Genomic DNA, 41,131 nt, shown 5'->3' with positions numbered 1-41,131 from the left:
TCATTGAGCAGCAGGCCGTAGCGCTGCTTGCCGGCGGGCAGGTCGATCACGTCGACCGGGATCAGCGATTCGAGCGCCGCCGCGGCATCGGCGCCCACCAGGCGCAACTGGCCCATGTGGGACACGTCGAAGAGGCCGGCGGCCTGGCGCGTGTGGAGGTGCTCGGCCATCAGGCCCGCGGGATATTGCACCGGCATGGAATAGCCCGCGAAGGGCACCATGCGCGCGCCGAGCTCCACATGCAGCTCGTGCAGAGGTGTTTTCAGCAGGGTTTCAGGGGCGGCAGCGGAAGAGGTGGACGAATCGGACAAGGCATTCTCCGGGGGGCAAACAGGTTCTAAATCCATGAGCTTGCCCCTGCTGTCCACTTTACCTGAGAGATTCACCCGGCGATGCGGGCTTGCTCCTTCGGTGGGCCGCTTTGAAAACGGCCTCTCTCCAGTAGGGAACGCCTTGCCGCGTGGTGCGCCGCAGGGCGGTTGCCAGTCCTTTTGCCTGAGCGTTCAGTGCACCAAAAAGGGTTGCCCCGGGGTGTACGTGCGCCTTCGGCGGTTTTCGCGCGGAAAACTCTCTCCTGACCCCGTCGAGTGTAACGGATGCTGCCGTCGGCCCGGTCAGGCCGCCTGGTGCTGCGGCAGCAGCATGGCGATGCRCTCGCTGATGGAGTCGGCACGCTCGTGGCCCGCGATTTTTTCGATTTCTTCGATCATTTCGCGCGAGGCCGCCAGCATGCTGTCGCGGTCCTTGGCGTTGCGCAGCGCTTCGCGGAAGCGCTCGGCCATCACCGGGTCGCGCCGGGCGAACATGCGCTCGCAGATGTCGAAGAGGAACATGCGGGTGGTGGCGAGTGAGCGTTTGCCTTCAAACTGGTCGGCCGAAACCTGGATGGCCTGTGTGGTTTCGGGGCTCGGGAAATTTTGCAGCTGGGCCGGCGTGGGTTTGGGGACGGGCACCGGTGCAGGCACTGCGGCGGGGGGGGAGGTTTTGCCCGGGTGCGCTTCCAGAAAGCCTTCGCGCAACAGCCGCAGGGCGATGGCCTCGCCGTCGCCGTCGAACAGCGGGCGGAAGTCCTGGGCTGACTTGCTGCCGTCGGCCATCAGCAGCAAGGTGCGCTCGCGCTGGCCTAGCGTTCTCACGCCGGGCTTGAGCTCGGCGCGGGCACGGTCGGTTTTGTGGAGCTGCATGGATTTCATCCTGAAATGAAAGCCTGAGCATTACCTCCATAGATGACAAAGGCGTGAAACCCAGCCTGAAAAAAAGCTATTTGGCGTAGACCAGGTCGCGCAGGCCGAGCGAGAGTTGCGGTACGTAAGTGATCACCATCAGGCAGACCAGTATGACCCCTACAAAGGGCAGCAGGTGCGTCACGATGCGGTCCAGCGATATCCTGGCGACGGTGCAGGCCGCGAACAGGTTCACGCCGAAAGGCGGCGTGATCATGCCGAGCGCGAGGTTGACCACCATCACCAGGCCGAAGTGCACCGGGTCGATGCCGAAGTGCACCGCCACCGGCGCCAGGATGGGCGCCAGCACAATGATGGCGGCGCTGGTCTCGATGAACATGCCGATGATGAACAGCGCCGCGTTGACGCCCAGCAGGAAGAGGGCGGGCGACTTCAGCACCTCCTGCAGCCAGTGGCCTATGGCGTCCGGCACGCCGGCGCGGGTGATCAGGAAGGCGAACAGCCCGGCGTTGGCGATGATGAACATGATTACCGCGCTGGAAATCACCGACTTGCGCAAGATGACATACAGGTCCGCCAGCTTGATCTCACGGTAGATCACGATGCCGACGACCAGGGCGTAGAAGACCGCCACCGCCGAGGCTTCGGTCGGCGTGAAAATCCCACCGTAAATGCCGCCCAGGATGATCACCGGCATCAGTAGCGCCCAGCCGGCCTGCCAGGTCGCCTTGCCGAAACTCAGGCGGCCGTCGCCATCCTGTTTGCCCCAGCCCTTCCAGCGGCAGTACAGGTGCACAAACAGCATCAGCGCGAAGCCTATCAGCAGCCCCGGGCCGAAGCCAGCGATGAACAGTTCGCCAATGGAGACCTCTGCGCTCACGCCGTAGAGGATCATGGGGATGGACGGCGGGATGATCACGCCCAGCTCCGCGCTGGTGGCCTGCAGGGCCGCGGCGTAGGCCGTGGGGTAGCCGTGCTTGATGAGCGCCGGTATCAGGATGGCGCCTATGGCAAAGGTGGTGGCCACGGACGAGCCGGAGACGGCCGCGAAAATCATGCAGGTCAGCACGCAGGTCATGGGCAGGCCGCCCTGGACGCCGCCGACGATGCTTTTGGCGAACTCGACCAGCCGGCGCGAGATGCCGCCGGTTTCCATCAGGTTGCCGGCCAGGATGAAGAAGGGGATCGCGGCCAGCGGGAATTTGTTGATCGAGGAGAACATCTCCTTGACGGAGATCAGCATGTTGGCATTGGACGCCTGGATGCCGAAGATGGAGGCCAGGCCGATGGACACGGCCACGGAAACGGTGAGCGCAAAGCACAGCACCATCGTTGAAATCATCACCGCGGTCATTGCGCCGTCTCCAGTTCGTTGCGTTGGGGATCCAGCAGGTTGCCGATGATGCCGATCACGCAGAACATGCCGCCCACGGGCATGGCCACATAGCCCCAGAACATCGAGACGGACTCCAGACCGGCCATGGACTGCACGCGGCCGCGCAGCGAATAATCCCAACCCCACCAGACGATGACGGCGATCAGCGCCAGGGCGGCCAGGCACACCAGCCAATCCAGTACGCGCCGGATGCGCGGTGGGCTCCAGCGGTAAAGCACGTCCACGCTGACCATGGCGCCCTGCCGGAAGGCCATGGGGATGCCCATGAACACCATCCAGATCAGGCTCAGGCGGATCAGGATTTCGCTCCACTCGGCGGGCTGTTCAAGCACGAAGCGGGTGACGATCTGGAACATGCCGAGCGCCGAGGCGATGACCAGCATCAGGCAGGCCACCAGCATGGAGAAGCCGGTGGTCCAGCGTTCAAATGTGAGGAAGGCTTGTTTCATGAGGTGCGATAGAGAAGGGGGAAGAGCCGGTGCATGGAAAGCGCCCGCCAGTACGATGCCTGCGGGCGCGTTCGGTGAAAAAAAAGTGCGCAGGCCGGGCAGGGAAGCCTGCGGCCCGCGTGCCTTGCACTTACTTGTAGTTCCGGATCGCGTCGATGTTTGCCTTGCCGAACTGCTTCTCGAAATCGGCATTGACGGGTGCCAGCATGGCCACGAATTTGGACTTGTCGACGTTCTCGATCACGGTCATGCCCTTGGCGCGCAGCTCGGCCACGCCGTTGGCATCGTCCTGGTCGACGCGCGCGCGGTTGACCTTGGTGGCCTCCTTGGCCGCATCGACGAAGGCGGTCTTGTCGGCGGCGCTGAGCTTGTCGAAGGCCGCCTTGTTCATCACAAAAATGCAGGGCGAATAAACGTGGCCGGTCAGCGACAGGTGTTTCTGCACCTGGTCGAACTTGGCGGACATGATCACCGACAGCGGGTTCTCCTGGCCGTCGACCGTGCCTTGCTGCAGCGCGGTGAACACCTCAGGAAACGCCATCGGCGTGGTGATGATGCCCAGGCCCTTGTAGGCCGCGATGTGCACGGGGTTTTCCATGGTGCGCATCTTCAGGCCCTTGAGGTCTTCGGGCAGCTTCACGTCGCGTTTGCTGTTGGTCATGTGGCGAAAGCCGTTTTCGGCCCAGGCCAGCGCCTTGAAGCCTTTGGCGTCGAACTTGGTCAGCAGGTCCTGGCCGATAGGGCCGTCGAGTACCGCGCGCGCATGCGCCTTGTCGCGAAACAGAAAGGGTACGTCGAGGATTTTGGTCTCGGGCACGAAGTTGGGTATCGGGCCGGTGGACGAGAAAGCCAGCTCCTGGGTTCCCAGCTGCACGGCTTCAATCGATTCGCGTTCGCCGCCCAGTGCGCCGTTGTAAAAGGTCTGGACCTTGTAGCGGCCAGCCGTGCGTTTTTCGACCTCCTTGGCAAAGGTGTCGATGGCCACGCCCTGGTGCGAATTCTGCGCCGTGGAAATGCTGATCCGCATGGTGGTCTGCGCGTTCGCCGCCGCGATGAAACCCAGGCCCAAAGCCATGCCGACCAGCAGTTTTGAAATTTTCATGGTGTCTCCAAAATAATCGTTGTTCAGAAAATCCGCGATGACGGCGCCCGGCCGTATGCACACCTATTATTGCGTCGCTACCTTGGGCGCAGTGCGCGGGTTTTCGCTTAAATAGGCCGCAATAATGCTGTCAAAGTCGGGGTCGGGCAAGAGTCCCAGTCCCCGGGCCCGGCCCGCATCGATGACCGCCGGCCAGTTGGCCACGATGTTGGCGATGGCAGGGTCCGGCGTCCAGTCGATGAGGCCGGCGGCCTCTTTGCCCGCCACGCGCGCCAGCGCCGCGGCCATCTCGCCCACCGTGGTCTTCAGCGCCGGCAGGTTGATCGCCGTGCGCGCACCCCACTCGGCATCACCGGCCTCCGCCGCGCGTACCAGTCCTTCAATCGTTCGCGCCGGCGAGGCCAAGGCCACGGCCGTTTCGCGCGGCACCGGGCAGGCCGCGCGCTGGCCCGCCAGCGGCTCACGGATCATGCCGCTCAAGAAGCTCGAGGCCGCGCCGTTGGGCTTGCCGGGCCGCACGCTGACCGTCATCAGCCGCACGTTGCGCCCGCGTATGAAACCCTTGCGCGCGTAGTCCGCCACCAGTTGCTCGCCGATGAATTTCTGGATGCCGTAGCTGTTCTGCGGCGTGGGCAGCGTCCTGTCGTCGATCACCGGCGGCAGGGGCTGCGCGGGCGAATTGCCGAACACCGCGAGCGAACTCGCGAACACCACGGTGGGCGAGCTGCCCAGCTTGCGGCAGGCCTGCAGCAGCGCGCGCGTGGCGTCGACATTGCTGCGCATGCCGAGGTCGAAGTCGGCTTCGCATTCGCCGCTGACGGCAGCGGCCAGGTGAAAGACCAGCGCGTCGTCGGCGCGCACCACCTGTGATGCTGTGTCGCTGGTTTCGAGGAGTTGGTTAAGGTCGCCGACCACCGCACGAATCCGCGAATCCGCCGCCAGCGCCGCGGGCGGTGCAACTCGGTCGATCAATGTGATGGTCTGGATGATTTTCGGCGCGCCGCCCGCAAGAGAAAGTTTCCCCTGTTCGAGTAGCTGCCGTGCCAGCCTGGCACCCAGGAATCCGGCGCCGCCGGTAATAACGATGTTCATGTATCTTTTGTCTCCGTACTCTCTGTTTTATTCACCGCGGTTTGCTGCCGGGCGCGCCGCACAGTTTAGGTTTTTTCCTTCATCTGCGTAAATCTGCGTAATCTGCGGATAAAGAATTTCATCCACAGATTACGCAGATTAAAACAAGACGCCTGTGGATATGCCGGTACCAAGTCTTACCGCGACCTGAGCTTGAGCAACCGATCACGCGCGGCCGCCAGGTGTTCACGCAAGGTGTACCAGCGCTCCGAGAACTCATCGGGCAAATCCAGCGCCACCACCTGGCGCTCGATGTTGTCCAGCCGCTCCAGCAACTGCCGCAGCGCCATCGGGTTGTCGGCGGCGACTTCGTCCATGTCGTTTTCCAGGAACTTCAGGTCGCCGTAAAAATGATTGAGCGCCGAGCTGATGCGCCAGTCGAACAGCTTTGGAATCCACGCCAGCATCAGCAGGGCGATGGCCAGGATGGGCCCGATGGCATAGAACACCAGTTCCGCGTACTGCGCCGTGCGGTAGGGCAGCAGGGTTTCCATCCAGGGGCGGGCGCCCAGGCTGTAGGCGCGGGCCGTGGGGGACAGCGGGAAGTCGCTGCCGCGAAAGCTCGGGAACTGGCCGTGGCGCTGCAGGAAGTTGGGTATCTCGTGGATCTCGACGGCGGCGTCGAGCAGGGCGCGCTGCAGGGCCGGGTGCACGTCGGGCCGTACCAGCAGGTGGGTTTGCAGGCTCATCAGCGTGAGGTCTTTGGGCGGGATGTCGCCGCGCAGCTCGATCGCGCCTTGCGGCAGCAGCAGCGGCTGCAGGCGCGGGTTCTGGGCGGCCAGCGCGCCGGCGTGTTCGGCGCCCAGCAGCAGGATGCCGCTGCTGCGTGTCAGCAGCTGCACGGCCTGCGAGTCGTCACCGGCCGCCTGGAACACCAGGTCGACCTTGCCGTCCATTAGCGCATTGGCGGCAGCTACGCCGGTGGCATTGTCGAACTGGACGTCCGCGGGCCGCACGCCGGCGTGCGCCAGCATCAGCCTGGCCGCGATGAAGGACGAGGACGAAGCCGGCCCCGCCGCGATGCGCAGGCCCCTGGCCTGCGCCAGCGACGAGGGCCCGCCGGTGGTGGAAAAAATCCATACCGGCTCCTGGCCGACGACGGCCAGCGCCTGCACGGGGGTGTCGGCGTTCGCGTAGATGCCGTGGGCAAAGCCTATGCTGGTGGTCTCACTCGTCCGCGTCAGCCGGTCCAGCGAGCCTTTCTGCGTGTCCGAATACACGACCTCGGCGCGAACGCCTGTGCGCTCGAGCTGCTCGGCGTAGCGCTGCGCCAGCATCGAATAACCGTCTTGCGGCGAGCCTGCACTTATCACCACTTCGGCGGGCGGCAGCACCTTCCATTGGGTGGCGGACCACCACAAGGCCAGCGCCGCGCACAGCAGCACGGGTACGTAGAACAGCCACCAGCGCCGGCGGTAAAGCAGCAGCAGCTTCATCGCTTACCGCCCCCTCATCCGGTAAAGCCGCTGGCGCACGAACTCGATGTGCTGGTGCAGCGTGTAGCAGCGCGCCATCAGGTCGCGCGGCGTGGCAAAAGCCATCATGGCCTTGTCGATGCCGTTCAGGCGGATCAGGAAACGTGTCAGGTCCAGTCCCGAGAGCGATTCCTGGCCCAGGTCGTTCTCAATGAACTTGAGCTCGCCATACCAGCGGTTGACCCGGCTTTCCAGAACCCAGCGCAGGTAGGCCGGGACCAGCCGCATCAGCCACAGGGCCAGCAATGCCAGCGGCAGCACGATCAGCAGGATGCGCTCGGTGACCTGCGCCCACCAGAAGGGCAGCACGCGTTCCAGCCAGGGCAGGCCGTGCGTCAGGGTCTCGCGCGCCTGCGGTGCGGTGGGAAAGTCGATGCGCCGCAGCGAAGGGAAATCGCCGGTGCGGTGAAACAGTCCGCCGCCGGCGTGCACGTCCATGGCCACCGCGATGGCCAGGCGCTTGAGGGCGGGGTGCAGGCCCTCGCGCGCCACCAGGCTGGCCGAAGTGGTCAGCAGCGTGATGTCGCGCGGGGGAAGCCGTGCGTCCAGCGTGCCCTGCGCCAGCAGGCGCGGCTCGAGGTAGGGGTTGCGCTCGGTGATGGCGGCGGACTTGCGGATGTTCGCCAGGTGGATGCCCGGCAGGCTCAGCATGTTCTGCACGGCGAAGGACTCAGGCGCGGCGACCAGGAAGACCACGTCGATCGCGCCCTGCCGCAGCGCCTGCACGGCCGGGCTGCTGGTCAGCGGCGAGAGCGTCAGGTCCTTGGCCTCTATCCTGGCCTGCTCCAGCAGCCTGAGCGCTACCTTGCGGGTCCCGCTGCCCTCGGGGCCTATGGCCACGCGCAAGCCTTGCAACTGATTGAGCGAATCGATCTCGCGGCCGCGCGTGAAAATCCACACCGGCTCCACGTCCACATTGACCAGGGTCTCGACGCGGCTGCGGTCGCGCCTTTCCAGCGAGGTGCCCAGATAGCCGAAGCCGCCCTGCATTAGGGCCAGGTCGACGGGTGTGCCGGCCCGGCGAAGGCGTTCAAGGTTTTGCTGCGAACCGGCCGAGGTCTGGATCTCCAGCGTGATGCCGTGGTCGGCGAATTTTTCGGCGTAGCGCTGGGCGTGAAGGTAATAGGCGCCGTCCGCGGCGGCGGTGCTGATGCTCAGCCGGTCGGGCGGCATGGGGTAGGCGAACATCCACAAACCGGTGGCCGTGGCGGCGGCTGCGAGGACGATCGGAAACCGGATCCACAGCCATTTGCGTTGGTATAACTTCGCCATGCGCACAGGGAAGAGTCCTGTAAAAGGTTGTACCTTTATAACGCAAAGCTGTTACTTTCCTCACGCGGAGTAACGCGAAGGATGAAGCCGGAAGCGCCGCCGCCTCATTGCGCCCATCAAAGGCGTGTCAAGCGGGTGCTGTTTTCGTTTCTTTTGGTTTGGACCTGGAACCGGTCGTGCCCAGCAGCCAGAGGTTGAGGCCCGCATGCCGGCTGATGAGCAGCGCCGAGACGATGGGGCCTGCAAGGCCTGCGGCCAGGCCGGCCATCATCAGCACATAGGTGTCCGTGACACCTATCTTCTTCAAAAGGATGCGGCTTGCCGCGGTGAAGAACACATGCAGCAGGTAGATCGCGAATGAATAGGAGCCGACGTAGGCCATACGGGGAGAGCTCCATCCGCTGCGCAACAACAAAAAGGCGCTGCAAACACCGAGCCCGAGCGCAGGTATGGAGGTGCCCTGTTCGGAGAACTGTGGAAGCAGCATGGCCGCGGTGGCGGCGCAGATGAAGACGGCCGCCGCGATGCCGCGCGCGGCGGGGCCGCCTATCTCGAAGCGCTTGCAGGCCAGGCCCGCGAGGAAAAACGGCAGCAGGTAGACCGCGCCCTGGGCGGCAAAATAATTCGGCGGGCTGAAGTAATCGAACAGCACCGCGCTCAAGGCCCAGACCAGCGCGAAGCCGGCCGGCGTGGCAAGCGCTTTCAGGTGCTCCAGCAGGATGACAACCAGGAAGACGATGAACAAGGCTTCCAGGAACCAGAAGTGCCCCACCGGCACGATGTGCAGCAGCCACCAGCGGTCGACGGCGTTGTTGGCACCCGGCGTGAACGCCTGTACGACCGCAAAAAGGGTTCCCACCGTGACCAGCGGAAGCAGCAGCCTGCGCACCTTGCCCTTGATAAAGCCGAGCGGGCGGCCCTGGTAGGGACGAAAGGCGTAGACGTAGCCCGAGATAAACGAGAACAGCGGCATGCGGATGTAGGCCAGCGCTTCATTGAAGATCTGCAGCCAGTGCCCTTCGGGGATCCTCAATCCGGTGGTGGGGGTGTCTCCCACCACATGGAACAGGACCAGCAGGACGCAGGCAATGCCTCTGAGCGTATCCACCTCAAGGCTGCGTTTCATTTTCTGGCCGGTCATCGGATGCGGGTTCCTCTCTTGATGGTGCGCAAAATATCCCGACACCCGGATCGCGGGGTCGTGTGAGCGCGTGTCTCTGCGCGCATGTCTGCGTTGGAATGCCTAGAGCGTAATCAAGCAAGGCGGCAACTTCGGGTCCGAAAAAAAGCAAACTGTTGCAAGCCGTATCGTTTTATGCGGCATCCCTCATCAAGCAAACAGCTGTTACGTTGTTGCAACGAATGCGCAACCTTTTCGTCAAATGAATCAATCGGGAAAACCCTAAACTGGGCTCGTCTCCTACATCAACTGTCTCGCTTGGCGCATGGTGCCTCCCGGCGATTTGTTCGATCCTCAATCAGCCGTTCAGTAGCGCCCCCTTACACAGGCGAGCTCGTGGAACAAATACAGGAAGTGACCTCCAGACATGAATTTTCAGACTCCGCTTTCAAGCGAAGATTCCGCGCGCTATGCGGCGCTGGTCGGCCAAAGCGCGGCCATCACGCGGCATGCCGAACTGCTGGCCTGGCTGCAGGGCGACATGCAGCAGTGCCTTCCCCAYGACATCCTGCTGGCGGGCTGGGGGAATTTCCAGGAGGGCGCTGTGCAGCACGACGTGGTGTCCAGCTTGCCGGGCGCGCGCTCCTATGCCCCGGGCACGGACGGCCTGCCTTTTCTTCTGGGAAAGTTCCACGAATGTTGGCTGGCCGCCGGCCGGCAACCCTGCAGCCTGGACTTCAGTGAATTCGAATACCTGCTGGGCCAGGCGAGCCTGCCGGGCTCTTTTAGCGACAGCCTGCGCGGCATGCGCTCGGTGCTGATCCACGGCTTGCAGGATGAGCGGGCGCAGCAGGACTGCCTTTATGTCTTGATGGGTGCCCGGCATATTCCCATGGAACCGGCGCGCACGGCCATGCGCATGCTGATGCCCAGCATGGACGCCGTGCTGCGCCAGCTGGCGCCCCTGCCGCAGCAGCGCCGCCCTGCGCCGGCTACGCGCGGCGCCGCCGAGGACGCCTGCGGCCTCAGTGAGCGTGAGACGCAGATCATGGCCTGGGTGGCCATGGGAAAAACCAACTCCGAGATAGGCGCCATCCTGAACATCAGCGGCTTCACCGTGAAGAACCACATGCAGCGCATCTTCCAGAAGCTCAATGTCTTTAACCGCGCGCAGGCGGTTTCCAAAGTGACGAGGGTCAGTATCTATGGCTGAAGCCAACCAGCTCCAATCCGCGTCCGCCTGGCTCAACCAGCGCGAGCCCCGCTCCATGGGCCTGGGGCGCAGCCACCTATTTACCGCCGTCGAAGCCGGGCTGGACCCGCTGGTGCTGGTGTTCTCGCTGTGGGCGCTGGCGTTTTATTTTGAGGGCTCGGTGCGGCCCGCCTACCTGATCCTGTCCGTGATCGTGTTCTCGCTGACGTTTCCGGGCAGCTCCCAGTTGCGCCTGCCGGTGTGGAAGGTGTTCTCGACCATCGCCTTTCACTGGATATGGATCGCCGGCCTGCTGCTGCTGACCGGCTATGTGACGGAGTACTTCCACAAATTTTCCATGACCGTGCTGATGCACTGGCTGTGGGTCGCGCCCGTGGCCCAGGCCGGCGCGCACCTGGCGCTCAGGGCCGCGGCGCCGCAGCTGCTGAAACTGCAAGGGCCGGCGCGCGGCGCGGTGATCGTCGGCATGAACGAGCAGGGTGTTTCGCTGGCCAGGCACATCGCCGGCTCGGCCTACTCGGGCATTGAACTGAAGGGCTTTTTCGACGACCGCGGCGAGGAGCGCCGGGAAGCGCAAGACGAGCACCGGCTGGTCGGAAAGATCGACGACCTGCCGGCCTACGTCAAGCAGCACCGCATCCAGTTCATCTACCTGTCGCTGCCCATGGCCTCGCGGCCGCGCATCCTGCAGGTGCTCGACGGCCTCAAGGACACCACCGCCTCGATCTACTTCGTGCCGGACATGTTCATTACCGACCTGATCCAGGGCCGCAGCGACACGGTGTGCGGCGTCACGGTGATCTCGGTCTGCGACACGCCGTTCCGCGGTGTCAACGGCTTCCTCAAGCGGGCCAGCGACATCGTGCTGTCGCTGCTGATCCTGCTGCTGATCTTTCCCGTCATGGGGGTCATCGCCCTGCTGGTGAAGCTGGACTCGCCGGGCCCGGTTATCTTCAAGCAGCGCCGCTACGGCCTGGACGGCGAGCAGATCCTGGTCTACAAATTCCGCTCCATGGCCGTCACCGAAGACGGCGCCGCGATACGCCAGGCCAGCAAGAACGACATGCGCGTCACCCGCCTGGGCGCCATCCTGCGCAAGACCTCGCTCGACGAACTGCCGCAGTTCATCAATGTGCTGCAGGGCCGCATGAGCATCGTCGGCCCGCGCCCGCACGCCGTGGCGCACAACGAGATGTACCGCTCGCTCATCAAGGGCTACATGGTGCGCCACAAGGTCAGGCCCGGCATCACGGGCTGGGCCCAGGTCAACGGCCAGCGCGGCGAGACCGACACGCTGGACAAGATGCAGTCGCGCATCGACTGCGACCTGGACTACCTGCGCAACTGGTCGCTGCAGCTGGACTTTTTCATCATCCTGAAAACCATTCGCCTGGTCTTCAAGGATGGCGCGGCGTATTGATATTCAGAGTTGAGAGATTCGGGATTCGCCGAAGTTTGTTGAGTTTTTTGAGTTTGTTGAAGTGTTGAGTTTTTTTGAAGTTTGTTGAAACCGGAATAACCAAAAAAAAGAAAGGAAAAAAGGCGTGGCCTTGCCAACCCATTAGGACAAAAGGACTATCGCCTCCCCATCATGAATCCGCTATCTTCATCTCATCCCCCCGCGGCTCCCACTCCATGCGGCGACTGCGGGCTGCCCACGACTCCCAGTCTTGCCGTTTCCGGCGCGGAGGGCCCCCTTTCCTTGAGTCCCCATCGCAAACTCCTCCCGATTCCTTTACTGCTGCTGAGCCTGTTCCCGCTCGCCACGTACGCCGACGACCTGGACACGCTGCAGTTCCGGCTGGGACAAAGCATCACCCACGACAGCAATGTCTTTCGGCTGTCCGACTCCGCCAACACGCAGGCGCTGCTGGGAAGGCCGGAGCGCGACGACAACGTGTCGGTGACGACGGCGGGCTTCAAGATCAACAAGCCCTTCGGGTTGCAGCGTTTCGAGTTCGACGCCAATATCGAAGACCATCACTACAGCCGCTTTTCCTACCTGGATTTCACGGCGGTGAACTACGCGGCCGCCTGGCGCTGGAGCTTCACGCCGGCCCTGCATGGCAACCTGACGAGCGACAGCCGCGAGTACGTCGACACCTACGCCGACGTGCAGGGCGCCGGGCAGATCAACCGCCGGACCAACCGCTCGACTATTTTTGACGCGGAATATGAGCTCGACGGCGCATGGCGCGTGGTGGGCGGATTGTTCGAGCGCACCAGTACCAACAGCCAGCCCAACACTTTCGAAGGCGACACCAGGATCCACGGCGCCGAGGCCGGCGTGCGTTATGTTTATCCCTCCGGTACTTCCATGGCCTACCGCTTCAGGGAGGGCAAGGGCGAATACCCGGGCCGCTTCCTGGCRCCGGGGGTTGGCGGCGATTTCACCGACCGTGAGCATGAGTTCCGTGTTGACTGGGCGCCCAGCGCCAAGACCATGCTGCGGGCCAAGGTCGCGCACCTGGACCGTAACCACGACGGCCTGGGCGCGCGCGACTTTTCCGGTGTGACCGGCCAGCTCGACGCGGCCTGGTTCATCACGCCGAAAACCACCCTGGCCGGCGGCCTGGTGCGCGAGCTGGCCAGCTACCAGACCACCACCGCCAGCTATTACGAGGGCTACCGCTTCTTCATTGCCCCGACCTGGAAGCCCACCGAAAAAACCGCCGTGCGCCTGCGCTACGACCACGGCGCGCGCGACTTCAAGGGCCCGCTGCCGGGCTTCGCGGCGACCAACCGCCGCGATACCACCAACCTGCTGTCGCTGGCGCTGGAATGGCAGGCGATGCGCGCGCTCAAGTTGACCGCATCGATGCAGAGTGACAGGCGCAAATCGAATGAGCCGGGTTTTGACTACAAGAGCAATTCCTTCGGTCTGTCAGCCGACGCAAGTTTTTGATGAGAGCTTCCCATGGCCGGCCCTTCCTGCTTTTGAATTTTCCTGAATCCACGCTTTCCCGAGAGGCCACAAGATGAACCCGCTGATGCTGAAATCCATGACCCGATACCTTCTGGCTCCGCTGCTGTGCGCGCTTGCCGCGCCGCTGTGGGCTCAAACCGCCCCGACGGCCCCGCCGCCGCCCGCGGCGCCTCCTGCCGTGCAGGCCGCGGCGACAACGACGCCGGTGGCGCCGGCTTCGGTGGCGGCCACGCCCAGCCTGCCCAACAGCCAGGACTACCGGCTGGGCGCCGGCGACGCCATCGGCGTGCAGGTCTACCAGAGCCCGGATCTTTCCATCGATGCGCGTGTATCCGAAAGCGGTGTGATCAGCTATCCGCTGGTGGGCAGCGTGCAGCTCGGCGGGCTGACGATCGCCGAGGCCGAGAAGAAGATCGGCGACGCGCTGCGCAGCGGCGGCTTCGTCAAGGTGCCGCAGGTCAACATCGTGCTGCGCCAGGTGCGCGGCAACCAGGTGGCGGTGCTGGGGCAGGTGAGCCGGCCCGGCCGCTTCCCGCTGGAGACCTTCAACACCCGTGTCAGCGACATGCTGGCCGCAGCCGGCGGCACCACCCCGACCGGTGACGACGTGCTGATCGTCACCGGCCAGCGCGACGGCAAGCCGTTTCGCAAGGTCATCGACATCCCGGGGCTGTTCCTCAACGCCAAGTCGGACGAGGACATTGTGGTGACCGGCGGGGACACCCTGTACGTCAACAAGGCCCCCATGTTCTACATCTACGGCGAGGCGCAGCGCCCCGGCCCCTACCGCATCGAGCGCGGCATGACGGTGATGCAGGCGCTGGCCCAGGGCGGCGGCCCCACGGTGCGCGGCAGCCAGAATCGCCTGAAGCTGCATCGCCGCGACGCCTCGGGCAAGGTGGTGGAGACCACGCCGAACCTGAACGACCCGGTACGTCCCGAGGACGTGCTGTACGTCCGTGAAAGCCTTTTCTAAACAGCCATGACTGGAAAGCCATGACACTCCATCAATTTTTACTGATCCTGCGGGCCCGCTACGGCGTGGCCCTGCTGGTGATTCTGCTGGCCATCTCGGCGGCTTTGGCGGTCAGCCTCGTGCTGCCGAAAAAATACACGGCGCAGACCGCCGTGCTCGTCGACGTGCGCTCTCCCGACCCGGTGGCCGGGGCCGGTAGCGCGCCCATACAGGGCCTGGTGGCGCCCAGCTACATGGCCACGCAGGTCGACATCATCGGCGGTGACCGCGTCGCCCAGCGCGTGGTGAAGACGCTCAAGCTCGACGAGAACCCGCGCACCAAAGAGCGCTGGCTGGAAGCAACGGAAGGCCGCGGCACGCTCGAAGGCTGGATCGCGGATTCGCTGCAGAAGCGCCTGGACGTGCGGCCCGCGCGCGAAAGCAATGTGATCAACATCACCTACAAGGGCAGCGAGCCCGAAGAGGCCGCCAACGTCGCCAACGCCTTTGCCCAGGCTTACCTCGACATCAACCTGGCGCTGAAGACCGAACCCGCCCGCATCTATGCGGAATGGTTTGACGAGCAGACCAAGGCCTCGCGCGCCAAGCTCGAAGAAGCCCAGGCCCGCCTGTCCGAATATCAGCAAAAGGCCGGCATCGTCAGCAGCGACGAGCGCGTGGATTACGAAACCACCAAGCTGGCGGAGCTGTCCTCGCAGCTCACGACGGTGCAGGGCGACACCACCGACAGCCAGAGCAAACGCGGCTCGCGCGGCGACACCATCGCCGAGGTGATGCAAAGCCCGCTGATCAACGGCCTGAAAGCCGACGTGGCGCGGCAAGAGGCCAAGGTGCAGGAGATCGGCGTGCGCCTCGGGGAGAACCATCCCGAGCGCCAGCGCGCCGAATCCGAACTGGCCGCCCTCAAGAGCCGGCTGGCCAGCGAAACCGGGCGCATCAATGCCTCCATCGAAACCACCTACCGCGTCGGCAAGGACCGCGAACGCGAACTGCAGGGTGCCGTCGGCGCGCAAAAAGCCCGCGTGCTGGCCATCAACAAGCAGCGCGACGAACTCAACGTCTACCGCCGCGACGTCGAGTCGGCCCAGCGCGCCTACGAAACCGTGAGCCAGAGCGCCTCGCAGACGCGCCTGCAAAGCCTGACCAACCAGACCAATGTGGTGCGCCTCAATGTGGCGACGCCGCCCGTGATGCCGTCCAGCCCGAGGTTGCTGGTCAACCTGCTGGTTGCCGCGTTCGGCGGGACGCTATTGGGCATCGCCTGCGCCTTGCTGCTGGAGCTCGCCAACCGCCGCGTGCGCTCCGCCGAGGACCTGGTGCAGATGCTGGACCTGCCGGTGCTGGCCAGCATTTCTTCGAGCACGGGCAACACCCGGCTCAGCGGTCCGCGCCGGCTGGCGCTCGGTATGGGAGGATAGACATGAACCGAAACAACAACGCAACGGTGGCGCGCCCCGTTCCCCTGACGGTGCCCAGCAAGCCGGCCACCGGTTCGGCTCGCTCGATAGGCGCCATCCTGGTCGATGCCGGGCGGCTCTCGCCGCTCGATGCCGAGCGCATCGTGCATTTCCAGAAGGACCGCGGCGCCCGCTTCGGTGACTCCGGCAAAGCGCTGGGGCTGCTCACCGACGACGACGTGCGTTATGCGCTGTCGGTGCAGTTCGACTATCCCTACCTGGCCCGCGAAAGCAATTTGAGCCGCGAACTGGTGGCGGCCCACCACCCGAACAGCCAGCCTGTTGAGCAACTGCGCGCGCTGCGCAGCCAGCTGATGCTGCGCTGGTTCGACACCGGCCCGGACCGCCGCGGCCTGGCCATCGTCAGCGCCGGCTCACGGGAGGGGCGCAGCTATATCTCGGCCAACCTGGCCATCGTGTTTTCGCAGCTGGGCCTGCGCACCCTGCTGATCGACGCCGACATGCGGGCACCGCGCCAGCACCTGCTGTTCAACCTCGGCAAGGGCGCCGGCCTGTCGGACATGCTGGCCGGCCGCGCCGGGCTGGAGGCCGTGGTCAGTGTCGCGGCGCTGCAGGACCTGTCGGTGCTGCCGGCCGGTGTCATTCCGCCGAATCCGCAGGAGTTGCTGGGCCGGCAGGAGTTTTCGCGGCTGCTGCAATCGCTGGGCCAGGACTTCGACATCATCATCATCGACACGCCGCCCGCCAGCGAGTGCGCCGACGCCCACACGGTGGCGGTGCGCGCGGGCGCGGCGCTGGTGGTGGCGCGTCAGAACACCAGTTCGGTGCCGCAGATGACGCGCTTCACGCACAGCCTGCGTGAGTTCGGCGTGGCGATGGTGGGCTCGGTGCTTAACGATGCTTGAGGCGATGCAGGAGGCGTCCGCCCGAGAGGCGGTCCGCCGCAGCCAGCAGCGCCGCGCCCAGCAGGCCGCCGGCCGCGTCGGCGGCCAGGTCGGCCCAGCTCGCACTGCGGCCCGGCAGGAACACCTGGTGCAGCTCGTCCATGCCACCGACAAGGAGGGCACCCGCGAGGCAGCACAGGACCATGCGCCAGCCGCGCATGCCGCCAGCCAGGCCGGCGGCCATGCCGACCACGGCAAAGGTCAGCAGATGGGCCAGCTTGTCCCAGGGCGCGGGAAACAATCCCACGGCCACCGGCTGGGCGCCGCCCACGTACAGCACCGCGGCGCTCATGACGACCGTCAGCGCCGCGAGGACGCGCACGGTGCGCTGGAAATTTTCAAGGGAAAGTGCTTTGGCCATGAGCCCGATTTTCTCATGGCGCAGTCCCGCGAGCGGAGAGTTTCATGCTGAATCCCGCTGTCGACAGCCCGACCGACTGGCGTGGGCGCTGGTCGCTGCTGCTGGAGAAGATCGAGCGTGTGCAAAGCCCCGCCCAGGGACAGGCCTTGCTGGCTGAATTGAGCCAGCCCCGCGCGCCGACGGTGCTGGCCTTCGCGAACGCGCACGCGATGAATTCCATGGCGGTGTCGGCGCCTTTTTTTGACGCGATGCAGTCGGCCGACAGGGTGCTCAGGGACGGCTCGGGCATGGCCACGCTTTTCAAGCTGCTGCGCATGGAGCCCGGCCTCAACCTCAATGGCACCGACCTGATTCCGCAATTGATACGCGCATTCGACGGCCSCGGCATCGCGCTGTTCGGCACGCGCGAGCCTTACCTCGACAAAGCCCGGCAGCGCGTGCGTGAGGAGCTTGCCCCGCACAGCGAGGTCATACACGCCCACGGTTTTCTCGACGTGCATGCCTACGCCCTGCTGGCGGCGGAGCACCGGCCGGCGCTGATCGTGCTCGGCATGGGCATGCCGCGGCAGGAAGAAGTCGCGGCCCAGCTGCGCAGCGTACTGGGCTTTCCCTGCCTGATCGTCTGCGGCGGCGCCATCATCGATTTCCTGGGCGGCAAGACACCGCGCGCGCCGATGTGGATGCGCCGGGCCGGGCTGGAGTGGGTGTTCCGCCTTGCGCTTGAGCCGCGCCGGCTGTTCCAGCGTTATGTGGTCGGCAATCCGCTGTTCCTCACGCGGGCACTGCGGCTGGCGTCACTTAGCCGGCGCTGATCCGGAGCCGCTCAAAAACCCTCCTGGCGCCACTGAATAGGGCGGAACATCCTCGAACACATAGGCGCCGCCGGCAACACGGCTGCCTTTGCCCACGGTGACGCCGCCCACGATGATGGCGTGCGGGCCTATCCAGACCTCGTCTTCGATCACCGGGTACAGGGTGTGCCTGCGGCCCTGCGCATCGATATGGTCGCGCTGGCCCAGCGTGACGCCATGGAACAGCGTGACGTTGCGGCCTATGCGCGCGCCTGCGTTGACGACGATGCCGCGCCCATGGGTGAGCGCCAGCCCAGGGGCGATCTCGGTGCGCCAGGGAATCTCGATGCCGGCCAGCTGGCTCGCCAGGCGGTAGAGCAGCCGCGCGGGCAGCACGGCCAGCAGGCGCCAGCTGGGCGGCAGTTGCTGCGCGGCCTGGCACAAGCGCAGGCAGGCGAGCACACGAAACGCCGGGTCCAGCAGCGCGGCCTTGAGGGTGGACTGGGCGTCGGTTTGCCCGGACTTTCGGTAGGTGTCGRCTTTCAGGGCGTGCATATCATGTTGTCCAGGGTGGGCTGGCTGGCGGCGGGTGCGCAGAACCACAAGGCGGAGTCGCGCAGGCCGTCGGCATAGGGTGTCCATTGCACGCCCAGCTGCCGGGTGGCCGCCTGCGTGTCCAGGTGTATGTGCTGCGACCACAGGCCCAGCAGGCCCGGCGGCAGGGCGTCGGGCAGTTTCAGGCCGTGGCTGCCCAGCCGCCTCAGGGCCAGCTCGGCCGCCTTGAGCGGAGGGCCGCAGAGCCAGGCGTCAAGCTGGAGCCGGCGCCGGCCCAGGCGGCGCACGGGCGTAGCCTTGATCTCCAGGGCCAGGTCCACAAAATACTCGTTCCAGCGCGGGCTGTCGGGCGTGGCCAGATTGAACACCGGCATTTCGCCCGGCGCCACCGGCAGTTGCAGCGCCAGCAACAGCGCCTGGCAGACGTCGTCGACGTGGACCAGGTTGGCCCAGCCGTCGCCCGCGATGCCCAGGTCGCCCAGGCGGCCGGCCTGCAGCCAGCGGCCTATGCGTCCCACCCACAGCTGGCTGCCAGGGCCGAAGACGCAGCCGGGCCGCAGCAGGACCGCCTCGCCGCCGTGCTGCACGAAGTCGCGCATGGCGGCCTCGGCCTCGCATTTGGCCTTGCCGTACCAGCCCAAGCCCGGATCCAGCGGCGCGTCCTCACGCACATTGCCTTCGGCGGGGCCGTAGACGGACATGGTGCTCAGGTGAACAATGCGCCGGCAGTCGGCCTGCAGCGCGGCCTGCGCCAGCGCGCGCGCGCCGCCGGCGATCGAGGCCGCATCGCCCGCCACGCAGTTGACGACGGCATCAAAACCTTTCAGCGCCGATGCCAGTTCGCGCGGGTCGCGGCTGTCGAGTTCCAGCCAGCTCGCGGTGTTTTTCATGTGCCGGGACGCGCCCGTGGCCACGGCCCAGGGCGTGGCGTGCAGCATCTCTAGCAGGCGCGTGCCTATGTGGCCGGAGGCGCCCAGTACCAGGACTTTCATGCGGCCTCCTTCATCTGCAGCGGCGAGCGCTCGGCGCGCAGCTGCCGCGACAGGAAGTCGCCCAGCCGCAGCGACAGCGCGATCAGTGTCAAGGTCGGGTTGGCCTGGCTGGAGGTCGGGAAGACCGCGCTGCCGGCGACAAACAGGTTGCGCACCGAATGCACGCGGCAATCCGCGTCGACCACGCTGCTGCGCGGGTCAGTGCCCATGCGCGCCGTGCCGATGTGGTGGCCGCCGTAGGCGCCGAAGCGCATCAGGTCTTCTTCCAGCGTGTGGCGGTTGTAGTCGAAGCGGGCCTTGCCGCTGCGCTCGAATTCCTGGGCCATCACGTCCAGGGTCGCGCCCACGGAGTCGATGTCGGCGCGGCTGTAGCGCCAGTCGACCTTGAGGCGCGGCATGCCCAGCGCATCGACGCCGCCGGCCAGCGTGACCCGGCTGTGGGCCTGGGGGATCTGTTCGCCGTGCACTTCCAGGCTGAAACGGTTGCTGCGGTTGCGCAGGATCACCGAGGGAAATTTTCGCTCCGCCAGGGTGCGCTTTGCCAGCCAGTGCGCCAGGAAGGCCGTGGTGTCCAGCGGGTCGGCGACGACGTTGAGCAGGTGGCGCGCATAGACGCCGGCCGTCGGCGGCGCGCCGTCCTTCAGGCGCTTGCTGTATTCGTAGCTGATCATCTTGCGCGCCAGGAACAGGCCCGACAGCACGCCGCTGCGGTGGGCAGGGTCGGTGATGCGCGGGAAGTGCAGGCGCGCCACCGCGTTGGCCAGGCCCAGGCGCTGCTGCTCGCTGGCCGCGACCGAGAGGCGGCGCCGGCAATAAATGCCTTCAGGCGAGATCTCATAGCCGTGCCGCACGTCGCGCGTCGGCCCGTGCACCGTCAGCATGCCGACGTTGCCGGCGATGTGGCACATGTAATAACGGCCGACCACGTCGTGCGTGTTGCCCACACCCTGCGGCGCTACGTCGCGCGAGGCCAGCAGCAGCCGCGCGGTCTCAAGCCCGCCCGCGGCCAGCACCGTGCTGCGCGCGGCGACGGTAAATTGCGTGCCGGCCAGCGTGCGCACTTCGAGTTCACGCAGCGCCTGGCCGTCGGTCTGCAGCCCCAGCGCGGTGCAGTTGGCGCCCGTCAGGACCTCGAGCGTGGGCGCCAGCGCCAGCCGCTTGGCATAGCGGCTGCCGAAATGCGTGGGGCAGGAAAAGCGCTCCAGCCCGTTGCTGAGCACGCGCGGGCTGTCGAAGCCGGCGATCAGGGGACCTGTCCCCGGCTCCAGGGCCTCATTCGCGTCATACAGAAAACGCCCGGCCTCGGCCAGGGCGTTGGCGCGCGGGTACCAGGGCAGCAGGTCGCCGTAGGACAGCGGCCAGCCGCTGTGCGGAATATGGGCGCGGGTTTCAAAGTCGATGGGATCGAAAGGCATGCAGCGCCCGCCCCAGATCGCCGAGGAGCCGCCCAGCCGCCGCTGCCGGTATTTGCCGGGCGGGCTGTGCAGCTGTTCGTCGGCGACCTCGCCTTCGTACAGGTCTTGCGTGGGCGCATGCGCCTGCAGCTGGCCCGACTCGAGCAGCAGCACGGCGTGCCCCTGGTCGCTGAGCGACAGTGCCAGCGCGATGCCGGCCGGGCCGCTGCCGACCACGCAGACGTCCGCCTCCAGGCGGCTGCCGTTGGGGATGGCGCCGGCGTCGCGGATCATGCCGCGCCTTCCTGTGAAGCCGCGGCAGGGCGCAGCAGCCGTCCGGCCACGCCGAAATCGCGCTGGTGGATATGGGCCACGCTGGAGAAAAAATGGGCGATGGAAAAGGTCTGCTCGTACAGCGCCCTGCCGTTGCGTTCCAGCGCAGCGCGCAGTTCCGCATCCTGCAGCACGCGGCGCAGGCAGGCCGCGATGCCGGCCACGTCGCCGGGCTGCACAAAGCAGGCATTGACGCCGTCGCTGAGCACCGTCGGTATCTCCCCGACGGGGCTGCACACTACCGCAACACCGTTGGCCAGTGCCTCCAGGATCACCAGCGGCAGGCCTTCATCGTAAGAGGGCAGGACCAGCACGTCGGCGCGCGCCATCAGCCGGGCCACCTGCTGCTGGTCCGACCATCCGGCAAAACGCACGAAGCTGTCTATGCGCAACTGCCGGGCTTTGGCCTCATAAGCTTCGACGTCACCGCCGCYGGCCAGGGTCACTTCCAGGCGGGCCGTGTCGAGGCCGGGCAGGGCCAGCGCCTGCAGCAGGTCGGTCACGCCCTTGCGCTCCGACAGGTTGCCCACGAACAGCACGCGCTGCATGGCGGAATCGCCGGCGACGCGGCGCGCATGGGTGGGCTCGGGCACGCCGTTGATGACGATGTCGACGCGCTCGGGCGCCACGCCCAGCTCCTCGATGACAAAGCGCCGCGCGGCCGAGCCCAGCACCACGACACTGGCCGGCAGCGAGAACACCCAGCGCGTCAGCGCCCGCAGCGGGCGTGGCAGCGACTGGTAAAAATGGTGCAGCTGCGCGGCATGCAGGTGTAGCACCACCGGAACGCCCAGGGCGCGGCAGGCGGCGATGACGGCGCCCTTGCGGAACAGGCTCAGCCGCTCCGCCATGTTGACGTGCACACCGGCCAGCCGGCCACTGAGCCTGCCGCGCGCTATGCGGGCCAGCGCGGTGGCGAGCACCCAGAAGGAATACAGGGCGTTGGCGCCGCCGCGCGTGTCGAGCGGCCTGAGCTCGGCGGCTTCCGCCGAGGCAAGGCTGGCCGAAGAGGCCTGGGCCTGGATCAGGTAATCCGCCACCTTGAACATGCCGCCGCCCAGCGGCGTCCAGGGGCAGGCGATGTAGATGTAGCGGCCTTCGCGTTCGCGGATGGCGGTGCGTGGCAGCGATTCGGTTCGCATCGGGTGATTACTTTCCGGGATGTTGGTAAGAGAGCTTGGGCGCGCCGAACAGGGCGCGCTTGAAGAAGGCGGTCATGGGCCGCTCCAGCCACACATAGGAGAGGCAGCCCGCCACAGCCACGGCCAGGCCGACGGCCAGCATGATGGCCAGGCTGTCCTGCACGCCCAGGCGCTTGAGCGCCTGCACGCCGGCCGGCACCACAAAGGTGTGCGACAGGTAGATCGAATACGAGGCGTCGCCCAGGAAGGACAGGCGCGAAGCCAGCGGCGCGCGCACGGTCCAGGGTTCCATCCAGACGGCGCCCAGCACGATGAGCGCGGCGCCGCAGCCCCAGGTGGCGAAGCGGTCGGCCGAGTGCCCCCAGTCGGGCGCGAACATGTACAGCGCGCCGGCCGCCATCGCCACCAGGCCCGCCAGCGGCCCGGGGCGGCGGAAGTGCAAAAAGGCATGGGCGATGCAGACGCCGAGGATGAACTCGAACACGATGGTCTGGGCGTAGAAGTTCAGCGCGACCGATTCCGGCAGCAACCGCCCCGCCGCGAAGATCAGCACAAAGGCCGCCAGGCAAAACCGGATGCGCGGTGCGCCCAGGGCGATGGCCACGGCGAACACCGCATAAAACAGCATTTCAAAATTCAGGGTCCAGCCGACAGGCAGCGTGGGCTGCACCAGGCCCCAGGGGCTCATGCTGGGGATGAAGAGCAGCGAGGCCGCAAGGTGGCCGGGCTCCACCGAGGAGCGCGCGGCCAGCGCCGGCATGGCCAGCAGCAGGGCCACCTTGAGCAGGGTGTAGAACCAGTAGAGCGGCGCGATCCTGACCAGGCGGCGGCGCATGAAGACCCAGGCCGCGTCCATGCGCGCCGGCCCGTCCGCCGGCAGCGAGGCGGTCGACATGGCCATGACAAAACCGCTGATCACAAAAAAGATGTCCACCCCCGCCGAGCCCGCCCCCCAGTAATGGCTGGGCCCGGTTCCGCTGATGTGCATGGAGATGGCCTGGGTGATGTGCATCACCACGACCAGCATGGCCGCGGCGAAGCGCAGCACCTGCACGCCGGTAAATTGCTGCGTTTCGCCTTTCAATGGGCGGCCCCCTGGATTGCAGGGTGATGCGTCATTGCCGAGTCCTTGACAATCCGGCTTGCGATGGCCTCGCGGGCCGGCCGCTGCCGGCGAAGCAGGCCGCGTATGAGGCCTGCGGCATTGAAACACCAGGAAACCACTGAATAAAGTGCCTTGGTTGCGGACCGTTTTCGCCAGGTCATCAACAGCACCGGCGCCGTGGCGATGGCGCAGAAAAACGCCAGGCGCAGGGATGCGGAAACCGGCCAGAACACCAGGCTCGCCATGACCGCCCACCAGCCGAGCACTGCCAGGTACAGGCGCAATTCCCGCAATCCCTCCAAAGCCAGATGCAGGCGCGGCTTGCCCGCCGCCGCGCGGACAAGTTCACCCAGTCCGCAGATATACCGGGTGCGCCAGCGCCGCATCAAAAGGCGATAGGGTGGTGCGTCGTGCCCGAAGTGATTGACGGCATCCACCGGCAAGCGCCAGAGGCGCCAGCCGAGGGCGCGTAGCCTGATGGCCAGGTCAAATTCTTCGTAGCTGTGAAGGTTTCGGTCGGAAAGATAGCCTGCGGCCTCGATGGCGCTGCGGCGGTAAAGCCCGCCGCCGTCGAGCCTGTCCACTTTGCCCGGCCGCAGGTGCGGGGAGTCCCGTTCACCACGCGCCATGTACTCGAGGCTCTCGGTGTTTTGCTCCACCACGCGTCCGCCCACGCCTGCAACATCCTCATGGGCCTCCAGGAAGGCGAGGGCTTTCTCAAGAAAGCCCTCCTGCATCTGCATGTCGCCATCGAGGATATAAATGAAGTCGCCATGCGAATGCTGGTAGCCGAGCTGCGGACCGACGCCGCAGCAGCGCTCATTGGGATTGGCCAGCTGGACGATGCGTATGGGATAGAGTCGGCCAGGATGACTTCTCCGCCAACGGCGGAGACGGCGCGCAGCGCACTTTCAATGGTCGCCCGAATGCGTTGTTCTTCGTTCAGGGCCTTGATGACCACGGAGACCCGGCACGAGTGCCAGAGGGGTGTCATTTTTCGGGGCAATTTCTGGTTCATTTTTTATCCTGCTTCGGCGGGGCTGGCCGCCGGTACGGTGCGGCGCACACGCCAGCGCTGCCAGTTCCTGACCAGCGGGCCCGGCATGAAGAGGGCCATGGCAGCSGTCAGCCACCAGCGCTTTCCGCCGGCCGCGCGGCGCGCCTTGATCAGCCAGGCCCAGCCTTCGCGACGATTGCCGACGGCCAGCGCCTGCCGCGCCAGCGTGAGCTGGTACTGGGCCACCAGCCACAGTGCTGAACCGCGCCGCGCGGGTGGCATGGCGCCGGAAAGCGCGCGCTGCTCCATGCGCTCGAGAAAAGGCGGCATGGCCAGCGGCGCATGTCCGCTGCTGAGGCCGCCCTCCACGGCGAGCCGGTAGGCCATCAGCGGCGTGTGGACCAGCGCCACCGGCGCCTGCTCCGCCAGGCGGAACCACAGGTCCACGTCTTCGCCATGCGATTCACCGGGGGGAAAGCAGGGCTGCATCGCCAGCAGCCGCGTGCGCCGTACCGAAACGGCGCTGGTGCACAGCGTGGGCGAGGCCATCCAGCGCCGCGGCAGGTCGGTGACGACTTCGATGTCCGGGTTGCTGTCCATCGCGGGCCAGCGCGGCGGCCACATGTCCAGGGTGTCGGGCACCGGCAGGTAGTCGGTGGCCACGGTGTCGGCCTGGGGGCAGCGCGCCTGTGTCCACACCAGCGTAGCGAGGTAGTCGGGGTGGTGCCAGTCGTCGGCGTCGAGAAAGGCTACCCACTCGCCGCGCGCCAGCGCGATGCCGTGGTTGCGCGCCGCCGAAACGCCGGCGTTGGCCTGGCGCACCAGGCGCACGCGCGGGTCGGTGATGAAGCTCACGAGCTCGGCGCCGCCGTCGGTGGAGCCGTCGTCCACCACGATCACCTCGAAGTCGGTGAAGGTCTGCGCGAGCACCGACGCGAGCGTGCCGCTGATGTAAGGCGCCTTGTTGTAAAGGGGAATGACGATGGAAAATTTCATGGCTTCATCGGTGCAGCCGCGCGGCGGCCAGCGGAGCTTGGGGGGCTCTGGGGTCTCGGGAAAAAGCCGATGCGGCGCGCGGCGCCGGCTGGCGTTTGCGCTCGCGGGCTTCGCGCACGGCGGCGGCCAGCGTCATCAGCAGCAGCACGTGGGCGATCAGTTCAGGGCCGTAGCCGAAGAGCAGCAGCGGCACCTCGCTGATGGCGCGCAGCACCAGCGCCACGAACAGCGCCAGCGTGAGGCCGCCGCTGGCGCGGGCGTAGCGGATGGACAGCACCAGCAGCACCAGCGCATACAGCACCAGCGCCACCGCGCCCACCGTGCCCGAGCGCGACAGCGTGTCCATGAACTGGTTGTGCGCATGGGTCGCATTGGGCATACCTATGGCTTCGCGAAAGGTCGCGTCCCACAAGGTCGGCCCGTAACCGAACACCGGGTTGCGCTGCCATTCGTCATAGGCGATGGCCCAGATCTGGTCGCGCCCCGTCATGGACGCCAGCTGCGCGCCCTGGGCGCTGTCGAAAAAGCTGCTCAGGCGCGCATCGATGTCGCCGAACATCAGCAGGGCGGCAAGGCCGACGACGGCGGCCATGAAAGCCAGCAGCGAGACGATGCCGAACTCCGGCCTCACCGGGTCGCCCACACGGCGCATGAAGCTGGGGCCCTGGCGAACGATGAGGATACAGGCGGAGCATAGCGTGAAGGAAATCCACGCGGTCTTGGATTGCGCGAGGAACAGCACGAACAGGCCCATGGCCCAGGCCAGGCGGTTGAGCCACACACGCTGCAAGGGGCGCGCAAGCAGGCACAGCAGGCCGAGTTGCGCCAGCATGCCCAAGGACACGGCATGGGGCGCCAGGCCCGCCAGGCGCGGCACACCCGGCAGCAGGCCCTGGGTGTAAGAGGCGTCCAGCACCAGGCTGGGCTTGAAAGGAACCAGCAGCAGCCCGGCGGCGATGAAGAGCAGCAGGGCGTTGCGTGCCGCGCTAAAGGCCAGGTCGCGTTCGGTGGCCGTTGCCAGCACGGCCGCGAAGCCTATCACCAGCGGGTACACATAGTCGTGCGACAGATGCGGGTGCGCCCCCAGCAGTGCCGGCGCGGCCACGGTGCCCAGCCAGAAAAGGAGAAAGGCCACCGGTAAAGCGGAGGGCGCCTGAGCGGCCTTGCCACGGCGTATCCAGTGCGTGATCACGCGTTCGCCGGCGAGTGTGAGCAGCAGCAGCGAGGCCATTGGTTGCATCAGCGACACCAGCGGGTGGCGCACCACCACCGCCACTTCGTCGAACTTCATGTTGCTGCTGGACAGGTCGCGGCCCGAAAGAAAGTTGGCCATGGCCACCATCAGCAGGATGGCGTAGAAGATGAAGTGCATATAACCTTGCGCCCGGCGCGAGGTCACATGGACCGCGCCCGCCATGCCCAGCGCCGCGGTGAGCGCCGCCAGGATGGCGCCGGCGACGAGGACTGTAATGACGATGGGCTGGTCCATGTGAGCCGCCTTAAGGATGCTGTTCGCCCAGGGACGCGGGCAGGGCGGAAGCGGCCGTGGGTCGGCGCAGGAACTTCGCCGCGCCGGGCAGGAAACGGATGACCATGTCGGAGGCGTCCGGGCCCAGCACTTGCGGCCGCAGCAGCAGCAACAGCGCCGGCAGTACACCGGCCGCGAGCGCGCCGGCGGCCAGCGAAATCAGCGGCATGTTGAATGTCGCCACGGCGTGCTGCCCAGCCAGCGCGCCGCCGGCACAGAGCGCGCTCAGCAGCAGGCCGCGCCAGGCGTGCGGCAGCAAGGCGCTTGCGCGCAGGTCCAGCGCGCGGAAGGCCGCAGTGGTGATGACGGCCGCGCGCAGCACCAGCAGCCCGCCCGCCACGGCCGCGGCGACATGGATGCCCTGGCCGGCCAGCAGGTAAAAGCCCAGCGCGCCGGTGACGACCAGCGGCAGCTGCAGGATGAACTCATAACGTTTGCGGCCGGTGTTCCACAGCACCGGCGTCGACAGGCCCCAGATGACATAGGCCGGCATGCACAGGAACAGCGCGCCCAGCACCCAGGCCGCGTCGCTCCAGGCCGGCCCGTAGAGCACACGCACGATGTCGCGCGAAATAAACGCCAGGGTCACAAAAGCCGGCAGGCCCAGCACCATGATGGTGGCCAGCATCTGCAGGTAGGCGCGGCCCAGCCGCGGCAAATCGTTTTGCAGGCGCGCGCCGGCCGCCAGGAAAGCCGGCTGCAGCGCGCCCAGCAGCAAGGTGTTGGGCATGGTCGCCAGGTTGTAGGCGACGTTGTAGAGGCCCAGCGCCTGCGCATTGAGCAGGCGCCCTATCAGCACGCGGTCCAGGTTGTTGAGCACCCAGTTGACGATGTTGGTGAAGAACACCGTGTGCCCGGTGCCCACGGCCGAGCGCGCATCGGCATACCAGAACAGCGGGCGTACCGCGTGCGGCTTGAGCGCATAGCTGGCCGCCAGCTGCACCGCCACTTGGACCAGCCAGGCCGCCACCAGCGAGGCCTCGCCCTGGCCCGTCAGTGCCATCGGCAGGCCCACCGCGATATAACCCGCCGCGTAGCTGCCCACCTGTACCAGGCCTACGGCGCGGAAGTTGAGGTCGCGCTGCAGCAGGTAGGTGGCCGGCTGCGCGGCGGCGCCCAGCAGACAGGCCAGCGACAGCCATTCAATGACGGCCAGCGCGCGCGGCTCGCGGAAATAGGCGGCCAGCAAGGGCGCCAGGAGGTAAACGGCCAGCGTTGTCGCCAGGCCCACGATGAGCTGCCAGGTCCAGGCAAAGCGCACGTCCTCGTCGCTGAGTTTTTCGCGCTGCAGCAGGCTCCAGCTGAAACCGAAGCCGGACACAAAGGTGGCAAAGGTCAGCACCACCATACCGATGGCGAACACACCGAAGATGTCCGGGCCCAGCGTGCGGGCCAGGACGACCTGGGCCATCAGCTGAAGCGCGAAGCGGGCAACCGTGGACGCTGCGCTCCATTTGACCGCTGCGACGCCGGGCCGGCCGAGTCCGCTTACGCTCAATGCCTTCCCTCCTTGTAGCGCCGCACGGCGATCACGCCCATCAGCACCAGGGTGGCCAGCAGCATGCCGTAGGAGCGCCAGCCGGACTCGCCGGCCTCCGGTTCGTCATCGGCCGCGAAGGCCTGTGGCGGGTTGGGGCGTGGGCGTATGTCCGGGCTGTAGACGGCGCGGACCTTGACCGTATCGGCGTCGGCCTGCAACTTCATGGGCGTGTTTTTGGCGGCGCTTGCCTTGGCGGCGAGCGCCTGCGGTGGCGGCTGGTCGGAAGAATCGGAGTAGGCCGATGCTGACGCCATCCAGGTGGCCAGAATGGCGGAAATGAGGGCTTTAAGCATGAATTTCTCCTCGGTCAAAGCAGGAGATGAGTGTCTTGTGCAGTGCAGCAATCGGCAATAGTCCGAACGGCTCATGGCCTGTTTTGTGCTGGTGAAAGCAGATGTGTTTTGTGCGCATGGGGCACCTGTTTTGCGCCGTGGCGAATCACACGCTGACCGCTGGGCGGATGGGTCCGTTCGGGCTATTGCGCACGGGCGCCGGGGCGTGCGTGGCGGGGCTGCCGGAGGGCAAGGTCCGGTAGCCGTCGGGGTTGCGTTGCTGCCAGTGCCAGGAATCGCGGCACATGTCGTCGATGTTGCGCATGGCGCGCCAGCCCAGCAGGCTGCCGGCCAACGATACGTCGGCAAAATACTGCGCCACGTCGCCCGCGCGCCGCGGAGCGAATTCAAACGGGATGGGCTGGCCGCTGGCGCGCTCGAAGGCGCGCACCACGCCCAGCACGCTGGTGCCTTCACCGGTTCCCAGGTTCACTGTGAAGCTCTCGCCCTTGGCCAGCAGCGCCTGCACGGCGGCCACATGGCCGGCGGCCAGGTCGGACACGTGCAGGTAGTCGCGCACGCCGGTGCCGTCGGGCGTCGGGTAGTCGCTGCCGAAGACCTGCAGGCGAGCCCGCTTGCCCACGGCCACCTGAGTCACGAAAGGCATCAGGTTGTTGGGGATGCCGTTCGGAYCTTCGCCGATCAGGCCGCTGGGGTGTGCGCCCACCGGGTTGAAGTAGCGCAGCACGCCGGTGCGCCATGACGGATCCGACACGCGCAGCGAAGCCAGGATGTTTTCGCACATGAGCTTGCTCTCGGCATAGGGGCTCTCGGGCGCGCAGGGGAAACCTTCATCAATCGGCACGCTGGCCGGGTCTCCGTAGACGGTGGCGCTCGAGGAAAACACCACGGAGCGGCAAGCGGCGGTGGTGGCCATGGCCTCCAGCAGGCTGAGCAGGCCGCTCACGTTGTTGCGGTAGTACATCAGGGGCTGCTGCACGCTTTCGCCGACGGCCTTGAAGCCGGCGAAGTGCACGGCGGCGACACAGCGGTGGCGCCGCAGCACCTCGGCCACAAAGGCGGTGTCCAGCACGTTGCCTTGTTCGCAGGGAACGCTGCGGCCCGTCAATTGCGCCAGCCGCTCCAGCACGGCCGGGTGGCTGTTCGAAAAGTCGTCGAGGATGACCGGCTGCAAGCCGGCCTCCACCAGGGCCACAAAAGTATGGCTTCCGATATAACCTGCGCCGCCGGTCAGCAGCACGCTGGGAATGTTTTTTGTCATTGGATCAATAGATATGAAGCTGACGGGCAGCGGGTAGATGCGCCAAAAAACGCTGACACATACGGCCTGGCCGCCGGTGAATTGGCGCGGCCACATCCCGTACCTGGGATAGCTCCAGTGTCTTTGTGGCGATGAGGGAAGGCGTGTCAGCGTAAGCCGCAAGCCTGCGTCGGATGCCCGGACACAGGCCTTAAAGCGTGTCGAATCGTTCGGTAAGCACTTGTGAATGGCGCGCCGAAACCGCCTGCGGACGGGGGCGTTTGCCGTGCGCTCGCTGCAGGGCGCGTTTTGCCGCGCCGACAGAAAGTCACAAAGGTTTCCAGGCTTGTGCCGCGTATCTGTGGCGTGCACGCGACTGAAAGGCAAAGGCCGCATGCAGGATGCGGCCTTTGGAAAATCGCGCGGGTTCTTCCGGATACTTCCGGGTTCTCCTGCTTTGGCAGAGAGCCGGAAGAATGCCTGTCAGACCTATCGCTATCGCATCTCGAGAGAAAGATGCGTGGGGCTCAGCGATGCCAGGAAGTCCCCCGCATCGAATGCTTCACCCGCGGTCAGGACGCCGGTGGTTTTGACCTGGCCGCCGAGGACGCGTGCCATGGCCTCGACCACGAGGGGAGCGGTGAAGCCGTAGATGTCCCGCCCGCGGGCGGTGGCGCGGCGTTCCTCGCCGCCGCGGCGCGCGAGCACTTCCACCACAAAGGTTTGCGTCGACAGCCCGCTGTCGTCACCGGCCACGGGCGCCTGCGGGTTCGGGTCGGTCAGGTCCTTGACGGCCGTGGCCGTCATGTAGGAACGGATCTCGGGAACCTTGAGGTGGCGTGAGATCGTCACCGTGTCCGCCATGGTGAATTCCGCGATGACTGGTTGCTTTCCCAGCGGCGCGGCAAAGGTCCATTCAGCGGCCGGTGCTGCTTCCGTGGTGTAGCCGATTTTTCCGTCCGCGAAAACGACCCGGCGGCCGTCCCGGCGCTGCTTGGATACTTGGCCGGCGATCAGGGTCCCCGGCGTTGGCCGCCAGCTGTCAAGCCCGTAGGCGATGGAAATTTCGTCCGCCGAAGTCCAGTCGCCCATGGCCGCGGTTGCCAGCAAGTCGCCGAGTCCGCCGAAAAAGGCCATGGCGTGCACCACAACGATGCCGGCTTCACGTGCGCGATCCGCGAAGAGATTGAAGGTGTCGATGTTGGCTTCTATTTCGGCCGCGACATCCAGGTAGGGAATCCGCGCGCGCATGGCGGCTTCGATCAGCGGTGCGGAGGTGCTGGCAAACGGGCCGGCGCAGTTGATGACCGCCGCGGCGCCCGCCAGCGCACGGTCCAGCGAGATGGGGTCGTCGACCGATGCGGGCCGCAGTGCCAGACCGGGGTATTCCGTGCCGAACGCTTGCAGCTTGCCGGCATCGCGCCCCGAGAGGATGGGCGTCCAGCCTCTGCGGCGCAACTCCTTGACCACGAATTGCCCGGTATGCCCATAGGCGCCGTAGACGGTCACTGTCTTGTTGGATGTCATCACGAATTCCCCTTGTTGAAGTTATTTGTTGAGCTGTTTTTGTCAAAACGATACAGATCTGTAGCGTTTTGGATAATGTAAAGTACAGATCTGTAGCGTGTCAAGCGGAGCCGTCCAAAAATCCCTCCTGGCGTTGTTGCGTCGCCTTGCCGTGCTGGTGCACTGTCTGCGGCGACGCGCCTAGCCAGGACCGCTTCGCTGGGTTTTGTGAACGGCTCTTAAAGGAAATATCGTGAAAAAAAGTCTTTCGGTAGCCAATAGAGTGAGTGACGAACAGGGTGTTCTGAGCGTGCGCGACCGGGTGTTGGAGACGGCGGCGACGCTGTTCTACCGGGAGGGCGTCAGGGCGGTCGGCGTCGACCTGGTAGTGGAACGCTCAGGCGTCGCCAAGACCAGCTTGTACCGGCACTTCGCGACCAAGGATGATCTTGTGGTGGCATTCCTCGAGCGCGAGGACGCCGAATATTGGGAGGACTGGGAAAGCGTCGCGGCGCGGGAGCCGGACGATGCCGAGGCGGAACTGCAGGCGCACCTGCGCTGGATCGCCGAGCACATCGCCGCGCCCAGGTACCGCGGCTGCCCCTTCCTCAATGTAGCGACCGAGTTCCCGGAACCAAGCCATCCCGCCCGCGCGGTTTCCATGCGCAACAAGATGGAGTTGCTGCGCCGCCTGGCCGTGATGGCAAAGAGGATGGGGGTTCGCAAGCCCGACGATCTGGCCGGCCAGCTTGTGCTGCTGATCGACGGCGCATATATGAACGGCCCGCTGCTCGGCAAGAAGGGGCCTGCGAACTCACTCGTGACGGCGGGACAGGCCTTGATGGCTGCCGCGCCGCGCCGCTGATACCAGGACAAAAGAAAAAGCCCTTCTCAAGACGAGAAGGGCTTTTTTGATGGAGGCGCTTCGGTGTTTACATGCCGGCGTAATTCGGCCCGCCACCGCCTTCGGGCGTGACCCAGACGATGTTCTGTGTCGGGTCCTTAATGTCGCAGGTCTTGCAGTGCACGCAGTTCTGCGCGTTGATCTGCAGGCGGTCGGAGTTGTCGGGGTTCTTCACGAACTCGTAGACGCCGGCCGGGCAATAGCGGCTTTCAGGGCCGGCGTATTTGGCCAGGTTGATGCTGACAGGCACGCTCGCGTCCTTGAGCGTCAGGTGCGCGGGCTGGTGTTCTTCGTGGTTGGTGTTCGAGACAAAGACCGAGCTCAGGCGATCGAATGTGATCTTGTTGTCGGGCTTGGGGTACACGATGGGCGTGCACTCGGCGGCCGGCTTGAGTTTGGCGTAGTCGGGAATGCTGTTGTGGATGGTCCAGGGCGGGCTCTTGAAGCCCAGCTTGGGCAGCAGCCAATGCTCGATGCCGGTCATGAAGGCGCCGACGTAGAGGCCCTTCTTGAACCAGGACTTGAAATTGCGCGACTGGTTCAATTCCGCCGCGAGCCAGCTTTTGGCATAGGCCTCGGGGTACGCGGCCAGCTCGTCGTGCTGGCGGCCGGCGGTGACGGCGTCATAGGCGGCTTCGGCGGCCAGCATGCCGGACTTGATGGCCGCGTGGCTGCCCTTGATGCGCGCCGCGTTGAGGTAGCCGGCTTCGCAGCCGATCAGCGCGCCGCCCGGGAACACGGTTTTGGGCAGGCTCAGTGCGCCGCCCGCGGTGATGGCGCGCGCGCCGTAGCTGATGCGCTTGCCGCCTTCAAGATACTGCTTGATGCTGGGGTGGGTCTTCCAGCGCTGCATTTCTTCAAACGGGCTCGGGTAGGGGTTGCTGTAATCCAGGCCGGTGACCATGCCCAGCGTGACCTTGTTGTCCTCGAGGTGGTACATGAAGCCGCCGCCGTAGGTCTGGCTGTCCATGGGCCAGCCGGCGGTGTGGATGACCAGGCCCGGTTTGTGTTTGGCCGGGTCGATTTCCCAGAGCTCTTTGACGCCGAGCGCGTAGCCCTGCGGGTCGCGGCCTGCGTCGAGCTTGAAGCGGCTGATCAGCTGGCGGCCCAGGTGGCCGCGCGCGCCTTCGGCGAACACGGTGTATTTGCCGTGCAGTTCCATGCCGAGCTGGAAGTTGTCGGTGGGCTGGCCGTCCTTGCCGATGCCGAGGTTGCCGGTGGCCACGCCCTTGACGGAACCATCGTCGTTGTAGAGCACTTCGGCCGCCGCGAAGCCCGGGAAGATTTCAACGTCCAGCGCCTCGGCCTGCTGCGCCAGCCAGCGCACCACATTGCCGAGGCTGATGACGTAGTTGCCTTCGTTGTGAAAGCAGTCCGGCACAAAAAAGGCCGGTGTCTTGATCGCGCTTTTTTCGCTGAGGAAGAGCACCTCGTCGGCGGTGACGGGCTGGTTCAGCGGCGCGCCCTGAGCCTTCCAGTCGGGCAGCAGTTCGGTCAGTGCTTTCGGGTCCATCACCGCGCCCGAGAGGATGTGGGCGCCGGGCTCCGATCCCTTTTCGAGCACCACGACGGAAACGTCCTTGCCTTTTTCGGCCGCGAGCTGCTTGAGCCGAATCGCGGTGGCCAGGCCGCCGGGGCCGCCGCCCACCACGACCACGTCGTATTCCATCGCCTCACGGGGGCCGAACTGGGCCAGAATTTCTTGGGTATTCATCGGGGACTCGCTGATAATGATTTTCAGGAAGGATTGTCGGTCTCGCGTTGGATTTTATGTCGCGAATGCAGCGATGCGAACGGTCGTTCTCTTTTGTACGGTTTAAATTGAGAGAGGAGCCTCTAATGGCTTACAGCATTGATCTGTCGGGGCGTGTCGCCCTCGTGACCGGCGCCTCGGGCGGGCTGGGCGCCCAGTTCGCCAAAACACTGAGCGCCGCCGGTGCAGCCGTGGTGCTGGCCAGCCGCAGGCTGGACAAACTCAAGGACCTGCGCGCGCAGATCGAGGCGGCCGGCGGCGACGCGCACGTGGTGGAGCTTGACGTGACCGACCACGCCAGCATCAAGGCCGGCGTGGCCCATGCTGAAACCGAAGTCGGCCCCATCGACATCCTGGTCAACAATTCGGGCGTGAGCAACACGCAGCGCATCCAGGACGTGGATGAGGAAGACTACGACTTCGTCTTCAACACCAATGTGAAAGGCGCCTTCTTCGTGGCGCAGGAAGTCGGCAAGCGCATGCTGGCCCGTTCGCGCGGCGCCGGGCCCGGCAACTATGCCGGCGGCCGCATCATCAACATAGCCTCCATGGCCGGGCTGCGTGTGCTGCCGCAGATCGGCGTGTACTGCATGAGCAAGGCGGCCGTGGTGCAGATGACCAAAGCCATGGCGCTGGAGTGGGGCAAGTTCGGCATCAACGTCAACGCGATCTGCCCCGGCTATATTGACACCGAGATCAACCACCACCACTGGGAGACCGAGCAGGGCAAGAAGCTGGTGCAGATGCTGCCGCGCAAGCGCATCGGCAAGCCGCAGGACCTGGACGCGCTGCTGGTGATGCTGGCCAGCGGTGAGAGCCATTTCGTCAACGGCGCGGTGATAGCGGCGGATGACGGCTTTGGCGTTTGAACCGATTCACAACGTCAATCAATTCGGAGAGAGAGAGAACAACATGATGGATTCCGTAGTGCCTTACCTCGGCCCGATAGGCCTGATCTTCCTGGCCTTGCTCGCGGGCGTGGTCAGCCCCGGCCCCAGCTTTGTGCAGGTCGCGCGCATCGCGGTTTCGCGTTCGCGCGCCGACGGGCTGGCCGCCGCGCTGGGCATGGGACTGGGCGCGCTGGTGTTTGCCATGCTGGCACTGGCCGGGTTGCAGGCGCTGCTGGCGGCTTTGCCTGGCGTCTACATGGCGCTCAAGGTTGTCGGCGGCCTGTACCTGATGTGGATCGCCGTCCAGATCTGGCGCGGCGCGCACCAGCCGCTCGAGATGGGCGGCGACGAAAAGGGCGCCTCGCGCCGCACGGTGCTGCAATCGTTTCGCCAGGGGCTGGTGACGCAGCTCAGCAATCCCAAGATCGTGGTGGTCTACAGCAGCGTGTTCGCGGCGCTGCTGCCCGCGCGGTTTCCCCTCCCGGCTGCCTTGCTGGTGCTGGCCGGCGTGCTCGTGATGGAAACCGGCTGGTATGCCGTGGTGGCGGTGGTGCTGTCTTCGTCCGTGCCGCGCGCCGCCTATCTGCGCAGCAAGGCCGTGGTGGACCGCACAGCCGCCGGCGCCATGGGCTTGCTCGGGTTGCGCCTGGTCGCGACCGCGCACACCGCCTGATGCCTGATAGATGCTGACGGGCATTCTGGCCGGGCTCGCGGCGGGTGCGCTGTGGGGCCTGGTGTTTGTGGCACCGCGCATGCTCGAAATGGGCGTGGGCGGCTATTCTTCGATCGACCTCACGGCCGGGCGCTTTGCCGTCTACGGCGTGCTGGCCGTGCTGGTGATGCTGGCGGGCCTGCGCAGCCGCCGCCTGCCCACGCTGCGCCAGGCCTGGGCCGCGCTGTTCATGAGCATCCTCGGCTTCAGCGGCTACTACCTGCTGCTGGTACTGGCCATACGCGACGCGGGCACTGAAGTGCCTTCGCTCGTCATCGGCACCATCCCTATCTGGGTGATGCTGCTGGGCAAGCCGCGGAGCCTGCGCTGGGCCGCGCTGCTGCCGGGGCTGGCGCTCACGCTGGCCGGGCTGGCGCTCATGATGGGGTCCACACACGAAGCCGGCCAGGGCACGGCCACGCATTTCTGGCGCGGCATGCTGTTCGTGACGGCCTCCCTGGTGTGCTGGACGGCTTTCGCCATCCTTAATTCCGCCTGGCTCAAGCGCCATCCTGAAGTCAATGCCACCGACTGGGCCAACTGGCTGGGCGTGGCCACCGGCCTGGGCGCGCTGCTGATGTGGGGCGTGGCGGGCTCGGATGCCGGCGTGCTGGCCGGGCGTGAAGACCGATGGATGTTTGTGCTGCTGTGCGTGGTCGCGGGCGCGGGTTCGACCTGGCTGGCCACCATCCTCTGGAACATGGCCAGCCAGCGGCTCAGCGCCAGCCTGTGCGGCCAGCTCATCGTCAGCGAAACAATTTTTGCGCTGCTGTATTCCTTTGCCTGGGACGGCCGCTGGCCGACCCTGGTACAGCTCACCGCCTGCGTGTTGTTCACGCTGGGCATTCTTGCCTCCATACGGGCGCACCGCTAGGTGCGATGGCCATCATGAAGATTGAAATCCCCGAGAAGAAAAAGCTGGTCCATGAGATGGTCATCCCGATCCGCTGGGGCGACATGGATGCCATGGGCCACCTCAACAACGGCAGCTACTTCCGTTACCTGGAAACCATACGCATAGACTGGATGTACGGCATCGGCTGCAAACCCGATCCGTTGGGCGAGGGCCCGGTCATCGTCAACGCTTTCTGCAACTTCTACAAGCAGCTCGAATACCCGGGCGACGTGCTGATGAAGATGTATGTCAGCGACCCGGGCCGCAGCACTTTTGAAAGCTGGGCGACGATGGAGCGCAGCGATGCACCGGGCGTGATCTGCGCCGCGGGCGGCGCCACCACCATCTGGGGTGTACCACATCGCCCCCTTGCGGCCCCAGAAGAATTTGAGTGCGCTCCACCAGGTCCCGGGCTTGAACAGGGTGCCGTCGTGCCACAGGTTGAGCACCGTCTGCCGTCCTGAGTCGAAGGTGAACAGCAGCACCGCGTAGATGTACCAGCGTATGCGCCAGGCGTAGTTGCCCTGCACGGCCTGGTAAAGGTCATAGGCGACGGCACGGTGCTCGGTTTCCTCGGCCGCGTGCCAGCGCCAGAGGGTTTGCATTCTCGGGTCGGCGCTGTCCAGCGTGTCGTTGTGGCGCAGCAGGTAGTCGGCCAGCACGGCGGTGAGGTGCTCGTAGGCGGCCGTCACCGCCAGGAAGTGGCGCGGCGCGATGCCTCTTTTCTTCGCGAAGTCGATGCGCGCCGTGGCCCAGTGCTGCCAGCGGTTGACCAGGCCCTGCGTTTCCAGGTGCGCGTTGTAGAGCGCGTGGATGTGGCGGTGCGTGGCCTCCTGGCCTATGAACTGCGCCGCGGCTTCGTGCAGCAAGGCATGCTCGGGCGTCTGCGGCAGCAGCTTCGCGCAGTCGCGCACGGAGTCGATAAAGGATTGCTCGCCGACCGGAAAGCTCATCGACAAGGCATTGTGGTACTGGCTCAGGAAGGCGTCGCCGCCATACCAGTGGCGGTCAAAGCCCTGGCCCAGGTCGACCTCGAGCTTGCGCACGGTCAGGCCGGAGGGGTTGGCCGCTGCGGGATTGGGCGCGGCCGGGGCGATGGGGGGAGCGGTGGCGGTCGAAGTCATGAAATCCTCAGGCCGGCTTGGGCGGTTTGGGCACGCGGCCCATCAAGTAAAACTCGGGGTTGGGTTGCATGTCGCTGAAGCTGGCCATGCGGTTCGAGAGGCCGAAGAAAGCCGTGATCGCCGCGATGTCCCAGGCGTCCTCGTCGTCAAAGCCGTGGCCGTACAGCGCCTCGAAGTCGGCGCCTTCAATCCGGTCGGCCTGCAGGCAGACCTTCATGGCGAAGTCCAGCATGGCGCGCTGGCGCGGCGTGATGTCGGCCTTGCGGTAGTTGACCGCCACCTGGTCCGCGACCAGCGGCTTCTTTTCATAAATCCGCAGGATGGCGCCGTGCGCCACCACGCAGTACAAGCAGTTGTTGGCCGCGCTGGTGGTGGTGACGATCATTTCGCGGTCGCCCTTGGTCAGCGTGCCGCTGGGGTTGGAGCCTTCTTCCTTGAGCATCAACGCATCGTGGTACGCAAAGAAGGCGCGCCATTCGGCGGGTCGGCGCGCCAGTGCCAGGAAGACATTGGGCAGAAAGCCGGCTTTTTCCTGTACTTCCAGGATTTTGGCCTGGATGTCTTGCGGCAGGTCTTTCAGTTCGGGCGCAGGATAGCGGGGCGCCGCGCCGGAAGTTTTGGGGCTGGTCATCAGGTCTCCTTCAAGGGCTTTATGAATAAGTGGCTCGGCTTCAAGCGTAAGGCAAGAGGGCGGGTTCGGCGGCGCGGAAGCAGGGCAGCGGGGATGTCATTAATAAAAGCTATGAGATAAATATTTTTAATTGCCTTTGATTATTTTGTTGCGAAACCTAGACTGTGCTTCACAGGCCAACCGCCTGGCAAGCCCAAGCCCTCCAAGTCCTCCAAGCCCTTACACGGCGCCACTTACTCAATAGAAGGTAACCCATCATGGCCGATCACAACACGCAAAGCGAAGCCTCTTGCCCATTCTCGGGCGGCGCCCGCAAACACGCACTGGCTGGCGTCGCAACCAATGCCGCCTGGTGGCCCGAGCAGCTCAACCTCAAGATCCTTCACCAGAACTCCCCGCTGTCCGATCCCATGGGCCTGGCGTTCAACTATGCCGAGGAGTTCAAGACCCTGGACCTGCATGCCGTCGTCAAGGACCTCCATGCGTTGATGACGGATTCGCAGGACTGGTGGCCSGCSGACTWCGGYCAYTACGGCCCGTTTTTCATCCGCATGGCCTGGCACAGCGCGGGCACTTACCGCATCGCCGAYGGCCGCGGCGGCGCGGGTTCCGGCACGCAGCGSTTCGCGCCGCTGAAYAGCTGGCCSGATAAYGKAAAYCTCGACAAGGCGCGSCGCCTGTTGTGGCCGATCAAGCAGAAGTACGGCCGGAAAATCTCCTGGGCCGACCTGATGGTCCTGGCCGGCACCGTGGCCATGGAATCGATGGGATTGAAGACCTTCGGTTTTGCCGGCGGACGTCCCGACGTCTGGGAGCCGGAAGAGATTTACTGGGGACCTGAGTCCGAGTGGATGGGCGACAAGCGTTACACCGGCGATCGCGAACTCGAAAACCCCCTGGGCGCGGTCCAGATGGGCCTGATTTACGTGAACCCCGAAGGCCCGAACGGCAAGCCGGATCCGCTGGGCTCGGCACGCGACATCCGCGAGACCTTCGCCCGCATGGCMATGAACGAYGAAGAGACCGTGGCGCTGAYCGCCGGCGGSCACACCTTCGGCAAATCCCATGGCGCGGCCAATCCCGGCGAGCATGTCGGCCCCGAGCCCGAGGGCGGCAGCATCGAGGACCAGGGCTTTGGCTGGATCAACAAGTTCGGCGCCGGCCACGGTGTCCACACCATCACCAGCGGTATCGAAGGAGCCTGGACCAAGAACCCCACCAAGTGGGACAACGGCTATTTCGAGAACCTGTTCGGCTACGAGTGGGAATTGACGAAGAGCCCCGCCGGTGCGCACCAGTGGAAACCCAAGGACCCGGCCGCCGCGACCACCGTGCCGGATGCCCATGACCCCGCGCTGCGCCATGCCCCGATGATGACCACGGCCGACATGGCCATGCGCATGGACCCGGCCTAYGAGAAGATCTCGCGGCGTTTCATGGCCAACCCGCAGGAGTTCGCGGATGCCTTCGCCCGTGCCTGGTACAAGCTGACGCACCGCGACATGGGCCCGGCCGCGCGCTACCTGGGCCCGCTGGTGCCGAAGGAAGAATTGATCTGGCAGGACCCGCTTCCCGCAGTCGACCACCCGCTGGTCAATGAGCAGGACATCGCGGCCCTCAAGGCCATGGTCCTTGCCTCCGGACTGTCCGTCTCCCAACTCGTCACGACGGCCTGGGCGTCCGCCGCGCCCTTCCGCGGCAGCGACAAGCGCGGCGGTGCGAACGGGGCGCGCATCCGCCTCGCGCCCCAAAAAGACTGGGACGCCAACCAGCCGGCCGAGCTGGCGAAAGTCCTGAAAGTGCTGGAGTCCATCCAGGCCGGTTTTAATGGCGCGCAGTCCGGCGGCAAGAAGGTGTCGCTGGCCGACCTGATTGTTCTCGGCGGCTGCGCGGCCATCGAGGCGGCCGCCAAGAAGGCCGGCCACGACGTGAAAGTGCCTTTTTCGCCCGGGCGCACCGACGCTTCGCAGGAACAGACCGATGCGGCRTCGTTCGCCGTGCTGGAGCCGACCGCGGACGGCTTTCGCAACTACGGCCGCAAGGGGCAGGAGAAGCGTGCCGCCGAGCAGCTGGTCGACCGCGCCAACCTGATGACGCTGACCGCCCCCGAGATGACGGTGCTGGTCGGCGGCATGCGCGCCTTGAATGCCAACGCTGGGCAGGCCCAACATGGTGTATTCACCAAACGGCCCGGGACATTGAGCAACGACTTCTTCGTGAACCTGCTCGACATGCGCACGAAGTGGCAAAAGTCCGCCGAATCCGAAGGCGTGCTCGAGGGGCGCGACCGGACCACGGGCAAGCTCAAGTGGACGGCGACGGTGACCGACCTCGTCTTCGGCTCGAACTCCCAGTTGCGCGCCATCGCGGAAGTCTATGGGTCCAGCGATTCGCAACAGGTGTTCGTGCGCGACTTTGTGGCCGCCTGGACCAAGGTCATGAACCTGGACCGTTACGACCTGGCTTGACCCGAACGAAGTTGATCCCTGCCCGCCCCGGTGAAAGCCTGGGCGGGCTTTTTTGTTTTCCACTACGCTTGGGCTTTGAGAATTTTTTCCAAGGAGCTCACGTGACCTCGACATCTTCCAGCGACTTCGACAAGGGCCTGGCCACCCGCAAGCAGGTGATGGGTGAAGACTTCGTGGCCAATRCCTTCGGCAAGGCGACCGACTTTTCCCTGCCCATCCAGCACTACATCACGCGCAACGCCTGGGGCGACGTGTGGCAGCGGCCTGGGCTGGACCTGAAGACGCGCAGCCTGGTCACTGTGGCCATGCTGACCGCCCTGGGCAAGCAGCATGAACTCAAGGGCCATGTGGCAGCATGAACTCAAGGGCCATGTG

General features: G+C 65.6%; 36 protein-coding genes, 3 pseudogenes and 2 riboswitches. Of the genes and pseudogenes, 14 read left to right on the top strand and 25 right to left on the bottom strand.

Features of this window, described 5'->3' with window-relative positions; translation table 11 throughout:
- The 9 genes and pseudogenes from gcvT to AC1D0P_RS07970 form a co-directional block, all read right to left on the bottom strand.
- A pseudogene (gcvT, locus tag AC1D0P_RS08010) lies at positions 1–311 on the bottom strand (glycine cleavage system aminomethyltransferase GcvT); the annotation flags it as partial.
- A gap of 39 nt (positions 312–350) precedes the next feature.
- A riboswitch (glycine riboswitch) is annotated at positions 351–452 on the bottom strand.
- Positions 453–473: 21 nt separating this feature from the next.
- Positions 474–587: riboswitch (glycine riboswitch) on the bottom strand.
- Between the two features lie 27 nt (positions 588–614).
- A complete protein-coding gene (locus AC1D0P_RS08005; protein WP_477676245.1) occupies positions 615–1,184 on the bottom strand; it encodes a hypothetical protein in 570 nt (189 codons plus the stop codon).
- A 76-nt stretch (positions 1,185–1,260) separates the two neighbouring features.
- On the bottom strand, positions 1,261–2,538 hold the full coding sequence (locus AC1D0P_RS08000; RefSeq protein ID WP_477676244.1) for a TRAP transporter large permease: 1,278 nt from the start codon (positions 2,536–2,538) through the stop codon (positions 1,261–1,263).
- Entirely contained in the window at positions 2,535–3,029 is a 495-nt protein-coding gene (locus tag AC1D0P_RS07995) for a TRAP transporter small permease (protein WP_477676243.1), read from the bottom strand. The genes AC1D0P_RS08000 and AC1D0P_RS07995 overlap by 4 nt, the downstream gene beginning before the upstream one ends.
- Before the next feature lie 130 nt (positions 3,030–3,159).
- Positions 3,160–4,131: a TRAP transporter substrate-binding protein gene (locus AC1D0P_RS07990; RefSeq protein WP_477676242.1), complete on the bottom strand. Its 972-nt coding sequence runs from the start codon at positions 4,129–4,131 to the stop codon at positions 3,160–3,162.
- A 66-nt stretch (positions 4,132–4,197) separates the two neighbouring features.
- A complete protein-coding gene (denD, locus tag AC1D0P_RS07985; RefSeq protein ID WP_477676241.1) occupies positions 4,198–5,223 on the bottom strand; it encodes a D-erythronate dehydrogenase in 1,026 nt (341 codons plus the stop codon).
- 176 nt (positions 5,224–5,399) lie between these two features.
- Positions 5,400–6,698, bottom strand: a complete 1,299-nt coding sequence (locus AC1D0P_RS07980; RefSeq protein WP_477676240.1) for a TAXI family TRAP transporter solute-binding subunit — start codon at positions 6,696–6,698, stop codon at positions 5,400–5,402.
- A gap of 3 nt (positions 6,699–6,701) precedes the next feature.
- On the bottom strand, positions 6,702–8,009 hold the full coding sequence (locus AC1D0P_RS07975) for a TAXI family TRAP transporter solute-binding subunit (RefSeq protein WP_477676239.1): 1,308 nt from the start codon (positions 8,007–8,009) through the stop codon (positions 6,702–6,704).
- Between the two features lie 127 nt (positions 8,010–8,136).
- Entirely contained in the window at positions 8,137–9,135 is a 999-nt protein-coding gene (locus AC1D0P_RS07970) for an acyltransferase family protein (protein ID WP_477676238.1), read from the bottom strand.
- Positions 9,136–9,556: 421 nt separating this feature from the next.
- On the opposite strand from AC1D0P_RS07970, the gene epsA reads away from it, so the two are divergent.
- The 6 genes from epsA (at position 9,557) to epsG (ending at position 16,567) form a co-directional block, all read left to right on the top strand.
- Positions 9,557–10,342, top strand: coding sequence for an XrtB/PEP-CTERM-associated transcriptional regulator EpsA (gene epsA, locus AC1D0P_RS07965; RefSeq protein ID WP_477676237.1), 786 nt, complete (start codon positions 9,557–9,559; stop codon positions 10,340–10,342).
- The gene (locus AC1D0P_RS07960; protein ID WP_477676236.1) at positions 10,335–11,762 is read left to right on the top strand and encodes an undecaprenyl-phosphate glucose phosphotransferase; all 1,428 of its coding nucleotides are present in this window, start codon (positions 10,335–10,337) and stop codon (positions 11,760–11,762) included. The genes epsA and AC1D0P_RS07960 overlap by 8 nt, the downstream gene beginning before the upstream one ends.
- A gap of 282 nt (positions 11,763–12,044) precedes the next feature.
- Complete coding sequence (gene epsL, locus AC1D0P_RS07955; protein WP_477676235.1) at positions 12,045–13,247, top strand: XrtB/PEP-CTERM-associated polysaccharide biosynthesis outer membrane protein EpsL; 1,203 nt, start codon at positions 12,045–12,047, stop codon at positions 13,245–13,247.
- A gap of 97 nt (positions 13,248–13,344) precedes the next feature.
- Positions 13,345–14,244, top strand: coding sequence for a polysaccharide export protein EpsE (gene epsE, locus AC1D0P_RS07950; protein WP_477676234.1), 900 nt, complete (start codon positions 13,345–13,347; stop codon positions 14,242–14,244).
- Positions 14,245–14,264: 20 nt separating this feature from the next.
- On the top strand, positions 14,265–15,662 hold the full coding sequence (epsF, locus tag AC1D0P_RS07945) for a chain length determinant protein EpsF (RefSeq protein ID WP_477676233.1): 1,398 nt from the start codon (positions 14,265–14,267) through the stop codon (positions 15,660–15,662).
- 2 nt (positions 15,663–15,664) lie between these two features.
- A complete protein-coding gene (gene epsG / locus AC1D0P_RS07940; protein ID WP_477676232.1) occupies positions 15,665–16,567 on the top strand; it encodes a chain length determinant protein tyrosine kinase EpsG in 903 nt (300 codons plus the stop codon).
- On the opposite strand, the gene AC1D0P_RS07935 is transcribed toward epsG, so the two are convergent.
- Positions 16,554–16,967, bottom strand: coding sequence for a VanZ family protein (locus AC1D0P_RS07935; protein ID WP_477676231.1), 414 nt, complete (start codon positions 16,965–16,967; stop codon positions 16,554–16,556). The genes epsG and AC1D0P_RS07935 overlap by 14 nt on opposite strands.
- Positions 16,968–17,011: 44 nt before the next feature.
- Here AC1D0P_RS07935 and AC1D0P_RS07930 point away from each other — a divergent pair, with 44 nt between their 5' ends.
- A complete protein-coding gene (locus tag AC1D0P_RS07930; RefSeq protein ID WP_477676230.1) occupies positions 17,012–17,779 on the top strand; it encodes a WecB/TagA/CpsF family glycosyltransferase in 768 nt (255 codons plus the stop codon).
- On the opposite strand, the gene AC1D0P_RS07925 is transcribed toward AC1D0P_RS07930, so the two are convergent.
- From AC1D0P_RS07925 to AC1D0P_RS07870, 12 genes are all read right to left on the bottom strand, one after another.
- Complete coding sequence (locus AC1D0P_RS07925; protein ID WP_477676229.1) at positions 17,762–18,313, bottom strand: serine O-acetyltransferase; 552 nt, start codon at positions 18,311–18,313, stop codon at positions 17,762–17,764. The two genes, AC1D0P_RS07930 and AC1D0P_RS07925, sit on opposite strands and share 18 nt — an antisense overlap.
- Positions 18,301–19,305, bottom strand: coding sequence for an NAD-dependent epimerase/dehydratase family protein (locus AC1D0P_RS07920; protein ID WP_477676228.1), 1,005 nt, complete (start codon positions 19,303–19,305; stop codon positions 18,301–18,303). Before AC1D0P_RS07920 ends, AC1D0P_RS07925 begins: the two co-directional genes overlap by 13 nt.
- Positions 19,302–20,993, bottom strand: coding sequence for an FAD-dependent oxidoreductase (locus tag AC1D0P_RS07915; RefSeq protein WP_477676227.1), 1,692 nt, complete (start codon positions 20,991–20,993; stop codon positions 19,302–19,304). Before AC1D0P_RS07915 ends, AC1D0P_RS07920 begins: the two co-directional genes overlap by 4 nt.
- Complete coding sequence (locus tag AC1D0P_RS07910) at positions 20,990–22,174, bottom strand: glycosyltransferase family 4 protein (protein WP_477676226.1); 1,185 nt, start codon at positions 22,172–22,174, stop codon at positions 20,990–20,992. The genes AC1D0P_RS07915 and AC1D0P_RS07910 overlap by 4 nt, the downstream gene beginning before the upstream one ends.
- Before the next feature lie 7 nt (positions 22,175–22,181).
- Entirely contained in the window at positions 22,182–23,258 is a 1,077-nt protein-coding gene (locus AC1D0P_RS07905; RefSeq protein ID WP_477676225.1) for an acyltransferase family protein, read from the bottom strand.
- Positions 23,255–24,022, bottom strand: coding sequence for a glycosyltransferase family 2 protein (locus tag AC1D0P_RS07900; protein WP_477676224.1), 768 nt, complete (start codon positions 24,020–24,022; stop codon positions 23,255–23,257). The genes AC1D0P_RS07905 and AC1D0P_RS07900 overlap by 4 nt, the downstream gene beginning before the upstream one ends.
- Positions 24,023–24,300: 278 nt before the next feature.
- On the bottom strand, positions 24,301–25,272 hold the full coding sequence (locus AC1D0P_RS07895; RefSeq protein WP_477676223.1) for a glycosyltransferase family 2 protein: 972 nt from the start codon (positions 25,270–25,272) through the stop codon (positions 24,301–24,303).
- A gap of 4 nt (positions 25,273–25,276) precedes the next feature.
- The gene (locus AC1D0P_RS07890; RefSeq protein ID WP_477676222.1) at positions 25,277–26,761 is read right to left on the bottom strand and encodes an O-antigen ligase family protein; all 1,485 of its coding nucleotides are present in this window, start codon (positions 26,759–26,761) and stop codon (positions 25,277–25,279) included.
- 10 nt (positions 26,762–26,771) lie between these two features.
- On the bottom strand, positions 26,772–28,298 hold the full coding sequence (locus AC1D0P_RS07885; protein WP_477676221.1) for a lipopolysaccharide biosynthesis protein: 1,527 nt from the start codon (positions 28,296–28,298) through the stop codon (positions 26,772–26,774).
- Positions 28,295–28,633 (bottom strand): hypothetical protein, encoded by a 339-nt coding sequence (locus tag AC1D0P_RS07880; RefSeq protein ID WP_477676220.1) that lies wholly within the window; start codon positions 28,631–28,633, stop codon positions 28,295–28,297. Before AC1D0P_RS07880 ends, AC1D0P_RS07885 begins: the two co-directional genes overlap by 4 nt.
- A 145-nt stretch (positions 28,634–28,778) precedes the next feature.
- On the bottom strand, positions 28,779–29,894 hold the full coding sequence (gene galE, locus AC1D0P_RS07875) for a UDP-glucose 4-epimerase GalE (RefSeq protein ID WP_477676219.1): 1,116 nt from the start codon (positions 29,892–29,894) through the stop codon (positions 28,779–28,781).
- A gap of 474 nt (positions 29,895–30,368) precedes the next feature.
- Positions 30,369–31,400 (bottom strand): saccharopine dehydrogenase family protein, encoded by a 1,032-nt coding sequence (locus AC1D0P_RS07870; protein ID WP_477676218.1) that lies wholly within the window; start codon positions 31,398–31,400, stop codon positions 30,369–30,371.
- A gap of 232 nt (positions 31,401–31,632) precedes the next feature.
- Between AC1D0P_RS07870 and AC1D0P_RS07865 the strand changes: the two genes are divergently transcribed.
- Complete coding sequence (locus AC1D0P_RS07865) at positions 31,633–32,244, top strand: TetR/AcrR family transcriptional regulator (RefSeq protein WP_477676217.1); 612 nt, start codon at positions 31,633–31,635, stop codon at positions 32,242–32,244.
- 67 nt (positions 32,245–32,311) lie between these two features.
- Here AC1D0P_RS07865 and AC1D0P_RS07860 read toward each other — a convergent pair whose 3' ends face one another.
- Positions 32,312–33,997: an electron transfer flavoprotein-ubiquinone oxidoreductase gene (locus AC1D0P_RS07860; protein ID WP_477676216.1), complete on the bottom strand. Its 1,686-nt coding sequence runs from the start codon at positions 33,995–33,997 to the stop codon at positions 32,312–32,314.
- Positions 33,998–34,122: 125 nt separating this feature from the next.
- On the opposite strand from AC1D0P_RS07860, the gene AC1D0P_RS07855 reads away from it, so the two are divergent.
- From AC1D0P_RS07855 to AC1D0P_RS07840, 4 genes are read left to right on the top strand one after another with little or no spacing between them, the layout of a single operon-like run.
- On the top strand, positions 34,123–34,905 hold the full coding sequence (locus tag AC1D0P_RS07855) for an SDR family oxidoreductase (protein WP_477676215.1): 783 nt from the start codon (positions 34,123–34,125) through the stop codon (positions 34,903–34,905).
- A 43-nt stretch (positions 34,906–34,948) separates the two neighbouring features.
- The gene (locus AC1D0P_RS07850; RefSeq protein WP_477676214.1) at positions 34,949–35,599 is read left to right on the top strand and encodes a LysE family translocator; all 651 of its coding nucleotides are present in this window, start codon (positions 34,949–34,951) and stop codon (positions 35,597–35,599) included.
- Between the two features lie 10 nt (positions 35,600–35,609).
- Entirely contained in the window at positions 35,610–36,512 is a 903-nt protein-coding gene (locus AC1D0P_RS07845) for a DMT family transporter (protein ID WP_477676213.1), read from the top strand.
- 14 nt (positions 36,513–36,526) lie between these two features.
- Positions 36,527–36,997: an acyl-CoA thioesterase gene (locus AC1D0P_RS07840; protein ID WP_477676246.1), complete on the top strand. Its 471-nt coding sequence runs from the start codon at positions 36,527–36,529 to the stop codon at positions 36,995–36,997.
- Here AC1D0P_RS07840 and AC1D0P_RS07835 read toward each other — a convergent pair.
- Positions 36,953–37,657: pseudogene (locus tag AC1D0P_RS07835) on the bottom strand (metal-dependent hydrolase); the annotation flags it as partial. The gene AC1D0P_RS07840 and the pseudogene AC1D0P_RS07835 sit on opposite strands and share 45 nt — an antisense overlap.
- 7 nt (positions 37,658–37,664) lie before the next feature.
- Positions 37,665–38,288 (bottom strand): peroxidase-related enzyme, encoded by a 624-nt coding sequence (locus AC1D0P_RS07830; protein WP_477676212.1) that lies wholly within the window; start codon positions 38,286–38,288, stop codon positions 37,665–37,667.
- A gap of 257 nt (positions 38,289–38,545) precedes the next feature.
- Here AC1D0P_RS07830 and katG point away from each other — a divergent pair, with 257 nt between their 5' ends.
- Together katG and AC1D0P_RS07820 are read left to right on the top strand one after the other, a co-directional pair.
- On the top strand, positions 38,546–40,756 hold the full coding sequence (gene katG / locus AC1D0P_RS07825) for a catalase/peroxidase HPI (protein ID WP_477676211.1): 2,211 nt from the start codon (positions 38,546–38,548) through the stop codon (positions 40,754–40,756).
- A 158-nt stretch (positions 40,757–40,914) separates the two neighbouring features.
- Positions 40,915–41,106, top strand: a pseudogene (locus AC1D0P_RS07820) (carboxymuconolactone decarboxylase family protein); the annotation flags it as partial.
- Positions 41,107–41,131 lie beyond the last annotated feature (25 nt).

This window comes from Polaromonas sp. P1_G2 (assembly GCF_056405515.1).
The sequence above is the reverse complement of the archived record's forward strand: the minus strand, read 5'-3'. Positions and strand labels throughout refer to the sequence as shown.

Bases quoted from the DNA above. Each gene is read 5' to 3' on its own strand.
- AC1D0P_RS08000 (WP_477676244.1), bottom strand. From the start codon at position 2,538: ATGACCGCGGTGATGATTTCAACGATGGTGCTGTGCTTTGCGCTCACC.
- AC1D0P_RS07995 (WP_477676243.1), bottom strand. From the start codon at position 3,029: ATGAAACAAGCCTTCCTCACATTTGAACGCTGGACCACCGGCTTCTCC.
- AC1D0P_RS07990 (WP_477676242.1), bottom strand. From the start codon at position 4,131: ATGAAAATTTCAAAACTGCTGGTCGGCATGGCTTTGGGCCTGGGTTTC.
- denD (WP_477676241.1), bottom strand. From the start codon at position 5,223: ATGAACATCGTTATTACCGGCGGCGCCGGATTCCTGGGTGCCAGGCTG.
- AC1D0P_RS07980 (WP_477676240.1), bottom strand. From the start codon at position 6,698: ATGAAGCTGCTGCTGCTTTACCGCCGGCGCTGGTGGCTGTTCTACGTA.
- AC1D0P_RS07975 (WP_477676239.1), bottom strand. From the start codon at position 8,009: ATGGCGAAGTTATACCAACGCAAATGGCTGTGGATCCGGTTTCCGATC.
- AC1D0P_RS07970 (WP_477676238.1), bottom strand. From the start codon at position 9,135: ATGAAACGCAGCCTTGAGGTGGATACGCTCAGAGGCATTGCCTGCGTC.
- AC1D0P_RS07960 (WP_477676236.1), top strand. From the start codon at position 10,335: ATGGCTGAAGCCAACCAGCTCCAATCCGCGTCCGCCTGGCTCAACCAG.
- epsE (WP_477676234.1), top strand. From the start codon at position 13,345: ATGACCCGATACCTTCTGGCTCCGCTGCTGTGCGCGCTTGCCGCGCCG.
- epsF (WP_477676233.1), top strand. From the start codon at position 14,265: ATGACACTCCATCAATTTTTACTGATCCTGCGGGCCCGCTACGGCGTG.
- epsG (WP_477676232.1), top strand. From the start codon at position 15,665: ATGAACCGAAACAACAACGCAACGGTGGCGCGCCCCGTTCCCCTGACG.
- AC1D0P_RS07935 (WP_477676231.1), bottom strand. From the start codon at position 16,967: ATGGCCAAAGCACTTTCCCTTGAAAATTTCCAGCGCACCGTGCGCGTC.
- AC1D0P_RS07920 (WP_477676228.1), bottom strand. From the start codon at position 19,305: ATGAAAGTCCTGGTACTGGGCGCCTCCGGCCACATAGGCACGCGCCTG.
- AC1D0P_RS07915 (WP_477676227.1), bottom strand. From the start codon at position 20,993: ATGATCCGCGACGCCGGCGCCATCCCCAACGGCAGCCGCCTGGAGGCG.
- AC1D0P_RS07900 (WP_477676224.1), bottom strand. From the start codon at position 24,022: ATGCAGATGCAGGAGGGCTTTCTTGAGAAAGCCCTCGCCTTCCTGGAG.
- AC1D0P_RS07890 (WP_477676222.1), bottom strand. From the start codon at position 26,761: ATGGACCAGCCCATCGTCATTACAGTCCTCGTCGCCGGCGCCATCCTG.
- AC1D0P_RS07880 (WP_477676220.1), bottom strand. From the start codon at position 28,633: ATGCTTAAAGCCCTCATTTCCGCCATTCTGGCCACCTGGATGGCGTCA.
- AC1D0P_RS07870 (WP_477676218.1), bottom strand. From the start codon at position 31,400: ATGACATCCAACAAGACAGTGACCGTCTACGGCGCCTATGGGCATACC.
- AC1D0P_RS07860 (WP_477676216.1), bottom strand. From the start codon at position 33,997: ATGAATACCCAAGAAATTCTGGCCCAGTTCGGCCCCCGTGAGGCGATG.
- AC1D0P_RS07855 (WP_477676215.1), top strand. From the start codon at position 34,123: ATGGCTTACAGCATTGATCTGTCGGGGCGTGTCGCCCTCGTGACCGGC.
- AC1D0P_RS07850 (WP_477676214.1), top strand. From the start codon at position 34,949: ATGATGGATTCCGTAGTGCCTTACCTCGGCCCGATAGGCCTGATCTTC.
- AC1D0P_RS07845 (WP_477676213.1), top strand. From the start codon at position 35,610: ATGCTGACGGGCATTCTGGCCGGGCTCGCGGCGGGTGCGCTGTGGGGC.
- AC1D0P_RS07840 (WP_477676246.1), top strand. From the start codon at position 36,527: ATGAAGATTGAAATCCCCGAGAAGAAAAAGCTGGTCCATGAGATGGTC.
- AC1D0P_RS07830 (WP_477676212.1), bottom strand. From the start codon at position 38,288: ATGACCAGCCCCAAAACTTCCGGCGCGGCGCCCCGCTATCCTGCGCCC.